The sequence below is a fragment of the Aquimarina hainanensis genome (assembly GCF_042684685.1).
Classification (GTDB): Bacteria; Bacteroidota; Bacteroidia; order Flavobacteriales; family Flavobacteriaceae; genus Aquimarina; species Aquimarina hainanensis.
Window position 1 is genome coordinate 220,762 of the sequence record NZ_JBHULX010000017.1, and the last position, 43,248, is coordinate 264,009.

A 43,248-nucleotide genomic window follows, 5' to 3' on the forward strand; every position below is an offset into this window, starting at 1 on the left:
CTGTTTTAGGACCAGCTCTAGGAGGAACGAGAATGTATGATTATAAGACAGAGTGGGATGCATTAAATGATGTTCTGAGATTGTCGAGAGGAATGACCTATAAATCTGCAATAACAGGGTTAAACCTGGGAGGGGGAAAAGCAGTTATCATCGGGGATCCTAAAAAATTGAAAACGCCTGAGTTGATGAAGCGTTTTGGTAAATTTGTTCATACTCTGGGGGGTAAGTATTATACAGCAGAAGATGTAGGAATGGAAACATCTGATATGGATACAGTAAGAGAGGTAACTCCTTATGTTACAGGTATTTCTGAGTCAAAAGGAGGAGCAGGAAATCCATCTCCTGTTACTGCCTATGGAGTGTATATGGGGATGAAGGCTACCGCAAAGTATACTTACGGGAAAGATGATTTAGCAGGTAAGAGAATAATAGTACAGGGGATTGGGCATGTAGGAGAAGAGCTTGTTCGTCTGGCATCAGAAGAAGGAGCGAAAGTTATTATTAGTGATATTAATGAAGAGCGATTAGAAGCTGTTAGTACTAAGTACGGAGCTGAAATTTACAGAGGGAATGATTTGTATTCGGAAGTAGCAGATATTTACGCTCCATGCGCATTAGGAGCAACGATCAATGACGAAACAATTAATAAATTACAAGTGAAAATTGTTGCCGGAGCAGCAAATAACCAGTTAGCAAACGAGAACATTCATGGGGCTTTATTGCAGGAAAAAGGAATTGTATATGCTCCTGATTTCTTGATTAATGCCGGAGGAATTATCAATGTATATGCTGAGATTGCAGGGTATGGAAGAGATCAGATAATGACTAAAACGGAGAATATTTATAATACTACGCTGGAGATACTGGCAAAAGCAGAAGAAACAAATGTTTCTACCCATGTTGCGGCATTAACGATAGCTGAAGAAAGAATCGCAACGAGAAAAAAAGAAACTTTAGGCGAGTAGTTTAAAAATAATAGTATTTTTGCAGAGCGAAAGTGAAATGTACTTTCGCTCTTTTTATTTATTGTTCTTTGTAATTTTTATATGCTAACTAGAAGACATATTCGAGTAAAAGTAATGCAGTCACTCTATTCAATGGAGCAGGCTCAGAGTGATAATCTGGATAAGGAAGAGAAATTCTTATTGTTCAGTATTGATCAGATGTATGAATTATTTCTAATCAATCTTCAGCTATTGGTAGAGATTAGAAAACACGGGGCGGATTTCTTGTCTAAAAGCCAGCGAAAATACCTGGCGACCTCAGAAGAAAAAAATCCTAATTTAAAGTTTATAAATAATAAAGTCTTGTTATTGCTGGAGGACAATGAGCAATTGCAAAGTGAAATCGAAAAGAAAAAGCTTAATTGCTGGGATTTGGACGATGAATATGTAGCAATTCTTTGGAGAGATATTCTGGGAAGTACACGATATGCTAAGTATATGAGTACTAAAGAGTCCTCTTTTAAAGAGGATAAAGAATTTATAATTGATATCTTTAAAGAAATTATTGCGCCTAATGAAAAACTATATGAATATATAGAGGATAAAAAATTAACCTGGATTGATGATTTGCCGCTGGTCAATACAGCGATCGTAAAGATGTTGAAGAAGGTGAAAGAATCTCATGATGCATCTATGATACTTCCTAGTTTGTACAAAGATATGGAGGATCGGAAATTTGCGGTGGATATTTTTAGAAAGACAAAACTGAATGGTGCAGAATTTTCCAAAGAAATAGAAGGGAGAACTCCTAATTGGGATAAAGACAGAATTGCAGAGCTTGATAAAGCGATTATTCAGATGGGGATATGTGAGTTTGTTAAGTTTCCTTCGATCCCGGTAAAAGTAACAATTAATGAATATCTGGAGATCGCAAAAGAATACAGTACTCCTAAGAGTAGCGTTTTTATAAATGGGATCTTAGATAAGATATCCAAAGAGTATAAGGAAAGCGATAAGCTGAATAAAGTGGGTAGGGGACTCATGTAGTTAGGAATTAAAAAAAATAGTATTTTTATCAAAAATTAATTAAAAAAACCAAGAAATGAAAAATGGAATCTTAATTTTAGCAGGTGTTTTGGCTATGACTTTTGTGTCTTGTAAAGAAGATGCTTCTAAGAAAGTAAAAGAAGAAAGTGTAGATATGGCCGCAGAAAGAGATGCGAAGAATACAGAGTTTCCTGTAATGACTTTTGCAGAAACAGAATTTGACTTCGGAACCATCAATGAAGGAGATGTTGTAGATCATACATTTAAATTTACAAACACAGGAAAAGCTCCGCTAGTAATCGTAAATGCAAAAGGGAGCTGTGGTTGTACAGTACCTAGCTATTCTAAAGACCCAATTGCTCCAGGTGAAACAGGAGAGTTGTTAGTGAAGTTTAACTCTAATGGAAAACCAAACCAGCAAAATAAGCAGGTAACGATTACAGCAAATACAGAAGCAGGAAAAGAAATTATAAAAATCAAAGCTTTAGTAACGCCAAAAGCTAAACCAGTAAGCGGAACGCCAGTAAGCGAATAATATATTTATGGAACAACTTCAGAGCTTTGCTCCTTTTATTTTGATCTTTGTAGTGATGTATTTCTTTATGATACGTCCACAGATGCAAAAAGCTAAGAAGGAGAAAAAATTTACGGAAGCCTTAAAAAAAGGAGATCGCGTTATTACGAAAAGTGGTCTGCATGGTAAGGTTTTCGATTTCAGCGAAAAATCAAATGCTGTCATTATAGAAACAGGATCAGGAAAATTGACCTTTGACAAGTCTGCAATATCTTTTGAGATGAGTCAGAAGTTGAATGCTCCTGCCGATACAAAGAAAAAGTAGTATTACTTACCTACTTTATTAAGAAAAAACGCAATAAACAGTTTGATGTTTATTGCGTTTTTTTATGTTGTATTTATTAGTAGGGTATTTATGATTTCATAGTTACAATACGTTGAGGTAATGGAGCTTCATAACTTTGTTCTCCTAATGCTTCTACAATTTTCTGTCTGGTGTCCCAGTATACGTCCCAGTAATCTTCACAGGTGGAATATGGCAGGGCTAATAACTCTACCCCATTCGCACCTAAGTTATTTACGGCAACTCTTGGTGCTGGGTCCTTTAATACGTTTTTATCAGCTTGCAAAACGTCTAAGACAATCTGTTTTGCTTTTTTGATATCAGTGCCGTACTGAATTCCAAATGGCATATCTACACGTAAGTTTCCTTTGGTGCTTAGGTTGGTAATCGTTCCTGCTGTAATAGCGCCGTTAGGTATGATTTCCGTTTTGTTCTGAAAGGTTTCTAATATCGTTACAAAAATGGAGATTTCCTTTACAAAACCAAGTTTTCCTTCTGTTTCAATAAGATCTCCTACTTTAAAAGGTCTGAAAATCAAAATCATTACTCCTGCTGCCATATGACCTAAAGAACCGTTGAAAGCACCTCCTATAGCTAATCCTATCGCTGCTAATAAGGCAGCAAAGGTAGCTGTTGGAATACCGACAATTCCTGCAATAGAAATAAAAAGAAGTAGTTTTAAAATAAAATTGACAAGTGTAACAAGAAAAGGTTTAAGAGTTTGGTCTATATTGCTTTTGTTGAAAGCTTTTTTTACAGCTTTCATTACCATTTTGATGATCCATAGACCAATGATCAGCGCGATGATTCCTCCAACTATTTTTAATCCGTATTGGCCAATGCCTTCTTGGATTGAGTTAAAAAAACCTCCCAGAGAATCTAAAATAGTTCCTCCTGCTTCTGTGGTAGCCGTTACGGCTGTATCCACAACTTTTTCAGATGTTTGCATAATTTATTTTTATGTTATGTGTTAATATTGTTAAAATTAAGATATAAAAAATATGACAGAAAAGGAAGGAGGGGAATTAGAAAGCTGTTATGAGATAAGAAACCTTTTTTTTCGATGAAGTGTTAACTGATTTATGTAATAATGACGTTATATCCAGTTTCTTAAATAAAAAAAAACCTGTTTCCTGATGAAAAAATAAGGAAACAGGTGATAGAAAATTCTTTCTTTTTTTTAAGTGAGATTTAGCTGTTTTTAGTAGCTGTAATTTCTGCGATTTTTACGATTACTGCTACAGCTTTAATCATACTTTCTACAGGCACATACTCATAACGCCCGTGAAAGTTGTGACCTCCTGCAAAAATATTGGGACAAGGCAATCCCATAAAACTTAATTGAGACCCATCTGTACCTCCTCTTATAGGTTTTATGATAGGAGTAATGTCTAATGATTTCATTGCTTCTTCAGCAATATCTACAATATGCATTACCGGTTCTACCTTTTCTCGCATGTTGTAATACTGATCTTTAATCACAGCTGTAACAGTAGCTGCTCCGTGTTTTTTGTTAAGCGTTTCAACAACGTCCTCTATTGTTTTTTTTCGCGCTTCGAATTTAGTTTTGTCGTGATCTCTTATGATGTAGTGTAGGGTAGTTTCTTCAACTTTTCCCGAAGTTTGGTATAGATGGAAAAAGCCTTCTCTGCCACTGGTGTGCTCGGGAGTTTCCAGCTTCGGTAATGAATTGATGAACTCCTGTGCAATATACATGCTGTTAATCATTTTTCCTTTGGCATAGCCAGGGTGGACAATTTTACCTTTGATAGTAATGACGGCTCCTGCAGCATTGAAATTCTCGTATTCCAATTCTCCGATTTGACTTCCGTCCATTGTGTATGCCCAGGAAGCGTTGAATTTTTCGACATCAAATTTATGTGCGCCTCTTCCGATTTCTTCATCAGGAGTAAATCCGATTCGTATTGTTCCGTGTTTGATCTCAGGATGTTGAATCAGGTATTCCATAGCCGTGATAATTTCTGTAATTCCGGCTTTGTCATCTGCTCCTAATAAAGTTGTTCCATCCGTAGTGATCAATGTTTGTCCTACATATTGTTTCAGATCTTCGAAATAATCAGGAGAGAGAACAATGTTGTTCTCTTTGTTTAATAAAATGTCTTTTCCGTCATAATTCTCTACAATTTGTGGGTTTACATTAGCACCTGTAAAATCAGGAGAAGTGTCAAAATGAGAAATAAACCCTATGGTAGGAACTTCATGAGATACATTGGATGGTAGTGTAGCCATGATATATGCATTTTCGTCAATAGAGACATCTTCTAGTCCGATATCTTTTAATTCCTGAACGAGTTGGTTGGCTAAATCCCATTGTTTTTCTGTACTGGGAGTAGTGTCACTGTTAGGATCACTTTCTGTATCTACTGTAACATAACTGATAAAACGCTGGGTGATATGTGATTTGGAAATCATATGTGTATAATAATATCGTATTGAACTCCAAAAATAAAATTATGTTTAGACTTTACCTGACATAAGTGAAGAATTATAATGAGAAGTTGTCTTTTTAATAGAATAATAGCTAAAAAAAAGCCCGAAAAAGAATGCTTATGAGAATCGTGTCATAATTTTTTTAGCTATAGCAACAAAGAATAAAGCTAACGGGTATGTAATTATAAATTTGTAAAAAAATAAAGAAACCCAGTTTTGAAATAACTCCTGTTGAAGTAAAGGAGTTTTGATGATGGTAATGATCGCATTTATAGCACAAAGAGGAGAGGCTACAAGTAAAACAAATAGTAAGTTTTTTGAATAACTTCTAAAAACATTCATAATCCGGTTCATAGGTGCTTGAAGATTGTAGTTTTTGTGCTAATGATTGATGGTGTTCGGGAGAAGTAGTCCAATGATTAAGCTCTTCCTGAGATTGAGATATCATCAGATGGTAGTAGTCTTCAGATGTTGTTTTTTTGTGACAATTTTTTTAATAAAATCAGCTTGTTTCAGAAGTAAGTTCCTGACTTTTTTGAACCAGGAAGGAAAAATATTTTTCCTTCCTGATTTGGGTGATGCTGGACAATTATTGAGGCTATTTATTTTTGACTTGCCTGTAAGAAAGAAGCGGAGTCCTCAAAAAAGCGATACGTTGCTATTTTTCCATTTTCTACCTCACACATGAGTACCCAGTCACTTTTGAATAATTTATCGGTAGCCTTTACTTTATGAATAAAACTACCCTGAGCAAAAGCGATAGCATCTTCACTAATAATGTGGTGTATCTGAAAATCTTTTGTTTCAAAGGTGTTAGCAAGAATGTGTAAGAATTTTTGAACTCCTTTATGACCAGTGAATGTTCCATAGAGGTCGGCGCCTTTTATTCCGTTTTCATTGATAGAGATGATTTTTGCATCTTTGGCAAAGTCAGAAAGAATACCGTCTTCATCTCCATGGCTAAAATGTGTAAAAAATGAATTGATAACTTCCTTGCTGGAACGCTGAGGTTTTGGATTGGATTGTGCAACTACCGTATAGCTGATCAAAGAGAGTAAAAAGATTAATATTTTCATAAGTGCAGTAATTATAGGGTTAAAAATGTATCTGTATTTATTTGATGTCCAAAATGATGTATGGTGTTGTCAATGAAATATTGACGTTGTTCTTTTGTAAAAGCAGCAGTTGCATCCAGAAGAACAGTGGTGTTGTACCCTTTATCATGTGCTTCACGCAGTGTGGATTCCACACATACATGGAGTGCATATCCGGCTAAGTATAAATTTTCGATTTTATTATTTCGCAAATACGCATCCAGGTTTGTTCCTGCAAAAGCACTAGCTCCCATTCTTCCTGATATTTCAAACTCTCCTTCTAAGGGGGCGAATTTTGGGTAGAATTTTTCTCCTTCTTCTCCGATAATCCATGTTTGTGCTTTAGGAATAGCAGCTTGCAGTCCTGCTTTTCCTGTACCTCCAAATTCAGGGTATCCTTTGTGTAGTCTAAGTGTGACATGCAGAATATGGATCCCTTTGTTGTTTCTAGCGAATTGCAATGCGCTTTCTATTTTTCTTTCGGAGAGTATCAACTGTTCTTCGTCTTCCACAAGTTTCCTTAACTTTCCTGTTGGAGCAAGCCATTCATTTTGACATTCGATTAATAATAAAGCGGTGTTTTTCATAGTACCCATGGGTTTTTAATATGTGAATGATAGATTTTTGTTACAATTTGCCATTGTTTCTCGAATTTTAATAGGGTGATGTAATCTGTAAAGATTAAGGTGTTGTTTCTGTAAAGTTTTAGTTTCACGAAAGCAGCATCCTGTGTAATGTCTATTTGTGCGATTTCTCCTTTGAAACTTCTAAGTCCATTGTTGTGATCCGGACCATTTTTGTATGTTTCAACCATAGTTATCCAGTTTTCTAAAGGAAGCTTTTGAAGTGAGGTGCCTTCTTTATAAAAAATAGCAAAGTCTTTATGATATCCTCTGCGCATTTCTTGAGTTTTCATTGTATTTAATGCTCCGTTTAGGTAACACTCATTAATAAGTAACTTTATTTTTTCTTCTTCCATGCTTGGTTTTTTTTTGGAGCATGCATTTAGTATGATAAAAAGAATAATAAGTAGTGATTGTAGTTTCTGCATAATTATTGTAGTTAATATTCTTTAATTGTAAATAATCTACAATGCAATATTAAATATTTTATTTAAATTAGCGACAATAATTGTAAATAATTTTCAATCTATGGCTAAAAAAGAAGAAGAAGGACTCGCTAGGGCATTTGATTATGAGTTTTTAGAAAAGTTGATTGTAGGGATTGGAGAAGTTGCGAAAATAGCCAACATTCCTACGCGACAATTAAGGTATTGGGAAGAAAAGAATATCATTAAAAGTGTTACAGAAGAAGAGGGGAAGAATAGGCGATATGATTATAAAAACATAAAAAAAATCCTTCTGATAAAAGAATTGATGGATGATGGTTATAGTCTTGATGGAGCGGTGAATAAGGTAGAGAGAAGAATGAAAATGATAGAGGAGTCTTTATCGAAGTTTAAAAAATAAACAGAATCTAATGGGGGGAATGTTTATTTGCTACGACAAATAAGCAGTAATATTATTAAAAAAGATAATGAGTTAGTATGAAACCATTGTTAATTCCCCTTTTCTTGTGTGTTTGTATAACTTCTAGTGCTAAAAAATATGATATACAGGACCGTAATGTTATTGATTTTGCAGAGAAAACACTAACAGAGGTTGCTGTTGTTGTACCGGTATTAGCGTATAATGAATTTACTTTTTTTAATGGAGATTTTCCTATTAGTAAAGAGTTTTACCTTTTACAAGCTAAGGATATTGTCAGAAAGAAACGAAAAATAGAGGAAATCTGTTTTGCTAATTATGTGATGTTTGAAGGTCAGTATTTTACAAAAACTTCACCGAAAAAAAAGAGTAAATACCGCATGGCTAAAAAAAGATTGCGAGAAATAAGACGACTAAACAGAGCGGTGAATGCTGATCCTGATTTATTGACAGGAAGTAGATTTTGGGACGGGATTATTGAATTTATAGGAGAAGTATTAAGATCTTCTTCAGAAGCATATCCATCTTATTATAAATCCATGTATAGAGATTCTTTTTATGAAGGTGCTCCTGTTCAGTAAAGTGTTTTTTTAGTATTTACAGAAGCGTTATTACACATGGCAAGGAGAAACCGTGTGTAAGAAAATACATTTCTTATTTCTGAGGTAAAGCATTATTTTTGCACCAGAAAAAAAAACTTCATGTATAAAACCCTCGTACGACCAATTCTGTTTCTGTTTGATCCGGAGAAAGTTCATCATTTTACATTTGCTTTTATAAAAATCATTTCCAAGATTCCATTCATGCCTGCATTGTTTAGGAAGATGTATCTGGTAAAGGATAAAAGGTTGGAAAGAGAAGTTTTTGGATTAAAGTTTTCTAATCCGGTGGGATTGGCCGCAGGTTTTGATAAAGAAGCAAAATTATATAATGAGCTGAGTAATTTTGGATTTGGTTTTATCGAAATAGGAACTATTACACCCAAAGCGCAATCAGGAAATCCCAAAACCAGATTGTTTCGGTTAAAAGAAGATCAAGGGATTATTAATAGAATGGGCTTTAATAATCAGGGGATAGAAGCTGCAATAAAAAACCTGAAGAAAAGAAATACTAATCTGGTAATAGGAGGAAATATCGGAAAAAATACAGATACTACTCCCGATGATTATACAGCAGATTATGAAGCTTGTTTTAAAGCATTGCATCCATATGTAGATTACTTTGTAGTGAATGTGAGTTGTCCGAATGTAGGGAGTCATGCTAAGCTACAAGATAAAGGATATCTGTTAGAGCTTTTGGGAGGATTGAAAAAGATCAATGCCAAGGAAGCTAGTCCGAAACCTATAGTTCTAAAAATAGCACCAGATCTCAATAACCAGCAATTGGATGAAATTATTGAAGTAGTAAAAGAAACGAGAATTGATGGGGTGATTGCATCAAATACATCAGTGAACAGAACAGGGTTAAAAACTTCTGAAGCCAGATTGAATGCGATAGGAAATGGAGGGCTTAGCGGAAAGCCGATTACGGAAAGAAGTACTCGGGTTATCAAATACCTGTCAGAGCATTCGGATAATGCATTTCCTATTGTTGGGGTGGGAGGGATTCACACCGCAAAAGATGCATTGGATAAATTAGCAGCAGGCGCAACACTTGTACAAGTGTATACAGGTTTTATTTATGAAGGACCTAAGCTTGTCAAAGAGATAAATAAAGCGCTTTTGAAATGATTAAAAATCATTTTTTAGATGAATTATGAAATTTTATACGCCTTCGTTTTTGCGGCGACAATTTTAGCACTGTCTCCTGGTCCAGATAATATCTTTGTTTTGATGCAAAGTATGGTGAATGGAAAAAAATACGGATTAGCAACTGTAGCGGGACTAGTCTCTGGTTGTTTAGTACATACAAGTTTGGTGGCATTTGGAGTGTCTGCGGTTATCAAACAAAGTGAATTGTTGTTTTTTGCAGTAAAATTACTGGGAGCATTGTATCTGTTTTACCTAGCGTATAAGGTTTGGAGAAGTGATGCTGCTATTGATCTTTCAGATGGAGGCGTGCCCAAAAAAAGCCTTGGACAATTGTTTAAACAAGGTTTTTTGATGAATGTACTCAATCCAAAAGTCTCTATTTTTTTTCTGGCATTTTTTCCTGGTTTTTTATTCAGCAATACAATAAGTCATGTTATTCAGTTTTATGTACTGGGATTTCTTTTTATGGCTGTCGCATTTATTGTTTTCGGGTTGATTGCAGTTTTAGCAGGTTTTATCTCAGATTTTATCAGAACCAATAAAAAAGCAACAATTGTTTTAAAATGGGCACAAGTAGTTGTGTTTGCAGGAATCGGAATTTTTATCCTGTTTTCTGGAAAATAATTCTATTTTTATACTCAAAATTCAACATTTTATAGATTCCGACCCCATATGATGGAAGAAAAGGTAAAGCTTATTGAATGTCCCAGAGATGCAATGCAAGGTATTAAAACATTCATTCCCACAGAAAAAAAAGTGCAATACATTCAATCGTTGTTGCAGTGTGGTTTTGATACTATCGACTTTGGGAGCTTTGTGTCCCCCAAGGCGATTCCGCAAATGGTGGATACTGCAGAAGTATTGTCGCGTCTGGATTTATCTGCTACCCAAAGCAAGTTGCTGGCGATTATAGCAAATGTACGGGGAGCCAATGATGCCGTGCAGCATGAGGCGATAAATTATTTAGGGTATCCGTTTTCTATATCAGAGAATTTTCAGATGCGTAATACGCATAAAACAATTGCAGAATCTGTCGATACACTTCAGGAGATTTTAGCTATAGCAGCCCAAAAAAATAAAGAGGTGGTAGCCTATCTTTCTATGGGATTTGGGAACCCCTATGGAGACCCCTGGAATGTGGATATTGTAGGGGAATGGACAGAGAAATTAAGCGCAATGGGGGTGAAAATTTTGTCGCTTTCAGATACCGTAGGAACTTCTACGCCTGATATTATCACGTACTTATATGAGAATCTCATCCCAAAATATCCCGAAATAGAATTTGGAGCACATTTGCATACAACGCCTTCTTCTTGGTTTGAGAAGGTTGATGCAGCTTATAAAGCAGGATGTAGGAGGTTTGATGGTGCAATTCAGGGATTTGGAGGTTGTCCGATGGCAAAAGACGAACTGACAGGGAATATGCCTACAGAAAAAATGCTGTCTTACTTTACAGCTGAAAAAGCAGATGCAAATATCAGGACTATGAGTTTCGAAGCTGCTCATAATGAGGCGACAAAAATATTTTCGGTCTATCATTAAGCCTCTGTTCTGTATTTTACTTATGATGGTTTCGCCATATAGTTTGTAATGTTAATTTAGATTTATTTAACTTAATAGTTTGTTGAGAGTAATTTCTTGAGTATATTTGCTCCCTGTTAATTATTTGTAATAAATCTAAATAAAAAGGGAATGAAAGCACATAACCTATTTAAAATGGCATTTGTATCAGGAGCGATGATCTTGGGATCTTGTTCTTCTGATGATGATAACGGATCTTCAGTACCATCTTTTGATGAGCCGGTAAACTACGTATTTGAACGTGACGGAAAAAGTACAGTGGATTTTGGTGGACAGACTACCAGAATTGCAATGGCAGAAGAAATTATTGACGCTTTTAAAGTGAAAACAACAGAAGAGGCCGCTTTGTTAGCAATGTATGCACACGAAAAAGGAAAAAACGATTTTTCTGACCCTGCGTTAAATGCATCTGATAAAAGTGCAAAAAGTAAAACAGCAGCTTCTACAGATTATTTTGCAGATAATGCACCAGTATCAGCAGAGATTAAAGCAGAATTTGATTCTTGGATTTCAGGGCAGGTAACCGAAGTATTTCCTAATTGGGAAGTAACTGCTGAGGCAGGTAAAGCAGGAGTGATACAAGAAGCAGGTGGTGGAAAAAACCGCTATGTAAATGCAAAAGGTCTTGAATATGATCAGGCATTCGCAAAAAGTTTGATCGGAGGGTTAATGCTTGATCAGGCAATTAACAATTACCTGGGGACAAACGTACTTGATGCGGGTACAAACAAAGAGGATAATGATAATGGAGTAGTAAAAGAAGGTAAGACATATACGAATATGGAGCATAAGTGGGATGAGGCTTATGGATACCTTTATGGAGCATCTGCAGATAAAACAAAACCAAATGAAACTATTGGAGATGCTGATAGCTTCCTTAATAAATATGTAGGGAGAGTAGAAAAAGATACTGATTTTGCAGGGATCGCAGAGACGATTTTTAATGCCTTCAAAAAAGGACGTGCAGCAATCGTAGCGAAGCAATATTCTGTTCGTGATGAGCAAGCGGATATTGTTAAAGAAAACTTATCAAAAGTAATTGGTGTAAGAGCAGTATACTACTTACAACAAGGAAAGAATGGATTAGGTGCTGCTTCTGTGGATTATGGTTCTGTATTCCATGACCTTTCTGAAGGATATGGATTTGTATATAGCTTACAATTCACACAAGATCCTACAACGAATAAGCCTTACTTCTCAAGAGATGAGGTAAAAGGATTATTGAATGATCTAATGGGAGGAACCAATGGATTATGGACAGTAACTCCAGCTACATTGGATAAAATGTCTGAAACAATTGCAGCTAAATTTGGGTTTACTGTTGCGCAAGCAGGAAGTTAATCTATTGGCTTAATTACGTAAAAAATCTTCTTTTCAATGTTTTGAAAAGAATAATATAAAATAAAAGGGGGCTGAATAGGAGTATATTTCAGCCTCTTTTTTTTACATTTGCAAAATCTTATTAAGAATAAATAAGAATAAATATGAAAAAATTAGTAGTATCTGTCTTTGCAATTGCTTTATTAGTAGTCGCTTGTAGCAAAGATGATAACTCAGATGGAGGAGGAAATAGCGACAGTTTTGACAGAAAGGCAATGCTGCAAAATATGGCAGATAATATCATTCTTCCTTCTTACCAGAACTTTAAAACCGCTTTAGGGTCTTTTCAGAAAGCAACTACCACATTTACCACCACTGCTACAAGAGAAAACCTGGTAGCATTGCGATCAAAATGGGTAGATGCATATAAAGCCTGGCAACATGTAAGTATGTTTGAGATCGGAAAAGCAGAAGAGTTAAGGTATAAGGAATTTATGAATATATATCCGACCAATACCACCAATATCAAAAGTAATATTTCGGGAACATATGATCTGACATCAATCTCTCTGCAAGATGAGCAGGGATTTCCAGCATTGGATTATTTGATTAATGGATTAGGAGAATCAGATGCAGATATTTTAGTGTTTTATACGACAGATGGAGAAGCGGCAAATTATAAGAAGTATATGACAGACCTTGTTGCTCGAATGACGACATTAACAGACGAGGTGGTTGGTAGCTGGACAAATGGATACAGAGATACTTTTGTAAACAGTAGTGGGTCTTCTGCTACCAGTTCTCTGGATAAGATGGCTAATGACTATGTATATCATTACGAGAAGAATTTAAGAGCAGGGAAAGTCGGAATTCCAGCAGGTGTTTGGACTGGGACGGCTTCTGATAACAGCGTAGAAGCATTGTACAAAGGAGATTTGTCAAAAGTATTATTGTTAGAAAATCTGACAGCAATGCAAAACTTATTTAATGGAGTTCATTTTGGTAAAACTACAACAGGGGAAAGTTTTAAAACGTATTTGGATTTTCTGAATACACTTAAAAATGAACAAGACTTAAGTAAATTGATTAATAATCAGTTTGATGCTTCCAGAACTGCAATTGAAAAACTTGGAGATGATTTTTCTGCACAGGTTAGAAATAATAATGAATCTATGTTGGAAACCTATAGCGTATTGCAAAAAAATGTCCCATTGCTTAAAGTAGACATGTTTTCTGCAATGAGTATTAGAGTGGATTATGTGGATGCAGACGGAGACTAATTAAGATCTTCTTTCTTTTGTAATTGTATATCCTACTAAGGATTGCAACAATAAATGTATTATTAAAATTCATCATCCTGATGAAATACCCCTTAAAAGAATATTTCAAAAAAAATACGGAAGCTGCTTCACTAGCAGTTTTTCGTATTTTTTTTGGAATAATGATGTTTTTCAGTATTGTACGTTTTTGGAGTTATGGTTGGATTGAAAAACTGTATATAACCCCTACATTCTTTTTCTCTTATTACGGTTTTGATTTTGTAAAACCCTTGGGGGTATATACCTATGGGATATTTGTAATTTGCGGAATAGCTGCTTTGTGTATTGCTTTGGGATACAAGTATAGGATTGCAGCGATTGTATTTTTTCTCAGCTTTACATATATAGAATTAATGGATAAGACTACCTATCTTAATCATTATTACTTTATAAGTTTGCTGAGTTTTGTGATGATATTTCTTCCTGCGAATGCATACTATTCTATCGATAGCAAAATAAAAGGAATCTCGTATCAGCAAGTGCCAAAATGGACAGTAGATTCGATAAAACTGATGTTAGGAATCGTTTATTTTTATGCAGGATTGGCTAAGCTGAATTCTGATTGGCTGGTACGTGCAATGCCATTAAAAATTTGGTTGCCTTCTAAATATGATATCCCTGTTATTGGAGGGATGATGGATCAGGAGTGGGTGCATTATCTGTTTAGTTATACAGGGGCTATTTATGACTTGACGATTCCTTTTTTACTTCTATACAAGAAAACAAGAGGAGTTGCATTTTTTATGGTAGTGGTGTTTCATGTACTAACAAGAATCCTGTTCCCTATAGGAATGTTTCCTTATATAATGATTGTTAGTACCTTGATATTTTTTGATCCCTCAGTGCATCATCGAATTATAGCGTTTATCTCTAGATTCTTTAAGATTACTTCTAAAGTAACTAATACAAAAAAAGCATGGGTAATGCATCCGGTACGAAGTAAGATAATTACCGGAATGTTTGCTCTGTTTTTTATTGTTCAGCTATTGTTTCCCTTTCGATATGTATTGTATCCGGGGGAGTTATTCTGGACAGAAGAAGGATTTCGATTCTCATGGAGGGTGATGTTGATAGAAAAGGCAGGTTATGCTAATTTCAAAATAGTCGATAAGAAAAAAGGAACGTATTTCTATGTCAATAATGATGATTTTCTCACCACGTTTCAACAGAAACAAATGGCGACTCAATCAGATTTTATTTTGCAATATGCACATTATTTAAAGAAACATTTCGAGTCACAGGGACATCAGAATGTCGGGGTTTATGTAGAGAGCTATGTGACATTAAACGGTCGCTTGAGTACTACGTATATCGACCCGGAAGTAGACTTGGGGGAACTAAAAGAATCATTTAAACATAAAACGTGGATTATTCCATTCAAAGATGAAATTAAAGGTTTATAAAATAATTATCGCAATCACGGTATTCGCATTTTCATATACATCATATGGACAGTATGCTATTTCGGGAAAAGTAATTGATACAAAATCCAAAGGAATCCCTGATGCAGATGTGTATAATCAAAATACGGGAGTACATGTAAAAACTGATCAGGAAGGAAAATTTCTGTTTCCTGATGTAAAAGAAGGGAGTTATGTAATCACGGTATTTGGTCTCGCATATGAGATTAGTGAACAACCATTCGATGTTTCCTCGGATACAGAAATAAAGATTGTACTTAAACCTCTGGGAGAAGAACTGTCTGAAGTGTTGATTACACAACGAAAGAAAAAAATATTTGGACTAAAACAACTAAAACCCGTCGAAGGAACGGCTATTTATGCAGGGAAAAAAAGTGAAGTAGTCTTGCTGGAAAACTCTTTGGGAAATCTGGCAGCAAATAATGCCAGGCAAGTATATGCTCAGGTAGTTGGGTTAAATATATATGAGAATAGTATTGGAGGGTTACAGCTTAATATAGGAGGTAGGGGGTTGGACCCTAATAGAACAGCTAATTTTAATACACGTCAGAATGGGTATGATATTAGTGCAGATGTATTGGGCTACCCGGAAAGCTATTATACGCCTCCGGCAGAAGCATTAAGTGAGATTCAGGTGGTCCGGGGAGCTGCATCCTTACAATATGGGACCCAATTCGGAGGGATGATCAATTTTAAAATGAAACAACCGAACCCTGATAAAGAAATAGAATTGGTATCCAGACAAACATTAGGATCATATAATTTATTTACTAGTTTTAATAGTTTAGGAGGAACCAAAGGAAAATTCAGTTACTATGCATATTTTAATTATAAACAAGGAGATGGTTTTAGACCGAATTCTGATTTTGATTCTAAAAATGCCTATGCACATCTGGGATATCAGTTGACAGAAAACACTAAAATAACAGGAGAGTTTACCTATCTGAAATATTTAGCACATCAACCAGGAGGATTGACAGACGACATGTTTGAGGAAGATCCTGCACAAAGTAACAGAACACGAAACTGGTTTGAAGTAGATTGGAAATTGTTTTCCCTCAGGCTGGATCACAAGTTTAGTGATAAAACTGATATGAGTGTAAATTTCTTTGGATTGGATGCTTCTAGATATGCTTTAGGGTTTAGAACAAATAGAGTAGATCAACCAGATGATATTGATGAACCGAGAGATTTGATAACGGGTGATTTTAAAAACTTCGGAGCAGAGGCAAGAGTGTTATCCAGATATAATCTCATGGGAGAAGAGTCTATTTTCTTAATAGGAACCAAGTATTATCAAGCAAATAATGACGGACAACAAGGACCAGGAGATAATGGAACTTCGATTGATTTTGATTTTAAACACGATAAGTTTTCCAGTTATCCTAGCCAATCTAAATTTGATTATCCAAATCTCAATTTGGCAGTATTTGGAGAAAATATTTTTAAGTTCTCAGATAAGTTCTCGGTAACCCCAGGATTTAGATTTGAATACATAAAAACAGAAATAGAAGGAAGCTTCAGAAATATCGTTACAAACCTGGCAGGAGATGTAATTCTGGATGAGACAATTGAAGATAACAGATCCTTGGAACGATCATTTGTGTTGTTAGGACTAGGAGCTAGTTATAAGCCATTTGATGGTATGGAACTCTATGGAAATATATCCGAAAACTATAGGTCTGTGACGTTCTCAGATATTAATATAGTAAACCCTTCTTTCAAAATTGATACGGATATACAGGATGAATCAGGATTTACAGCGGATATTGGTGCCAGAGGGAAATTGAATGAAGTGGTTTCTTATGATGTAGGGATTTTTGGGTTGTTCTATAATGATCGTATCGGAGTGATACAACAAGAACAACAAGATGGTGCAGTAAAAAACTTTAGAACCAATGTAGGAGATGCTGTTATTTATGGGATGGAATCTCTGATAGATGTAAACTTGAATAAGGTGCTGTTGCAAAATAGTAAAAACACTAGGTTTAATTGGTTTGCTAATACAGCTTTGGTTAATTCCAAGTACCAAAACACAGATAAAGAAGTGGAATTTGTTCCTAATATAAACTTTAAGACAGGAATGTCTTTTGGATATAAAAATTTGGTGACTAGTGTTCAATACTCTTTGTTGACCGATCAGTTTTCTGATGCAGATAATTCGGTAGATCCTAATATTAGCGGAATTATAGGTGTTATTCCATCATATAGCATACTGGATGTTTCAGCTTCTTACACATATAAAATGCTTAAACTGGAAACAGGGATAAATAATTTATTGAACGAAAGCTATTTTACACAACGAGCAACAGGCTATCCAGGACCTGGTATTATACCTTCAGAACCATTGACTTGGTATGTCACCTTGCAATTACAGTTGTAAACAGTAATATAATTCGTCTATGCGCTTTTGGTACATAATAATTGTAATGACTAGGTATGTTTATATCTGAAGTAAAAAGTAATTTAGGAGAAGATATATCTATCTTAATCAGGAAAGACAATCATTCCTGGAATTATTTATGCGAATGTGGAGAGGCTAGTGAGTTAACTGTAAAAGAAATTCAACAAATCAGAGCGATCTTTATAAGTCATACACATATAGATCACTTCGTTAATTTTGATACGATTGTGCGGCATCAGATCGGGATAGAAAGAACAGTTGTGGTTTGTGGTCCCAAAGGAATTAGTGATCAGGTAGCATCCAGACTTAGAGGGTATACCTGGAATTTGGTTGCAGAAAATGCAATTAAGTATCAAATTCGCGAAATATTGGAGGAAGGTCAGGTAAAAACCTATGAAGTGATACCTCCATATTGGAGATTGAAGGAAATAGAAATGGATAGTGAAGATAAAATCTATGAAAATGAAGCTTTTGCGGTTTCATATACCTTATTAGACCATAAAACACCATCTGTAGCATATCGGTTTACAGAACAGGATCGTGTAAAAATATCTTTAGATACCTGTAGCTTTAAAGGAGGAGTATGGGTAGGGGAATTGAAAACCGCATTTGCGAATAACGATGTGGATAGAGAAATAGATGTAGAAGGAACATTGTATAAGGCAGAAGAGTTGTTTTCGTTACTTTGTCTGCAAAAAGGGGATAGCCTGGGGGTAATTATGGATCATGCAGCAAATGAGAGAAATCACCATAAAATCAATAAACTTTTTAAGAACTGCAATACGGTTTTTATAGAGAGTTTTTATAAAAATGAAGATAAAGAACTGGCGGTATTAAATTATCATAGTTATGCCAGAAAATCAGGAGAAATAATGAAAAAAGCAGAAGTAGAAAAAGCAATTCCTGTTCATTTCTCCAGAAAATATAAAGAGAAAGATCTGAAAGCACTTGAAAAAGAGTTTTATGCTGCTTGGAAAGAAGGAGGGTAAAAATACGCTTATTGCAATATATTTGTAATAAAGAATCTTTCTAAAAAGGAATGCAATCTATTTAAAATAGTTCTAAATAAATTATATTTGCATTCGTGATTTAATTATTAATTAAAGATAACATAATCTATGAGGTATTTGATTATTGCTTTTGCACTATTAGTAATTTCTTGTAAAAACGAAAAAAGTCAAAAAGCGGAAACTCCGGAACAAAAAGAAAAAGTAAATGAAGTTAATGTGTATACACATAGACATTATGAATCAGATCAGAAACTATTTGCACTTTTCGAAAAAGAAACAGGAATTAAGGTAAATGTAGTCAATGCGTCAGCAGATGAATTAATACAAAAAATGACAGCAGAAGGAGAGCAGTCTCCTGCCGATGTTTTAATTACAGTTGATGCTGGACGTCTTGTACGTGCGAAACAGAAAGGGTTATTACAGGGAGTAGAATCTCAAATGTTGGAAATTAATATTCCAGAACACTTGAGAGATAAGGATAATCATTGGTTTTCGTTGACGAAGAGAGCAAGAGTTATTGTGTATGCAAAAGATCGTGTAAAACCAGAGGCTTTATCTACGTATGAAAACCTTACCGAAGATGCCTGGAAGAAGAAGGTGTTGATTCGATCGTCTAATAATATTTACAATCAGTCATTACTGGCTTCTATGATTGCTCATAAAGGAGAAGAAGAAGCTACAAAATGGGCAAAAGGGATTGTAGATAATATGGCGAGAACACCGAAAGGAAATGATAGAGATCAGGTAAAGGCTGTAGTTGCTGGAGAAGCGGATGTTGCAATTGTTAATACCTATTATATAGGAAAGCTTCTTAATTCTAAAAATCCAGAAGAAGTAACAGCTGGAGAGGGAGTAGGAATCTTCTTTCCTAATCAATCAGAAAGAGGAGCTCATATCAATGTTAGTGGAGCAGGAATTGCAAAATACGCTCCCAATAAAGAAAATGGGATCAAGTTTATTGAGTTCTTAAGTAGCCCTGCTGCCCAGAAAGTATTTGCGGATTCTAATTATGAGTATCCTGTAAACGCTTCTGTACCAGCATCTGATTTGCTGCAATCCTGGGGGACTTTTAAAGAAGATGTATTGCCATTATCAGCATTGGGAGAAAATAATAAAAAAGCAGTACTTATTTTCGATACAGTAGGATGGAAGTAAAGAGAAGTCATAAGTGTATTTTGATATTGAAAATAATGATGTAATTGAGCAGGCAATAGTAGTAAATGAAAAAAGACACTTCGTATTCTTTATTATATAAAATAAAACGTTTTAAACGAGATATAAATCAGTGGTCAATAGCAACATTGGCCATTGTTTTTATTATAGCATTTCCAGTGATTACAATTTTTTTGAAATTGTTTTCAGGACCTGGAGAAACCTGGGATCATATTGTGGCAACCTTATTGCCAGAATATACAAAAACATCGATAGCCTTAATTATAGGTTGTTCTGTTTTTACACTGATTTTTGGGGTATCGACTGCCTGGATTGTGTCCAGATATGATTTTCCAGGAAGGAAGATGTTAGAGTGGCTATTGATTCTGCCGTTGGCTATTCCTTCCTATATTACAGCATATGCATATGTAGGGGTGTTTGATTATGGAGGAACCTTGGAATTACTCTTGGAATCTGTAAATATAACATTACCTAAAATCGATATTATGAATACGTATGGGCTAATTTTTGTTCTTAGTTTTTCATTATATCCATATGTGTATGTTAGTGCACGTGCTGTCTTTTTGCATCAGGCTGGGAATTTGATAGAAGCTTCAAAGTTATTAGGAGCTGGAGAGTTAAAAACATTTTTTAAGGTTGTATTTCCTCTGGCCAGACCAGCAATTATCGGAGGATTGATTTTAGTACTGATGGAAGTATTAAACGATTATGGAGCAGCGAAATATTATGGAGTAAGTACATTTACTGTTGGGATTTTCAGATCCTGGTTTTCTTTAGAAGAACCTGATACGGCAGTATACCTTTCTGCGATACTAATTGTTATTATTTTTGGGTTAATTGTATTGGAGCGATTTCAACGACGAAAAAAGAAATATCATAATGCCTCAAAATCCAATAGACCTCTCTGTCGTAAAAATAGTAAGGGAGTGCAGAAAATAGGACTTATATGTTGGGTAGGGATTCCGGTTTTTATAGGTTTTTTGATTCCTGTAGCTCAATTGTTATACTGGGCAGTATTAACCTATACAGATGTATTTTCAGTAGCTTTTTTTTATACTGCGTTGCAAAGTTTGGGGATCGCAATATTATCAGCAGTTATTACAGTGATAATCGCTTTAAAGCTGATTTACTTTACCCGATGGAATAAGATAAAACAAATAAACCTCGTCGCCAAGATGAGTACCTTAGGATATGCGATTCCGGGAGCAGTGATTGCTGTTGGAGTGATGATTCCAACACTGTTTATTGATAAGTGGCTGTATCGCGTGCTCAGAGAAGCATTTTCTTGGGAAGTAGGTTTGTTGATTAATGGAACAATCATAGGATTGATATATGCATATGCAGTTCGGTTTTTGGCAGTAGCCTATTCTCCCATAGAGGGTAGTGTGTCGAAAGTAGGAGAAGGGATATCTGAATCTTCAATGATGTTGGGAGCAGGAAGGTGGAGAACTTTTTTTTCGATTGATATTCCTCTGATTAAAAAAGGTATGTGGAGTGCGGTTTTACTAGTGTTTGTAGATATTATGAAAGAGCTACCTCTAACGCTGATTCTAAAACCATATGGGGTAACCACACTAGCTGTCAAAGCTTATGAATATGCCAGTGATGAGATGATTGCAGAAGCAGCATTACCCTCATTATGTGTAATCCTTACCGGAATTCTGCCAGTGATATTTTTAAACCGATTAATAACCAAATAAATGAGTTTGTTAAAAATACATAACCTTAGTAAGTCTTTTGATAATGGAAAAACAAAAGTTCTTGATACGGTTTCTTTTGAACTAGAAAAAGGACGTGTATTGACAATCGTAGGAGAAAGTGGAAGTGGAAAAACAACCCTGATTCGTTTGATTGCCGGATTAGAAACTCCGGATGATGGAATTGTCGAGCTAAATGATACAATACTATCTTCTGTAGATATAATGGTACGTGCAGAGAAAAGAAATGTAGGTTTGGTTTTTCAGGATTATGCATTATTCCCGCATATGACGGTGCAAGAAAATATAATGTATGGAATTCATAAACAACATGATAAGAAAGAACGAGTAGCTGAGGTTCTGGAATTGGTAGGATTGTCTGGTTTCGAAAGTAGATATCCGCACCAGTTATCCGGTGGACAGCAACAACGGGTGGCATTAGCCAGAGCATTAGCACCTCGCCCCGAAGTGTTAATCCTTGATGAACCTTTCAGTAATCTGGATGTTATTCTCAAAGACCAGTTGAGAAGAGAGATTTTTGAAATCATTCATAAGACAGGCGTAACAGCAATTTTTGTAACACATGATACAGATGATGCTCTTTCTGTGTCTGATAGTATTATTGTTCTGCAAAAAGGGAAAATGATTCAGAATGCTACAGCATTTGAGCTTTTTAATGCTCCTAAGACTCCGTATGTAGCTTCTCTGTTTAGTGCAGTGGTTAATTTTACAACAAAAGAATTAGAAGAGTTTAGATATCCGGCATCTGAAAGTACTTCTTACATGCTGAGAACTTCAAGCTTTCGAATAGAAGAAGATACGGATTATTCAGTAACAGCACGAGTGCTCTCCGTTCTCTTTATGGGAGCATATTACCAGATTTCTGTAGAGACTCCCCAAGGGAATCTTTATACTATTTGTTCCTCAAATGATTATCAAAATAAAAACATAACAATAGGATTTAATCAACCTGACATATTTCATTTTGAATGTCAGATTAATTAAAATAGTCTGAGTATAAATTAGTCTGATTTATACTTTAAAACCAATGAAAACACTACAAAAACCGTAATTTAGTTAAATCAAATAGAAATGAGACAAGATATGATACCTGAAATAGAAAAATCGTTAAACGATCAGATAAAACACGAAGCAAAAGCTTCTGCGCAATATTTAGCGATGGCGTGTTGGGCAGATGCACAAGGATATAATGGGATAGCCGAATTTTTCTACACACAGTCTGAAGAAGAACGTGCCCATATGACCAAATTGGTTAAATTTATTAATGAAAGAAGTGGGACCGCAATTATTCCTGCTTTGGATAAGCCTAGAGCAGAGTTTGATTCATTACTACAGCTTTTTGAAATATTCTTGGAGCATGAAGAATTTGTTACAGCACAAATTAATGACGTGATTTTCAAGTGCCTGGAGTATAAGGATTACAATGTGCATAACTTTATGCAATGGTATGTTTCTGAGCAGTTAGAAGAAGAAGCAACGGCCAGAACATTGCTGGATAAATTAAAAATTATAGGAGATGATAAGTCTGGACATTATTTGTTCGATAGAGACATTAATACATTTAATGTAGCCTCTGAACAAGGAAATCAATAAGACAGTATTCCTACTCCTTATAGGTATATAATTGATAGTGATAAAGATCACTTGATAAATTAAAAAGATTCTTTTTGTAAGAATCTTTTTTTTTGCTTTATTTGCACTTTATTTAGATTCAATAAAAACTAAAGAAGTGCAGAATATAGAAATTTCATCAGTACATACTCCTTGTGTTATGTTTTCTTGTGAGGGGTATAGTTGCGGAGGAAAAAAGAAAAAATGTTGTAAGAAATACAAAAAGAAAGGGAAGACAAACTGTAAGAAATGCCCTAAACTTTAATTTTTTTTAACGTGTATAATTTTTCGTTTCGATAACGAAATCATAAACAAGCTTTTTAGGAAGATTGTAGTAAAAATAAAAGCAATGTGATTTAGACAAATCACATTGCTTTTATTTTTTTGAGTAGATTTGAGTAAATAGAAACGGAGGGGATGAAAATTAATGCATACGAAAAAGAATGTTCTTTTCGTTGAAAGATAGAATAGCGATTACAGAAGAGAATTATGATTAAAATGTTTATAGAATCAATAAGAAGCGGGATGAAAAAAAATAGTACACTTGTATGTTTATTTTTGTTGTCTACTAGTCTGTTGATAGGTCAGGAAACTGACTGGAAAAGCAATTTTGATGAATCGAAAAAAGAAGCTGTCGAAAACAATAAAAACATAGTGTTGGTTTTTGCTGGATCTGATTGGTGCGCCCCTTGTATAAAACTTGAAAAATATATTCTGAATACGGAAGAATTTATTGCTCTGGCGACAAAAGATTTTGTTTTGGTAAAAGCAGATTTTCCAAGAAAAAAGAAGAATCAGTTGTCTGAAGAAATACAAGAACAAAACAGGGGATTAGCAGAAAAATATAATAAGAGCAATGGATTTCCGTTAGTGGTGGTCTTGGATCCACATGGAAGAAAATATGGAGAACTAGGATATAAAAAAGTAACTCCTGAAATGTACTTAAAAGAATTGCAAGCCTTAATACCGTATTAATCATTGAAATCAGTTACTGTTTTTGTCGCTTTTTTATGTTGGGTTTCCCAGAGTTATTCTCAGGAAATATTCAAAAAGAATTTTTCTTTGATGGGAAGTCAGTTCGATATCACACTGGTCGCATCCAATGAGATAGAAGCAGCTCAATTTATAGAAGCAGCCATAGGTGAAATGAAACGCATCGAAAAATTGATTTCTTCCTGGGATAATAATTCTCAGACATCTTTAATCAATAAAAATGCAGGAGTAGCTGCTGTAAAAGTATCAAGGGAACTGTATGATCTGATTGAACGATCTATAGCGATATCAAGGCTAACAGACGGAGCTTTTGATATCACATATGCTTCTATGGATGCTATCTGGAAGTTTGATGGAAGTATGCGTGAAATGCCATCAGAAAAAGAGATAGTCAAATCAGTTGCGTATGTAGGCTATAAAAATATTGTATTGGATTCGAATCTATCCACTGTTTTTCTGAAACAACAAGGGATGAAAATAGGATTTGGAGCTATAGGGAAAGGATATGCTGCAGATAAAGCAAAAAAACTACTACAGTCCAGGGGAGTGATCGCTGGTATCATAAATGCATCTGGCGATATGAATACCTGGGGAAAGAAACCCAATGGAGAAGATTGGACAGTAGCCATAAAGAATCCAATGGCAAAACAACAGGTTTTTGCAACATTACCTATAAAAAACAGAGCAGTGGTTACTTCTGGAGATTATGAAAAGTATGTAAAGCTAGATGGCAAAAAGTATACACATATTATAGATCCCAGAACAGGGTATCCTTCTTACGGTATTGTAAGTGTTACAGTTTTTGCACCTGGAGCAGAAATGGCTGATGCTCTGGCAACTTCTGTCTTTGTGATGGGGAAAGCGGTCGGAATCGATAGGATAAATCAATTAAATGGAGTAGATTGTATTATCATAGATGATAAAGGGATGGTATATACATCAAACCACATAAAAATCAATAAGGAATATGAAAAAAAATAAAGTAAGGTTACTAGCTGTTATATATAAGGTTGTTGTGGTTTGTATTGTTTTTATATGCTATTCATGTGTTACTGTTAAGGAGTATGAGAAAGTACGGATTAACGATCCCGATATGGAATTGGCCTCTCGAAAAATAAAAAGATTTCGAACGAATTTTCAAGCGTATAGAGAAGCGGCTGTAGGAGCCAATGGGGGGAAAACCGGAGGAGGTTGTGGGTGTAATTAATCTTGATATAAAAAAATATACGCAAGTGAGAAAATTATCTTTTCAAATACAGTGGATTATTTTTGTTTTTGTGATTGGAAGTATGACGATGAAAGCACAGCAATCACAGGATTCTGTAGCAGTGACTCCTTATAAGAAAAGAGTACTGGAAACAACAGAGATTGATTTTTTGATGAGTTATTATACACAAGAAGGAGATAATGCAGCAGTTACAGGAGGAAGAGGAACAGAAGAGTTGGTGGATACAAACCCGGCTATTGTAGTAACGATTCCGTTAAATGATGATGATATACTGGCAATTGACGGAAGTGTGTCTGCTTATTCATCTGCATCATCTAGTAATGTGAACCCGTTTGATGGAGATAACAGAGCTGATCCTTTTGTAGCATCTTCGGGAGCTTCACAAAATGATGTGTTAGTAACATTGTCCGCAGCATATACTCATCATAGTGATGATCGAAATACAATTTGGTCTGCTAACGTATCCGTAGCTAATGAGTATGATTATTCCTCTGTAGGAGGAGGAGCAGGTTTTACAAAATTATTTAATGAAAAAAATACAGAGTTTACTATAAAAGGAAATGTGTTTTTAGATACCTGGAAATTAATTTATCCGTCTGAGTTAAGAGATAATCCTTCCTTTGAACCATTTACAGATAATAAAAGAAACTCATATGCCATAGGAGCAAACTTCTCTCAGATATTATCCAAAAATATGCAGGGGATGTTGAGTGTGGATGTAATCTTTCAGGAAGGAGTATTGTCAACCCCTTTCCAAAGAATACAGTTTGCTGATGTGGAAGATGTTGTTATACAAGATTTTACCTATGGGGATGATGTGGAGAGATTGCCAGATCAGAGAGTAAAAGTAGCACTAGGAGGACGATTGCATTATTATCTTAATGAGCGGATTGTCTTGAGAAATTTTTATAGATACTATACTGATGACTGGGGGATTAAAGCACATACTGCTTCTATAGAAATACCATTCAAAATTTCGGATATGTTTACCTTATATCCGTCTTACAGGTTTTATAAGCAGACTGCAGCAGATTATTTTGCACCATTTAATAAACATTTGTCCTCAGAAGAATATTATACTTCGGATTATGATTTGTCTGAATTTAACGCCAATCAATTTGGTTTTGGAATAACCTATACAGATATTCTTACGCAGATGCGTATATGGAAATTGGGAGTAAAAAATATTGATTTGAGATACAGCTTGTATGAGCGGAATACTGGTTTACGGGCAAACTTGATTTCCGGGGGAGTTACGTTTGTTGTAGAGTGAGAAAAATATATCTTTTTGGTGCTCTAAGTAGATGCAATTCATCTTTTATCAAAAAAAAAGCTATCTGTCAGGTATTCGATTAAAAAAGACATATATTTGCACGCAATTAAATCTTAATTGCCATGACTGCACACGATTCAAAAATCCTTGGAGAGGGATTAACATACGATGATGTATTATTAGTTCCAGCCTTTTCAGAAGTTCTTCCTAGAGAAGTAAATATCCAAACAAAATTCACCAGAAATATAACGATGAATATTCCTGTTATTTCTGCTGCTATGGATACGGTAACAGAAAGCCGTATGGCAATTGCGATGGCACAAGAAGGAGGAATAGGTGTGTTGCATAAAAATATGACAATTGCTGAGCAAGCGACTAAAGTTCGCAAGGTAAAGCGAGCAGAAAGCGGGATGATTATAGATCCAGTCACATTACCCCTGACTGCAAAGGTAGAAGATGCAAAAAATAATATGCGGGAGCATAGTATTGGAGGAATTCCTATTGTAGATGAAGCAGGTAAGTTATTAGGAATTGTGACCAATAGAGATTTGCGATTTGAGAAAAATAATCAGCGCCCTATTGCAGAGGTCATGACGAGTGAGAATCTGGTAACAGCAGCGGAAGGAACTTCGTTACAGGAAGCAGAAGTGATCTTACAAGATAATAAAATCGAGAAATTGCCAGTAGTTAATGATGATAATACGCTGGTAGGATTAATCACTTTCAGAGATATTACAAAGCTTACATTAAAACCTATCGCGAATAAGGATAAGCTAGGACGTCTTCGTGTAGCTGCCGCTATTGGAGTTACCGGAGATGCTGTGGAGAGAGCAGAAGCTTTGGTAAAAGCAGGAGTAGATGCAGTAGTTATTGATACGGCACATGGACATACTAAAGGAGTTGTTTCTGTACTCAAAGAAGTAAAAGCTAAATTTCCTGAATTAGAAGTTATCGTTGGAAACATTGCCACAGCAGAGGCAGCAAAATATTTGGTAGATGCAGGAGCTGATGCAGTAAAAGTGGGAATTGGTCCAGGATCAATATGTACTACCAGAGTTGTAGCAGGAGTGGGGGTGCCGCAATTCTCAGCTGTACTGGAAGTAGCAGCAGCTATAAAAGGATCAGGAGTTCCGGTAATTGCTGATGGAGGAATTCGATATACAGGAGATATCCCAAAAGCGATTGCTGCAGGAGCTGATTGTGTTATGTTAGGATCTCTTTTGGCAGGTACTACAGAATCTCCGGGAGAAACGATTATCTATGAAGGAAGAAAGTTTAAGACATACCGTGGAATGGGATCGGTGGAAGCCATGAATAAAGGTTCTAAAGACCGTTATTTTCAGGATGTGGAAGATGATATAAAAAAGCTGGTTCCAGAAGGAATTGTAGGAAGAGTAGCTTATAAAGGAGATTTGCTAGAAAGTATTCATCAATTTATAGGTGGACTTAGAGCAGGAATGGGATATTGTGGGGCAAAAGATATTGAGGCACTACAGAACAATGGTCGTTTTGTGAAAATTACAGCTAGTGGAATTCATGAAAGCCATCCACATGATGTGACAATTACTAAAGAAGCACCTAATTATAGCAGATAATAGGGACTTGCTAAAATACAATTATTAAAAATCGCGAAGCTAAACACTTCGCGATTTTTTTGTTTTTTGAATTACATTTAAACAAAGTAAAACAAATCATTTTGTCTTTTTCTAAAAACCTCAGGAGTGCATCCGTATTGTTTTTTGAAAAATGTAATAAAGTAAGAGGGAGTATCGAACCCCATTTCTAAAGCGATTTCATTGACAGTTAAATTAGTGTATTGTAATAATCGCTGAGATTCCAGTAAAATTCGCTGTCTTATCAAAGAACCTGCCGTTTTTCCAGTTTCTTTTTTGCATACCTTATTTAAGTGATTGGCACTTACATGTAATAGATTCGCATATTGAGAAGGTGTTTTTTTACTCTTGTAATGCTTATCTATTAGTTGTTTGAAATAAATGATTTTGCTTTCTCTACTATGATTCTGTTCAATAGTTCTTACTGGGTTGTAGGCTCTTTCGAATTCGAAAAGTAAAATATTCAGATAAGAACATAATACATTTCTGAATCCTTTAGAACAGTTTTGATATTCTTTTTTTACAAGTAATAATAGGGAGTTCCATTTGTAAACTTGTTTTTCGGTTAGTCTAACAAACGGTTTTTCCCATTTTTTGAGAAATGAAAATTGATATAATAAATTGGTGTTGTATCTCAAATCAAAAAAATCACTAGTAAAATTAATAATACTTCCTTTTGCATATTTGTCTAATGTAATACTACTTACACAATCGGGTTTAATGATAATGAGTTTAGCTTGATCTGTATCTATTTTAACTTTGTCAATTATAATCTCCCCCTTAGCAGAATCTATAAATAACAATGTATAGAAATCTTGCTTGTGAGGTAGTTCTAATTCAGGGAAACGCTCTAATAGTCCCTCTAAGGTATCTAGCCAAAACCCATTGGTGTTCTTTTCAAAATACTCCATTGTGCAAACCATTAACTTATTAGTTCGCATATTGCATATGATCATTTAGAAGACATAAGGTATAAGTCCAAAAAAAACTTTTGAGCTTATAAGGGGCTCATGTCAATTGTGTGAATTAAATATGTCTTATGAATATAAATGAGCTGTTTTTGGAGGATGAAAAATAGAAAATAAATGCTCAGAGGTATAAAGTAGAGGGATAAAATGACTGAGATGATTTTCTCTTTTTAATGAAAGAATTGTTTTTTTGTTAGGAGATGATGTATGTATAAATAATACTATTTTTTGTTTTTCAATTTTAGGAAAATCCTTATGTGAACTCTTTTGTTTGTTTTTTGAAAGCTGTGCTTTTAAAAAACAACTCCCTTTACAAACAGGGGAGGCTTTGAACCTGTTGATGCACATGTTTTTTTCAATAAAATCCTGGTTGGCATAAAAATGAATCAAAATTCTCAGCTCACTGGTACTGTGATATAAGAATACAAAAAGTAGTATTATTGATAAAAAACGATTCATGATAGGTTTTAAAAGAGTTCTCGTGCGTGCTTCTGTCGAAAAATGATTATCTGGATATAGTACCTGTTATAAAAATTGCCAACTGTAAGCCGTTATAACAATTAACTATTGTTAAAAGTGAGACACGAAATCTAATAGCAAAATACCATTTCTTATGATTGATTCCTAGATTGATTGCATAATTTCAGAGATTATTAACACTGAATTTCTTTATGCTTTTAGTTACAAGCGAAAATTAGATGATTTAAGTGATGTTGAAAGATTTTTTGAGTTGCTGAGTAGTACTGCAAAACAAAAACAGGGCTGAGGATAGTAATTTTTATTATAAAAAAAAGACATATCTATTCGATATGTCTTTTATATAAATTAAGTGCTAATTTCTTATTCAGCTTTGATTCCAAGCTTTGTCATTACAGTTTTTGTAAGATCAAATGTAGGATCTATATACGCCAATCCACTGTTAGAAATCGTTAAAACCTGAGAATATCCTCCTGCCTTAGCAACTTCTTCTAATGCTTTTCCAATTTTTTGATATAAAGGCTGTAATAATTTGTTTTGTTCCAATTGAGCCAGTTGAGCACCGTTTTGTCTAAACTTATTGATATCTCCTTCCAGCTTAATAATTTCTTCCTGCTTTGTTTTTTTCAAAGCATCCGTCATAGTAGCTTCTTTAGCCTGGTAATCCTTAACAAGTGCTTGGTATGAATCTAATTTTGTTTTTAATTCAGCTTCTAACTTTCCGTTATACGCTTTAATATCTTCCTGTACTTTTGTTAATTCAGGCATTTTAGAAAGGATAAACTCACTGTCTATTGTTCCTACTTTTGATTGAGCCACCATAGTAAGGCTTACTGCCATAAAAAGTATGGAAAGTACTACTTTTTTCATTTATAATTTTTTAAGTGTTATCTAATGCAAATATATACGCTCTTCTGATATAGTTACAGTTAATTGTATTTTTTTTACTCAATAATAGAGATTTAAATGTTCAGGAGTGTACCAGAGGTAATATCTATGCCGAATAATATCTTGTGTACTTACACTGAACAGGTTTACTGATTTGGTAAAAATTAATAGCTAGGCAGGAAGCCTAATAGTCTAAAAATATTCTGAGTAAAGGTTTTGTTTGGTCGTGTTTTACTGCTTTAATGATTCGGATTACTGTTAATGCTTGATTGCGTATTTTTTATTTTTTTTCAGAGTACACTTGACCTCGGTGAGGCTTCAATGCATCTCTTATAGGTTTCATGATCGATTCGTCTATGACCATATAAGCAATACTATGCATTTCGGTTAGGTCTTCTGCTCCTGTATCAATAATCCCGAGTTTTTCGAGGGCAATATATTCTTTGAGATGAATTACGTGATGGGTCGCTGTTTTGCTGGCTGCAGGACCTCGAAAATCCCAAATTAATTTTAATTTTCTGTTCATTGTCATTATTCCTTACGTTGGTCGCGTCAATAAAAGCAAAGATGTCCTAAAAAGAGTTTATATTAAAGAAAAATGGAAAATTATTTTCTCCTTAATGCAAAGAAAATATAACGAATGTAAGGTTGGGAGGAGAATTGAAAACTGCTTTTGTATAAAAGTACATAAAATAATACTACAAGTGCCATTCGTTTCGTTATCATAAAGGCTTGTAAAAGATGTTAATATTATTATTTTTGTCCGGTCTCGGACTTTATCAGAAGAAACTATGAAAAGAGTATTGTTTTTTTTAGGAATGGTTGTTTTTTCTTCAATAACAGCACAGGAAAAAGATGAAGTGCTATTGATGTTAGGCGAATCCCCAATCTATGAATCTGAGTTTAAAAGAGTATACCTGAAAAACATTGATCTGGTTAAAGATGCTTCCCAGAAAGATGTTGATGAGTATTTAAAACTTTTTATAGATTATAAATTAAAGTTGCAGGAAGCAAAATTTCTGGGATTGGATAAGAAAGAAACCTATCAAACGGAATTAGACGGCTATGCAAGGGAACTGTCATCTAATTATCTGACAGATGTCAAGGCATCAGATGAAATGGTAAGAGAGGCTTACGAGAGAATGAAAAAAAGAATCAGAGCAAGTCATATTCTTATCCAATTGCGAAGAGATGCCTCTCCAGAGGATACATTAAAAGCATTTAAAAAGATAACAGAAGCCAGAAACAAAATTGTAAAAGGAGAAAGTTTCGAGAGCATTGCAGAAACGTATAGTGAAGACCCGTCTGTTACAAAGAACAAAGGAGATTTAGGATGGTACTCTGTTTTTAGAATGGTATATCCTTTTGAGAATGCTTCCTATCAAACAAAAATAGGAGAAATATCAGCTCCATTCAGAACACAGTTCGGATATCATATTGTAAAGGTTACCGGTCAGCAACCTTATGAAGGGAAAGTTACAGTAGCACATATTTTGGCAAAAATTGATGAGAAACAAACAGCCTCTATAGCCGCACATAAAATAAAAGAAATCAAACAGCAACTGGAAGATGGGGTGGCTTTTGACGTTGTCGCTAAACAATATAGCGATGATAAACAGTCAGCACCTTATGGAGGAGAATTAAAACCTTTTGAAAAAGGAGTGTTGAACTCTGAGGCATTTGAAAATGCAGCATTTACCCTAAAAGAAGTAGGAGAGTTATCTCAACCTATAAAAACGCAATACGGACTTCATATTCTGAAATTGCTTAATAAGGAAGCTGTAGGAACCTATGAAGAAGAAAAATCACAGTTGACAGAACGGATAAAAAGAGATACACGAGCGCAGTTAATTACAGATAAATTTTTAACATCTCTGAAGAAAAAGTACGGAGTAGAAAAAAATGAAGAGGCAATACTATATTTTAAGAAAATAGCAACTTCTATAACGGAAAGTGACAAGAACAGTTACCCTAAAACAGAAGCATTTCAAAAAGTACTTTTTAAAATTAAAGATAAAGAATATGCATATAAGGATTTTGCAAGCTTCCTGTTCGAAAAACAATATAAGGCGAAGTATTTCAAAGACCTTTCTAAATTTATAGACAGATCCTATGATGATTTTGAGTCTCAGGAATTACTGGCATATTATAAGAATAACTTAGAAAGAGATAATCAGGAATTTGCAAATGTATTATTAGAATACAGAGAGGGATTATTACTTTTTGATATTATGGAAACTACAATCTGGGACAGGGCAAAAGAAGACATGGAAGGAGTAAAAAAATATTATCAGGAACATAAAAATGACTATAAAAAAGGGGAAACCTATACAGTAATAAAAGCTTCTTCTGTCAATAAGAAAACATTGGCTAAAACCGCTAAGTTGTTGTCTAAAGGAATGAGTATCGATAAAATCAGAAGTATTGTTAATAAAAAAGGAGTACAGGTAATCTTTTCAGAAGAATTTTTGGAAAAAGGAGTGGATAGTTTTCCGGAACGATTTTTAGCAGAAAAGAATACATCTACATTTACAGAAGAAAAAGAATATCAAACACTCTTTTTTGTCAAAGAAATACAACAGGAAACTATCAAGGAGTTTGAAACAGTCAAAGGAAAGGTAATCAATGATTATCAGCAACATCTGGAGAATATTTGGCTGGATAGCCTCAGAAAGAAATATCGGGTGAAAGTGGATGAGAAAATCTTAAATAAAGTGAAAAAAGAATTTTCTATATAGAATGAGGTATATTGCAGTTTTTATTTGGATACAGCTTTTTATTTCCTGTGGAAAATGGAATGATGATGGCGTAAAAGGAACAATGGCTAGAGTAAATGATACCTATCTCTATAAAGAAGATGTTAAGGAATTGATAATGAATGGAGTGTCAAAAGAAGATAGTGCCAACATTATTAATACATATATAAATGGATGGGCGACAAAACAGTTATTGATAGATCAGGCAAAGGTGAATCTCAGTGATTTGGAAATGAGGGATCTGGATAGGCTGGTAGAAGATTATAGAAATACCTTGTATATTAATGCCTATAAAGATGCATTGATTAGCAAATCGATTGATACCAAAGTATCTGATGAAGAAATGAACGCTTATTATGAGCAAAATATTGAAAATTTTAATCTGAATAGGGAGCTGGTAAAGATACGTTACTTACATTTGCCTACTGATTATAATGATATTGTTGCAACGAAGAAACAATTTGATCGTTTTAAAGAAGAAGATGAAGAAGACCTTATAAATAGAAAGTTGGAATTTATAGGGTATTCTTTTAATGATAGTCTTTGGTTGGAATTTGAAGATGTATTACATCAAATTCCTATTTTGAGACAAGAAGAAAAAAAGAATATTTTAAAAGAAGGGAAGTATATTCAGTTGAGTGATTCTCTGGGGATATATATGGTGAAAATAGATAAGTTGTTGGATAAGGGAGTACAAGCCCCTTTAGAATATATAAAACCAACAATACGCCAGATTATATTAAATAAGAGAAAACTAGAGCTGATAAAGAATTTAGAAAAGGACATTACAAAAGATGCGATTAAAAACAAACAATTTGAAGTTTACAATTAGGGAGATAACAATTAATACCATTGTATTTTTTATAATGGGATATGCTGCAATTGCTCAAGAGATCATAGAAGAAGCAGTAGTTGCACAAGTTGATTCTGTAAAAAAAGAAGTTCCTTTCCAAAAAACAAAAATAGATGGAGTTGCAGCAGTAATCGGAAGTTATGTAATTCTGGATAGTGATATCGATGTAGCGTATCAGCAAATAGTAAGTGAAGGCGTTTCTACCGACGAAGTAGATAAATGTCAGTTGGCAGGGAGTTTGTTCGAAAATAAATTATATGCTCACCATGCAGTTCAGGATAGTCTGGAAGTGTCAGAAGGAGAAATAAACTCTATTGTAGAACAGCAAATGGCATATATGGTTCAGGAATTAGGAACCATGGAAAAAGTGCTTAGCTTCTATAAAAAGGAAGATGTAGACGCATTAAAAAAGGAATTGTACGAAGTTCATAAATCCAGTAAGTTATCAAATCAGATGCGTTCTAAGATTACGGATGAGGTAGAAATTACACCAGAAGAAGTAAGAGAATTCTTTGATGATATTCCAAAAGATGAAAGACCTTTATTTGGTACGGAGTTAGAATTGGCTCAAATCGTGATCGAGCCAAAAGTATCGGAAGAAGCAAAACAAAAAGTAATTAACAGATTACAGCAATTCAGAACAGAAATCGTAGAAAACGGAAGTAGTTTTGCGACGAAAGCGGTATTATATTCACAGGATCCGGGATCAAAATCTACCGGAGGGAAATATACATTAAATAGAAAAACGCCATTCGCAAAAGAATTCAAAGATGTAGCATTTAGTTCTCAGGAAGGAGAAGTAAGCGAGCCCTTTGAAACTGAATTTGGGTATCACTTATTGAAGGTGGATAAAATACGAGGAGAAGAAATAGATGTAAGACACATTTTATTAGTTCCGGAAATAGAAAGAGAAAATGTAGAAAAAGCAAAAAAACTAATCGATTCGATTCGTACAAGTATCATATCAGGATCGATTTCTTTTGAAGACGCGGCCAGAAAATTTAGTGATGAAAAAGAAACGAAGCAAAACGGAGGAAAGCTAATAAACCCAACAACAGGAGATACACACTTTGAACTTACCAAAATAGATCCTATATTGTATGATCAAGTATCGAAGTTAAAAGAAAATGAAGTGTCTTTAATCATTCCTGATCAGGATAGACAGGGAAGAAAGAAGTTTAAACTCATTACGGTATTAAATCGTTTTGATGAACATATTGCTGATTATTCAAAGGATTATTTGAAAATTCAGGAATTAGCACTTCGTAAAAAACAAATTAATGCTATTAGAAAATGGCAAGATGAAAAAATAAGGGATACCTATATAAAAGTCAGTGGAGAATACGAAAATTGCGAGTACAGTGGAAATTGGTTAAAAAAATAAAATAGTATGTCAGACGTTGCAGCTGTAGAGCAACTGGTAAATAAGTATACCGAGCTAAAAAAAGAAATATCTAAAATAATTATTGGTCAGGAAAAAGTAATTGACCAAATTCTTATCTCCGTATTTTCAGGAGGGCATGCACTGTTGATCGGTGTACCGGGACTAGCCAAAACCTTAATGGTGAATACCATTTCTCAGGCATTAGGGCTGGATTTCAAAAGAATACAATTTACCCCTGATCTGATGCCTAGTGATATCCTGGGGAGTGAAATATTAGATGAGACCAGACAATTTAAGTTCATTAAAGGACCTGTTTTTTCTAATATTATTCTGGCAGATGAAATAAACAGAACACCACCTAAGACACAAGCAGCATTGCTGGAAGCGATGCAGGAAAGATCAGTAACTGTAGCAGGACATCATTATAAATTAGACCTTCCTTATTTTGTATTGGCAACTCAGAACCCTATTGAGCAGGAAGGAACGTATCCATTGCCAGAAGCACAGTTAGATAGATTTATGTTTGCTATTGAATTGTCATATCCTACTTTTGAAGAAGAAGTAGAAGTGGTAAAAAGCACAACGGGGGTTTCTGTTAAAGAAATTAACCCTTTGTTTACAGCAGAAGAGATCGTTAATATACAGCAACTAATTAGGAAAATACCTATAGCTGATAATGTGGTAGAGTATGCAGTGGGATTAGTAGGAAAAACAAGACCTAATGGAGAAAACGTTCCGGATATTATTAAAAACTATGTAGATTGGGGAGCCGGACCAAGAGCTTCTCAGAATTTAGTTCTGGCCGCAAAAACACATGCGGTAATCCATGGGAAGTATTCTCCGGATATAGAAGATATACAAGCAGTAGCCTTAGGTATTTTACGACATAGAATGATAAAAAATTATAAAGCAGAAGCAGAAGGCGTAGGTATAGAAGATATTATAAAAAAGATTTTATAAAGAGTTTTTTTGCTAGAAAATTTTAAAAAGGTTTAAACGGTTGTTTAAACCTTTTTTGTTTTATGATGTCATAAAAGAGAACGTTCATGAATTAATAAATAAAGTAAACATATAATGAGGAGTAATTGTAATCATTATCAATAGAATCAAAAAAATGAAAAAAGAAATGAAAAAAGAAATGAAAAAGATTTTGTCAATAGTTATGATCATGTTGATCAGTACTGTATCTGCACAAATTCATGCGCAGGATCATGAAAAAAGAAGGGAATTGAGAAACAGTTTTTTCGAGAGCCTTTCAGATCATCAAAAAGAACAGTTGAAATATCATAAAGAGTTAAAAAAACAACATAGAGAAGCTTTTAGAGAAACATTTACAGAAGAGCAACGCGCTATTGTTACTAATGAAGATTTATCCAGAGTAGGAAAAAGAAAAGCACTGAGACCTACATTATCAAACGAACAAAAGCAATTGAAGAAGAAAAATAAAGAGCGAATGGAAAAAGAAAGGGAAAAATTTGAAGCTACGCTAGATGCAAAACAATTAGAAACTCTCGAAAGGATAAAAGCAATGAGAAAAAAGAAAGGTAGAATGTGATCGTTCACTAAAAAATACTGTACATAAGAAGGGTAGCGCTAACAGTGCTGCCTTTTTTTATAGAATACATTTTAGAAGAAAAACTTATTACATAGGTTTTATTCTATTTTGTTAATTTTTTAACATAAAATCACACTTCATCGATATTAAACTGCATTTCGTCGAACAAATTGAATTGTTTAGTCGAAATTAAGTGATGATTCCTGAAGGTTATAAATACTTTTATATAAAGTTGATTTATAAATGATTGTTTTGAAGTGAAGTTGTTCGCTTTAAAACAACGTATTGTTTTTTATTAAATATGTCCTGAGTCTATAAAAGTAAATTTAAAGCCAGATTGAATATGAATAATCATTACTTAACCGGTTTAACGAAAGTATTCGATACACTACAGAGAGTTCCTTTTTTTATAATAGGAGTTCTTTTTAGTGTATTTGTTTCAGAAACGATGTATGCGCAATGCCCTGCGGGAGCAATTGATTATGCAAGTAGCCCAACTAATACAATTGCTTCAGGAGAAGTATATTGTCTTAGCCAGGATTTAGATATAGGTAATGCAAATCTTACAATTCAATCTGGTGGAGAATTACACATAGAATCCGGTTTTGAATTACAAGGAAATGGTGTTCTGACAATTCAGGGAACTGTTGTAGTCAATGATGGGGCCGGTATTACTTACGTAGGTTCATCAGAAATTGGGATTTTTGGAACAGCAGTCACCTCAGTCTTACGATTAGGTGTCGGATCTTTTTTCTCTATAAATGGATCATTGACTCAAAACGACCCTACATTCTTTGGAAATTTAAACCCAGGACATAGTGCGACTATAGAAATGAATAATTGTTCTGTAGTAGAAGTGTGTTCGACATTTACACAGCAGGCAGAAACCTATCCAAGTGTTGTGTATATAGGAGATGGGAGTTGTGAAGCCTATTTTATAGATAAAGCTCAGGTAAGTGGTGGGTCAGGATCAACACTGACGAATTCTACCAGTGTCAACTGGATTGCTATGAATACAATAACCAGTCTAAGTGAGGGAGGAGCTACACTTTGTGGTCCCAATGCTACACAGGCTACATGTAGTATGTGGCCGGCAGGACTTACAGATGCTGTTGCGGCGAATTGTGCAGAAGCTAAAGGAATTGCGGCAGGATTATCAGGGGGATCAGGACCAACTACGACAGATACCGATGGAGATGGAGTGACAGATGATGTGGATTTAGATAATGATAATGATGGGATTTTAGATAGTGTTGAATGTCTATCTGTAGAAGTTATCCCAACGGGAGTTAGTAGTACCGATGATGATTTTAATAATCCTAATAACGGAAGTGATACTCCTGGAGCTTTAATAAACACTATAGATGGTAATTTAGGAACTTATATTGCAGATGCAGCGCCTTCAGGAGGCTATTCTGATGTTACGTATACCTATCCTTCTTCTAGGTTGCAGACATTGCGAATTTATAATAATGCAGGAAGTCTATTAGGAGATCCTCAGGCAATAAATACAATTGGTACAATTAATTTTTATAACAGTTCAGATGTCTTGATTGGTACGTTATCATCAGTGGCAGTACCTAATGGAAATGCAGGAGGAAATCCTTTTGAAATTCCCATGGATCTTCATGATGTAACAAAAGTAGAAGTATTAGATTTAACAGGACTTTCTTCAGGAATTGCATGGAGATCATTTAGGTTAGTAACATGTACAGATTCAGATGGAGATGGGATTTTTGATCCAGAAGATTTAGATTCTGATAATGATGGGATTCCAGATAATATAGAAGGACAAGCAACAAACGGATATATAGCACCGAATACAGATAGTGCAGCAACATATACGACTAATAATGGAGTAAATTCAGCTTATTTAGGAGGGGTAACCCCAGTAAATACTGATGGAACGGATAATCCGGACTACCTGGATATGGATTCAGATAATGAAGGAGGTAATGATACTGCAGAAGCAGGTCTTACACTATCAGGTAATCAGGGAGCTAATGGGCTAGATAATAGTTATGATAATGGAGATGATTATATTGATGTCAATGGTAACTTTGATAATACCCAAGCAGATAATTTCCCGGATGAAGATAGTGATGTAGCTATTGAAGATGTAGATTATAGAGATGCGACAAATAGTGATAATGATAATGATGGGATTCCTGATTTTGTAGACCTGGACGATGATAATGATGGGATTTTGGATTGTGAAGAAATCGGCATAAATGCCTCAACAGAAGTTGATGGTCTTTTTAATATTGTCGGGGATGCTAATAAATTAGGAGCAAAAGAAATGCAATTGACTCCAAATAGCTTAAATCAATCAGGACAAGTAATGTCAGTGAGCAAAATTGATTTTGAAAGTAATTTTACAATACTTTTTGAAGCATATTTAGGAACGAATAATAACGAATCTGATTTTTTAAATTCAGGAGCAGATGGTATTGCAATAGTTTTTCATGATGATCCAGCAGGCACATCAGCATCAGGAAGTGATGGAAATGGTATAGGTGCCTTAGGAATTCAAAATGGAATTGTATTAGAATTAGATACATTTAATAATGGAGGGAGTACAGGCGATATTGTAGATGACCATGGAATGATATGGGATTCAGATGATCAAAGTATTCATTTATCAGGAGCGGTTTCTTTGGGGCAACTTGAGGATGGCGCATGGCACCCTGTAGAAGTGAGTTGGGATTTTACGACTAAAACATTAGTATATAAAGTTGATGGTATAACAGCCGGTAGTTATACAGGTGATGTTGTGTCAAATCATTTTGGCGGAAGCAATATGGTTCATTTTGGTTTTACAGCCTCAACCGGAAGTGTTGTGAATGAACATAAAATCAGGTTCGATAATTTTTGTAATGATTTACCTTTAGTAGAAGATTCAGATAATGATGGAATATCTAATCACAAAGATCTAGACAGTGACGGAGATGGAATTCCAGATAATATAGAAGCACAGACCACTAACGGGTATATTCCTCCTTCAGGAAATGATAGCGATAATGATGGATTGGATGATGCTTACGAAGGAACAGGAAATGAAGGGTTAACCCCTGTAAATACAGATGGAACAGATCAGCCGGATTACTTAGATTTAGATTCAGATAATGAAGGAGGGAATGATACAATTGAAGCAGGTCTTACATTATCAGGTAGCGTTGGAGCTAATGGATTAGATAATGCAATAGATAATGGAGATGATTATACCGATGTCAACGGTAGTTTTGATAATACACAAACAGATAACTTTCCCGATGAAGATAGTGATGTTGCTATTGAAGATGTAGATTATAGAGATGCGACAGATAGTGATAATGATAATGATGGAATTCCTGATGCCGTAGATTTGGATGATGATAATGATGGGATTCTTGATACAGTAGAGGCATTATGTGACACTAACTTGATAGCAAATGGAGATTTCTCTAATGGGAGTGATAAATGGACAAGTAGTTTTGCTTCAGGAGACACAGGAGGAATCAATTATACAGGAGGAACAGTTCAGTATAATGTAGATAATGATGGGGATTTGTATCCAATAAATAAGGTAATTACAGAAAATACAGATCTTTTTACATTAGAAAATGGTAAAGCATATACATTTAAGTTTGATGCTCATTTTCTGAGTGCTGTTCAGTTTGAGGTAGTGAATTTCAAATGGGTTATTATGGATAATTCAGGGAATTTAATTTCGGAAATTAATGAATTTACTACAGGAGGAACTACAGGAATTGCTTCCGGGATAGTGATAACGGATACTCAAAGTACTTACATAAGTACATTTATTCATAATGAAGCAACTGGAACTTATAAGTTAGGATTAACATGGGATGCAATAGAAGGCTTTCCAGGAGAAGGAAGAGATGTTATTTTTGATAATATATGTTTATCAGATAATGATTTAGATAATGATGGGATTCCTGATCATATGGATTTAGATAGTGACGGAGATGGTATTCCGGATAATATAGAAGCACAGACGACGAACGGATATATTCCTCCATCGGGGAATGATAGCGATAATGATGGATTGGACGATGCTTATGAAGGTACAGGAAATGAAGGTTTGACTCCGGTGAATACAGATAATTTAGATACGCCTGATTACATAGATCTGGATTCAGATAATGAAGGAGGAAATGATACTGCAGAAGCGGGACTTACGCTATCTGGTAATGTCGGAGCTAATGGTTTGGATGATGCAATAGATAACGGCGATGATTATACGGACGTTAATGGAAGTTTTGATAATAGTCAGGCAGATAACTTTCCTGATTCAGACAATGATGTGGCTGTCGAAGATGTAGATTATAGAGATGCGTTAACTTCTTTTGGATGTACTCCAGGTTTTTATCAAGTAGTGACGGATCAGTTCAGAATTATGGACCCGGCTACAGGTTTGTATTCAGATGTAGGAAGTCCTTGGGTAAATGCTTATAATTCTATAGGATATAATCCAGTTGATGGATTTGTATATGGAGTGGATAATACGACCAGGCATTTATTAAAAATAGATGGAAATGGAAATATAGCTGATTTAGGTGATTTAATAGATAATGCTACAAGTAACCCTATGGGGTCCAATGTCAATGCTGCCGATTTTGATAGTAGTGGAGCTATGTGGATTAAGCAGTCTGGTTCTGGTTTTTTTAGAAAAGTAGATATTGCGACTAATACCTATGATCAAATTAATACGACGGGAGCAAATTTTGATGTAGCTGATTTTATTATTATCAATGATATAGCATATGGAGTAAAAGATAATCGATTAAGAGTAGCAGATTTAACAACAGACCCAATTGTAGTAACCAGTAAAACCGTATCAGGATTAGGAGCAAGCTCTGGAGGATATGGGGCAACTTTCGGGGATGCTCAAAATAACTTATACGTATTCAGAAATGGGACAGGAGGTTTCTATAGAATTAACGATTATGAAAGTGCTAGCCCTTCAGCTACATTGTTATTAACAGGAGCTGCTTCTGGTTCTAATGATGGAGCTGCATGTCCAGATGCGTGCCCTGCTTTTGATCTGGATTGTGATGGTGTGTTGAATACAGATGAGGATTTAAATGGTAATGGAGATAATACAGATGATGATACAGATGGAGATGGAATACCAAACTATTTAGATGTAGATGATGATAATGATGGGATTTATACCAGCGAAGAAGATACAGACGGTAATGGTACGGCTGCAAATGATAATGAAGATGGAGATGGATTACCGGATTATTTAGATCCTGATTCTGATAATGATGGGTGTAATGATGCTAATGAAGCTTATGGAGATGCAAATGCGGATAATGGTGATGGAGGAGAATATGGAGATGCTGATACAGCTGTAGAAGGCGATGGTTCCGGTAAGATCAATCCGGATGGAAGTGTTGCGGCAGCATCGTATACAACAGGTACTGTACCATCTGTTACTGATGATTCCATAAAGATTGTTTGTGAACCTTGCGCAGCAACAGTAATACCAAATTTCACAGATGTCGGATATGCAATATGGGCAGCGGCAGATTGTGATGAAGATGGAGTAACTAATGGATTGGAGGTTGATCAGGATAATGATAATACAACAGGACCTAACCAGACAGATCCTTTTGATGGATGTGATTATAATACTTCAGATCAGGTTATCGCTAATGTTAGTGCAGCCTGGAATGCATTAGACTGTGATGAGGATGGAGTTACCAACGGACAGGAGATTACAGATGGTACCGACCCAACTGACGGATGTAGTTTAGTAGCAGCGAATCAGGATGCGACACCAAGTGCAGCCTGGAATGCATTAGACTGTGATGAGGATGGAGTTACCAACGGACAAGAGATTACAGATGGTACTGACCCAACTGATGGATGTAGTTTAGTAGCAGCGAATCAGGATGCGACACCAAGTGCAGCCTGGAATGCATTAGACTGTGATGAGGATGGAGTTACCAACGGACAAGAGATTACAGATGGTACCGACCCAACTGACGGATGTAGTTTAGTAGCAGCGAATCAGGATGCGACACCAAGTGCAGCCTGGAATGCATTAGACTGTGATGAGGA

The 43,248-nt window shown here is 35.0% G+C and carries 37 protein-coding genes (1 of these 37 only partly in view); 29 read left to right on the forward strand and 8 right to left on the reverse strand.

The features are described 5' to 3' along the window. The 4 genes from ACFSTE_RS10555 to yajC all read left to right on the forward strand — a co-directional run. Positions 1 to 965, forward strand: partial view of a Glu/Leu/Phe/Val family dehydrogenase gene (locus ACFSTE_RS10555; protein ID WP_176029254.1) — the 3' portion only. It extends 142 nt beyond the left edge of the window; the window shows 965 of its 1,107 coding nt (coding positions 143-1,107); the start codon falls outside the window, past its left edge; it ends in the stop codon at positions 963 to 965. A gap of 114 nt (positions 966 to 1,079) precedes the next feature. Continuing rightward, a complete protein-coding gene (gene nusB / locus ACFSTE_RS10560) occupies positions 1,080 to 1,991 on the forward strand; it encodes a transcription antitermination factor NusB (RefSeq protein ID WP_254883998.1) in 912 nt (303 codons plus the stop codon). A 55-nt stretch (positions 1,992 to 2,046) separates the two neighbouring features. Next, complete coding sequence (locus ACFSTE_RS10565) at positions 2,047 to 2,526, forward strand: DUF1573 domain-containing protein (RefSeq protein ID WP_176029256.1); 480 nt, start codon at positions 2,047 to 2,049, stop codon at positions 2,524 to 2,526. 7 nt (positions 2,527 to 2,533) lie between these two features. After that, positions 2,534 to 2,830, forward strand: a complete 297-nt coding sequence (gene yajC / locus ACFSTE_RS10570; RefSeq protein ID WP_176029257.1) for a preprotein translocase subunit YajC — start codon at positions 2,534 to 2,536, stop codon at positions 2,828 to 2,830. A gap of 88 nt (positions 2,831 to 2,918) precedes the next feature. Here the strand turns inward: yajC and ACFSTE_RS10575 are convergent, their stop codons facing one another. The 5 genes from ACFSTE_RS10575 to ACFSTE_RS10595 all read right to left on the reverse strand — a co-directional run bounded on the left by ACFSTE_RS10575 (position 2,919) and on the right by ACFSTE_RS10595 (position 7,372). Next, positions 2,919 to 3,797 (reverse strand): mechanosensitive ion channel family protein, encoded by an 879-nt coding sequence (locus ACFSTE_RS10575; RefSeq protein ID WP_176029258.1) that lies wholly within the window; start codon positions 3,795 to 3,797, stop codon positions 2,919 to 2,921. 242 nt (positions 3,798 to 4,039) lie between these two features. Continuing rightward, positions 4,040 to 5,281, reverse strand: coding sequence for a peptidase T (gene pepT / locus ACFSTE_RS10580; RefSeq protein WP_176029259.1), 1,242 nt, complete (start codon positions 5,279 to 5,281; stop codon positions 4,040 to 4,042). A gap of 620 nt (positions 5,282 to 5,901) precedes the next feature. Continuing rightward, positions 5,902 to 6,375 carry a nuclear transport factor 2 family protein gene (locus tag ACFSTE_RS10585; RefSeq protein WP_378256419.1) on the reverse strand — a complete coding sequence of 158 codons (474 nt, stop codon included), beginning with the start codon at positions 6,373 to 6,375 and terminating at the stop codon, positions 5,902 to 5,904. Positions 6,376 to 6,386: 11 nt separating this feature from the next. Further along, a complete protein-coding gene (locus ACFSTE_RS10590) occupies positions 6,387 to 6,980 on the reverse strand; it encodes a cysteine hydrolase (protein ID WP_378256417.1) in 594 nt (197 codons plus the stop codon). Beyond that, positions 6,977 to 7,372, reverse strand: a complete 396-nt coding sequence (locus ACFSTE_RS10595; protein ID WP_378298132.1) for a nuclear transport factor 2 family protein — start codon at positions 7,370 to 7,372, stop codon at positions 6,977 to 6,979. Before ACFSTE_RS10595 ends, ACFSTE_RS10590 begins: the two co-directional genes overlap by 4 nt. A 172-nt stretch (positions 7,373 to 7,544) precedes the next feature. Between ACFSTE_RS10595 and ACFSTE_RS10600 the strand changes: the two genes are divergently transcribed. The 19 genes from ACFSTE_RS10600 (at position 7,545) to guaB (ending at position 28,277) form a co-directional block, all read left to right on the forward strand. Next, positions 7,545 to 7,862: a MerR family transcriptional regulator gene (locus ACFSTE_RS10600; RefSeq protein ID WP_378256413.1), complete on the forward strand. Its 318-nt coding sequence runs from the start codon at positions 7,545 to 7,547 to the stop codon at positions 7,860 to 7,862. Positions 7,863 to 7,939: 77 nt separating this feature from the next. Beyond that, positions 7,940 to 8,461: a hypothetical protein gene (locus tag ACFSTE_RS10605; RefSeq protein ID WP_378256412.1), complete on the forward strand. Its 522-nt coding sequence runs from the start codon at positions 7,940 to 7,942 to the stop codon at positions 8,459 to 8,461. A 120-nt stretch (positions 8,462 to 8,581) separates the two neighbouring features. Then, positions 8,582 to 9,610 carry a quinone-dependent dihydroorotate dehydrogenase gene (locus ACFSTE_RS10610; RefSeq protein WP_378256410.1) on the forward strand — a complete coding sequence of 343 codons (1,029 nt, stop codon included), beginning with the start codon at positions 8,582 to 8,584 and terminating at the stop codon, positions 9,608 to 9,610. Positions 9,611 to 9,628: 18 nt separating this feature from the next. Further along, positions 9,629 to 10,255 (forward strand): LysE family translocator, encoded by a 627-nt coding sequence (locus ACFSTE_RS10615; protein ID WP_176029266.1) that lies wholly within the window; start codon positions 9,629 to 9,631, stop codon positions 10,253 to 10,255. Positions 10,256 to 10,306: 51 nt separating this feature from the next. Then, a complete protein-coding gene (locus ACFSTE_RS10620) occupies positions 10,307 to 11,173 on the forward strand; it encodes a hydroxymethylglutaryl-CoA lyase (protein ID WP_176031109.1) in 867 nt (288 codons plus the stop codon). A gap of 150 nt (positions 11,174 to 11,323) precedes the next feature. Continuing rightward, entirely contained in the window at positions 11,324 to 12,553 is a 1,230-nt protein-coding gene (locus tag ACFSTE_RS10625; protein ID WP_378256407.1) for a DUF4856 domain-containing protein, read from the forward strand. 143 nt (positions 12,554 to 12,696) lie between these two features. Continuing rightward, positions 12,697 to 13,812 (forward strand): imelysin family protein, encoded by a 1,116-nt coding sequence (locus ACFSTE_RS10630; RefSeq protein ID WP_378256405.1) that lies wholly within the window; start codon positions 12,697 to 12,699, stop codon positions 13,810 to 13,812. A gap of 80 nt (positions 13,813 to 13,892) precedes the next feature. Next, positions 13,893 to 15,254: an HTTM domain-containing protein gene (locus tag ACFSTE_RS10635; protein WP_378256403.1), complete on the forward strand. Its 1,362-nt coding sequence runs from the start codon at positions 13,893 to 13,895 to the stop codon at positions 15,252 to 15,254. Further along, complete coding sequence (locus ACFSTE_RS10640) at positions 15,235 to 17,655, forward strand: TonB-dependent receptor domain-containing protein (protein ID WP_378256401.1); 2,421 nt, start codon at positions 15,235 to 15,237, stop codon at positions 17,653 to 17,655. The genes ACFSTE_RS10635 and ACFSTE_RS10640 overlap by 20 nt, the downstream gene beginning before the upstream one ends. A gap of 56 nt (positions 17,656 to 17,711) precedes the next feature. After that, the gene (locus ACFSTE_RS10645) at positions 17,712 to 18,665 is read left to right on the forward strand and encodes a peptidase (protein ID WP_378256400.1); all 954 of its coding nucleotides are present in this window, start codon (positions 17,712 to 17,714) and stop codon (positions 18,663 to 18,665) included. Positions 18,666 to 18,794: 129 nt separating this feature from the next. Next, positions 18,795 to 19,841 (forward strand): Fe(3+) ABC transporter substrate-binding protein, encoded by a 1,047-nt coding sequence (locus ACFSTE_RS10650; protein ID WP_176029272.1) that lies wholly within the window; start codon positions 18,795 to 18,797, stop codon positions 19,839 to 19,841. 65 nt (positions 19,842 to 19,906) lie between these two features. Then, on the forward strand, positions 19,907 to 21,559 hold the full coding sequence (locus ACFSTE_RS10655) for an ABC transporter permease (protein WP_378256398.1): 1,653 nt from the start codon (positions 19,907 to 19,909) through the stop codon (positions 21,557 to 21,559). Next, positions 21,560 to 22,561 carry an ABC transporter ATP-binding protein gene (locus ACFSTE_RS10660; protein ID WP_378256396.1) on the forward strand — a complete coding sequence of 334 codons (1,002 nt, stop codon included), beginning with the start codon at positions 21,560 to 21,562 and terminating at the stop codon, positions 22,559 to 22,561. It abuts the gene before it with no gap. 87 nt (positions 22,562 to 22,648) lie between these two features. Next, positions 22,649 to 23,170 carry a ferritin gene (locus ACFSTE_RS10665; protein WP_378256394.1) on the forward strand — a complete coding sequence of 174 codons (522 nt, stop codon included), beginning with the start codon at positions 22,649 to 22,651 and terminating at the stop codon, positions 23,168 to 23,170. Between the two features lie 543 nt (positions 23,171 to 23,713). Then, positions 23,714 to 24,163 (forward strand): thioredoxin family protein, encoded by a 450-nt coding sequence (locus tag ACFSTE_RS10670; protein ID WP_378256393.1) that lies wholly within the window; start codon positions 23,714 to 23,716, stop codon positions 24,161 to 24,163. Between the two features lie 3 nt (positions 24,164 to 24,166). Beyond that, the gene (locus ACFSTE_RS10675; protein WP_254883999.1) at positions 24,167 to 25,162 is read left to right on the forward strand and encodes an FAD:protein FMN transferase; all 996 of its coding nucleotides are present in this window, start codon (positions 24,167 to 24,169) and stop codon (positions 25,160 to 25,162) included. Next, positions 25,149 to 25,388, forward strand: coding sequence for a DUF4266 domain-containing protein (locus ACFSTE_RS10680; RefSeq protein WP_176029276.1), 240 nt, complete (start codon positions 25,149 to 25,151; stop codon positions 25,386 to 25,388). Before ACFSTE_RS10675 ends, ACFSTE_RS10680 begins: the two co-directional genes overlap by 14 nt. 82 nt (positions 25,389 to 25,470) lie before the next feature. Further along, positions 25,471 to 26,682 (forward strand): DUF3570 domain-containing protein, encoded by a 1,212-nt coding sequence (locus ACFSTE_RS10685; protein ID WP_378258929.1) that lies wholly within the window; start codon positions 25,471 to 25,473, stop codon positions 26,680 to 26,682. 122 nt (positions 26,683 to 26,804) lie between these two features. Then, positions 26,805 to 28,277 (forward strand): IMP dehydrogenase, encoded by a 1,473-nt coding sequence (gene guaB, locus ACFSTE_RS10690; protein ID WP_176029277.1) that lies wholly within the window; start codon positions 26,805 to 26,807, stop codon positions 28,275 to 28,277. A 77-nt stretch (positions 28,278 to 28,354) separates the two neighbouring features. Here guaB and ACFSTE_RS10695 read toward each other — a convergent pair whose 3' ends face one another. From ACFSTE_RS10695 to ACFSTE_RS10705, 3 genes are all read right to left on the reverse strand, one after another. Next, on the reverse strand, positions 28,355 to 29,206 hold the full coding sequence (locus ACFSTE_RS10695; protein ID WP_176029278.1) for a helix-turn-helix domain-containing protein: 852 nt from the start codon (positions 29,204 to 29,206) through the stop codon (positions 28,355 to 28,357). A gap of 897 nt (positions 29,207 to 30,103) precedes the next feature. Continuing rightward, positions 30,104 to 30,610, reverse strand: a complete 507-nt coding sequence (locus tag ACFSTE_RS10700; RefSeq protein WP_176029279.1) for an OmpH family outer membrane protein — start codon at positions 30,608 to 30,610, stop codon at positions 30,104 to 30,106. 298 nt (positions 30,611 to 30,908) lie between these two features. Continuing rightward, positions 30,909 to 31,154, reverse strand: coding sequence for a hypothetical protein (locus ACFSTE_RS10705; protein WP_176029280.1), 246 nt, complete (start codon positions 31,152 to 31,154; stop codon positions 30,909 to 30,911). A gap of 265 nt (positions 31,155 to 31,419) precedes the next feature. Between ACFSTE_RS10705 and ACFSTE_RS10710 the strand changes: the two genes are divergently transcribed. The 6 genes from ACFSTE_RS10710 to ACFSTE_RS10735 all read left to right on the forward strand — a co-directional run. Further along, positions 31,420 to 33,366, forward strand: coding sequence for a peptidylprolyl isomerase (locus ACFSTE_RS10710; RefSeq protein WP_378256386.1), 1,947 nt, complete (start codon positions 31,420 to 31,422; stop codon positions 33,364 to 33,366). A 1-nt stretch (position 33,367) separates the two neighbouring features. Then, complete coding sequence (locus ACFSTE_RS10715; protein ID WP_378256384.1) at positions 33,368 to 34,216, forward strand: peptidyl-prolyl cis-trans isomerase; 849 nt, start codon at positions 33,368 to 33,370, stop codon at positions 34,214 to 34,216. Beyond that, positions 34,200 to 35,621, forward strand: a complete 1,422-nt coding sequence (locus ACFSTE_RS10720; RefSeq protein ID WP_378256382.1) for a peptidylprolyl isomerase — start codon at positions 34,200 to 34,202, stop codon at positions 35,619 to 35,621. Before ACFSTE_RS10715 ends, ACFSTE_RS10720 begins: the two co-directional genes overlap by 17 nt. A gap of 6 nt (positions 35,622 to 35,627) precedes the next feature. Beyond that, positions 35,628 to 36,581 carry an AAA family ATPase gene (locus ACFSTE_RS10725; RefSeq protein ID WP_176029284.1) on the forward strand — a complete coding sequence of 318 codons (954 nt, stop codon included), beginning with the start codon at positions 35,628 to 35,630 and terminating at the stop codon, positions 36,579 to 36,581. A gap of 154 nt (positions 36,582 to 36,735) precedes the next feature. Next, entirely contained in the window at positions 36,736 to 37,176 is a 441-nt protein-coding gene (locus ACFSTE_RS10730; RefSeq protein WP_378256380.1) for a hypothetical protein, read from the forward strand. A gap of 343 nt (positions 37,177 to 37,519) precedes the next feature. After that, positions 37,520 to 43,248, forward strand: a 5,729-nt coding sequence (locus ACFSTE_RS10735; RefSeq protein WP_378298135.1) for a lectin-like domain-containing protein, incomplete at its 3' end; no start/stop codon positions are given.

Bases quoted from the DNA above. Each gene is read 5' to 3' on its own strand.
- nusB (WP_254883998.1), top strand. From the start codon at position 1,080: ATGCAGTCACTCTATTCAATGGAGCAGGCTCAGAGTGATAATCTGGAT.
- ACFSTE_RS10565 (WP_176029256.1), top strand. From the start codon at position 2,047: ATGAAAAATGGAATCTTAATTTTAGCAGGTGTTTTGGCTATGACTTTT.
- yajC (WP_176029257.1), top strand. From the start codon at position 2,534: ATGGAACAACTTCAGAGCTTTGCTCCTTTTATTTTGATCTTTGTAGTG.
- ACFSTE_RS10575 (WP_176029258.1), bottom strand. From the start codon at position 3,797: ATGCAAACATCTGAAAAAGTTGTGGATACAGCCGTAACGGCTACCACA.
- pepT (WP_176029259.1), bottom strand. From the start codon at position 5,281: ATGATTTCCAAATCACATATCACCCAGCGTTTTATCAGTTATGTTACA.
- ACFSTE_RS10585 (WP_378256419.1), bottom strand. From the start codon at position 6,375: ATGAAAATATTAATCTTTTTACTCTCTTTGATCAGCTATACGGTAGTT.
- ACFSTE_RS10590 (WP_378256417.1), bottom strand. From the start codon at position 6,980: ATGAAAAACACCGCTTTATTATTAATCGAATGTCAAAATGAATGGCTT.
- ACFSTE_RS10595 (WP_378298132.1), bottom strand. From the start codon at position 7,372: ATGGAAGAAGAAAAAATAAAGTTACTTATTAATGAGTGTTACCTAAAC.
- ACFSTE_RS10600 (WP_378256413.1), top strand. From the start codon at position 7,545: ATGGCTAAAAAAGAAGAAGAAGGACTCGCTAGGGCATTTGATTATGAG.
- ACFSTE_RS10605 (WP_378256412.1), top strand. From the start codon at position 7,940: ATGAAACCATTGTTAATTCCCCTTTTCTTGTGTGTTTGTATAACTTCT.
- ACFSTE_RS10610 (WP_378256410.1), top strand. From the start codon at position 8,582: ATGTATAAAACCCTCGTACGACCAATTCTGTTTCTGTTTGATCCGGAG.
- ACFSTE_RS10615 (WP_176029266.1), top strand. From the start codon at position 9,629: ATGAATTATGAAATTTTATACGCCTTCGTTTTTGCGGCGACAATTTTA.
- ACFSTE_RS10620 (WP_176031109.1), top strand. From the start codon at position 10,307: ATGGAAGAAAAGGTAAAGCTTATTGAATGTCCCAGAGATGCAATGCAA.
- ACFSTE_RS10625 (WP_378256407.1), top strand. From the start codon at position 11,324: ATGAAAGCACATAACCTATTTAAAATGGCATTTGTATCAGGAGCGATG.
- ACFSTE_RS10630 (WP_378256405.1), top strand. From the start codon at position 12,697: ATGAAAAAATTAGTAGTATCTGTCTTTGCAATTGCTTTATTAGTAGTC.
- ACFSTE_RS10635 (WP_378256403.1), top strand. From the start codon at position 13,893: ATGAAATACCCCTTAAAAGAATATTTCAAAAAAAATACGGAAGCTGCT.
- ACFSTE_RS10640 (WP_378256401.1), top strand. From the start codon at position 15,235: ATGAAATTAAAGGTTTATAAAATAATTATCGCAATCACGGTATTCGCA.
- ACFSTE_RS10645 (WP_378256400.1), top strand. From the start codon at position 17,712: ATGTTTATATCTGAAGTAAAAAGTAATTTAGGAGAAGATATATCTATC.
- ACFSTE_RS10650 (WP_176029272.1), top strand. From the start codon at position 18,795: ATGAGGTATTTGATTATTGCTTTTGCACTATTAGTAATTTCTTGTAAA.
- ACFSTE_RS10655 (WP_378256398.1), top strand. From the start codon at position 19,907: ATGAAAAAAGACACTTCGTATTCTTTATTATATAAAATAAAACGTTTT.
- ACFSTE_RS10660 (WP_378256396.1), top strand. From the start codon at position 21,560: ATGAGTTTGTTAAAAATACATAACCTTAGTAAGTCTTTTGATAATGGA.
- ACFSTE_RS10665 (WP_378256394.1), top strand. From the start codon at position 22,649: ATGAGACAAGATATGATACCTGAAATAGAAAAATCGTTAAACGATCAG.
- ACFSTE_RS10670 (WP_378256393.1), top strand. From the start codon at position 23,714: ATGAAAAAAAATAGTACACTTGTATGTTTATTTTTGTTGTCTACTAGT.
- ACFSTE_RS10680 (WP_176029276.1), top strand. From the start codon at position 25,149: ATGAAAAAAAATAAAGTAAGGTTACTAGCTGTTATATATAAGGTTGTT.
- ACFSTE_RS10685 (WP_378258929.1), top strand. From the start codon at position 25,471: ATGACGATGAAAGCACAGCAATCACAGGATTCTGTAGCAGTGACTCCT.
- guaB (WP_176029277.1), top strand. From the start codon at position 26,805: ATGACTGCACACGATTCAAAAATCCTTGGAGAGGGATTAACATACGAT.
- ACFSTE_RS10695 (WP_176029278.1), bottom strand. From the start codon at position 29,206: ATGGAGTATTTTGAAAAGAACACCAATGGGTTTTGGCTAGATACCTTA.
- ACFSTE_RS10700 (WP_176029279.1), bottom strand. From the start codon at position 30,610: ATGAAAAAAGTAGTACTTTCCATACTTTTTATGGCAGTAAGCCTTACT.
- ACFSTE_RS10705 (WP_176029280.1), bottom strand. From the start codon at position 31,154: ATGAACAGAAAATTAAAATTAATTTGGGATTTTCGAGGTCCTGCAGCC.
- ACFSTE_RS10710 (WP_378256386.1), top strand. From the start codon at position 31,420: ATGAAAAGAGTATTGTTTTTTTTAGGAATGGTTGTTTTTTCTTCAATA.
- ACFSTE_RS10715 (WP_378256384.1), top strand. From the start codon at position 33,368: ATGAGGTATATTGCAGTTTTTATTTGGATACAGCTTTTTATTTCCTGT.
- ACFSTE_RS10725 (WP_176029284.1), top strand. From the start codon at position 35,628: ATGTCAGACGTTGCAGCTGTAGAGCAACTGGTAAATAAGTATACCGAG.
- ACFSTE_RS10730 (WP_378256380.1), top strand. From the start codon at position 36,736: ATGAAAAAAGAAATGAAAAAAGAAATGAAAAAGATTTTGTCAATAGTT.